This window comes from Morganella sp. Je.2.23 (assembly GCF_051129855.1).
GTDB lineage: Bacteria > Pseudomonadota > Gammaproteobacteria > Enterobacterales > Enterobacteriaceae > Morganella > Morganella sibonii.
In genome coordinates this window covers 114,252-171,922 of the sequence record NZ_JBCPSQ010000003.1, presented here as the reverse complement: position 1 = coordinate 171,922, position 57,671 = coordinate 114,252, and the positions used below count along the sequence as shown (strand labels likewise).

The window sequence follows — 57,671 nt, the reverse complement described above, 5'->3', positions numbered from 1 at the left end:
GACAAAAATCCCGCTGCCGGATGCGGTGGCCGGTCAGCCGTATGATCAGACTGCGGAAATCGCACGGAATACCGGGATGATCCCGTTTTATGTCAGTGATAAACCAGACTGGATGACGGTCACGCTGATGTCAGAAAATGAGGCCGGGGAATGGCTTCCGCTTGTCACCAAAGAGGAGTGGCAGACACGGGTGATGAAAGCCGGCCAGCGGCCGCTGATCGCCGCCCGTTTGCAGGGAATACCGCCTGAGCGCGGCAACGTCCGTATAAAGATCAAAGGTGCAGCTTACGGCACTATGTGCGGAAGTTCTGATCCGGTTTATTCCCTGCGGCTGACCGTGAAAAAAGCGGAGTAATGACTTACTACGCTTAATTATTTACTCCGTCGTTCCTGAATATACAGCACCACTGACGGCACACTCTGAATAATCAGCATGCGGAGAATATGGTTAAGCATCACAAAACCCGCATCAATGCCCATGGTAATCGCAGCAAATGTCATCGCTTCCATACTGCCCGGAGCCCAGGAAAGCAGCAGCACCGGGAAGGGAAACCCGGTCAGGTGAGAAGCACCGAATGCAATCAGCGCGGTCAGCATAATATTGATCAGCACCACCTGTGCGGAAATCACCATATTACGCAGCAGTGAGCGCAGCGGAAACAGCACAAAATAAAGCCCGATATACATGCCAATCAGCGTCATACTGATATCATTCAGCGGCAGCGGGAAAACAATGTAAGTACTCACCATGCTCTGCACGGCAATCGCCGCACCCAGTGACGTCAGCATAAACGGGGCGGGAACATTGATTTTTTCCAGCACTTTGCCGGACAGATACCCGCACACCGCAATCACCAGCAGCCACAGTACGGACACCAGACTCTGCGGCGGAATATCCGCAGGCGGCGGGACAGGATGATCACTGCCGACCACCACGCCCGCCAGCATAATCAGGATGATCAGACGGATAGTATGCGAAATCACCACCTTCTGCGGCGGCGTACCGGTATGATCTGTCAGCGCCAGAATCGCCGCCATTGCCCCGGGTACCGCACCCAGCAGCGATTCCTGAACTGACCACCCCACCCGTTTGCGGAACCAGAGAAAACTGACCGTAAACTGTACGGCCAGACACGACACCATCGTGAGCATAATCAGCAGAAGATTATCAAACTGACTGAGATCGACACGGATAAACATCAGCCCGACGGATGTCCCGAGTACCATCTGAACAAAGGTTAATGTTCCCCCGGGGATAGTGAGCGAAACATTGAAACGGTGCACAATAATAATCAGAATGATGGGGCCGAACATCAGTGCCATCGGCACATTCAGATATGCCAGCCCTGACCCGGTGGCGAAACAGGCTGAAATTCCCGCTGCTGTTTTGATTATATTCATATTGTTATTATTTCAGCCGGTTGCCGGTACAGAAAATCAGTTTATCACCGGAACAAATTAATTACAGAGGATATAATTATGCGGGTTACTTTCTCGCCATCAGAGGCGGAGATCAGTGTGGTGCAGAATGGCCTGCGCGGGCAGCGTATCAATACAGCGTTAATTCGTCAGGCGCAGGAGAGCGCCCGTGAGCGTGGTGCAAAATTTGCCCGGGTGGATACTTTCAGTTTCCGGGCTCGCCCTTTTTATCTGAAAATGGGTTTTGAGGAAGTGCTGACACCGGAATTCTATCCCCGGACGCATGAGCGTATTTACTTCCGCAAGACATTATAACAGCCGTTATTACGGCTGTTCAGGCCGTTGACAAACCCGCAGGGGTTGGCGACGTCCGGCAGAGGTTGTAAAAATAAACCAGGAAAATCAATTTATTGATTTTCAGCTGATAACACAAAGCAGGAAAAACCACGTTTTATCCTGCTTTGTCAGCAATCTCAACAGCCGTTATTACGGCTGTTCATCCTGCTGCGCCCGGCTGTCCGCCATGGCCTGATTCAGAATCGCTTTTGCCATCCACTGTGTAATATCAATGACTTCACCGTCATTCATCTTCCAGATATCTTTCATCACCAGGAACACTTCCGAGCCGTACACCAGTGAGAATGCGCGGACCACTTTATCCAGTGTTTCCTGATCGACATGCGCCTTCAGCGGCTCCGTGACATTGGCCAGAATCGCCTTACGGTGGCCTCTGACCAGTTTTTTCTCTTCATTAATCTGCGATTTGGCCGATGCCGAACGATCCTGCGCCCACTGCTGTAATGACACATACAGTGCTGCACGCAGTGCACCTTCGTGGCGGAACATTTGCGGATAAGCAAACGCCAGCAACTGCTCCATGCGGTCGCGGGTTTCCGGACTGTCAGAGCGCCAGGTCAGAATCGGCCCGAGGCTGGCATCGACTGTCGCGGCGATTAAATCACTTTGTGTCGGAAAATAGCGGTAAGCCGTTGCCCGTGACACCCCGGCTTCCGCCGCCAGTTCAGAGACTGACGGAATCGCGCCCTGTTCAAACAGGGTCAGCGCGGTATTAACCAGCAGATTAAATGTCCGCTTACGCGTGCCGGAGTAAGGTGTTCCGTCATCAGTACAGGCCATAACTGATTTTCCTTTCATGATTTCTGTGAATTTTTCGCGGCTATCTTACACAACATCCCTGCCCGCAACACCCTAATGCTGTTTTTTTGTCAAAAAAATGATTTAAATGTAGACAAATTGAGATGGATGTCTCAAAATCGTGCAAACAAAATGATACTACAGTCTCATTATGGTTATGATGCGTTATCAGACATCCGATATCCCTTTGAGGTTAACCATGAACAGCAATAAAGGCGCTGTCTATATCGCCACAACGCTTGATACCAAAAGTGATGAGATTTTTTATGTCAGTGAGCTGATTCAGCGCACCGGCCTGGCAGTACGGACTGTGGATTTAACCACAAAACCCGGTCAGCTGACCCGGGAAGCGGATGTCTGCGCCCGCGACGTCGCCGCCTGTCACCCTGACGGCGAAAGCGCGGTTTTCTGCGGCGACCGCGGCCGTGCGATTGCGGCTATGGCTGTCGCCTTTGAGCATTTCCTTGCAAAACAAAATGATATTGCAGCACTTCTCGGTTTGGGCGGATCCGGTGGAACGGCACTGATTACACCAGCAATGCAATCCCTGCCTGTCGGCATCCCCAAACTCATGGTTTCCACCATGGCCTCCGGTGATATTTCCGGCTATATCGGCGCAAGCGATATTGCCATGCTCTACTCTGTCACTGATGTCTCCGGCCTGAACCGAATTTCACGTAAAGTTCTCCGTAATGCGGCTAATCAGATTGCCGGGGCGGTTTACTTCTGTCAGGAAGAGCAGGTAACTGATAAACCTGCCGTTGCCCTGACGATGTTCGGCGTCACCACCCCGTGTATTCAGCAAATCAGCAAAGAACTGGAAGCGGATTACGATTGTCTGGTCTTTCACGCGACCGGCAGCGGCGGTAAAGCCATGGAAAAACTGACGGATGATCATCAGTTCGACAGCGTCCTTGACCTGACCACCACGGAAGTGTGTGACTATCTTTTCGGCGGCGTACTGGCCTGTGATGACGATCGTTTCGGTGCGGCAGCCCGCTCACAGACACCGTATATCGCCTCCTGCGGCGCACTGGACATGGTCAATTTCGGCCGCCCGTCCACGGTTCCGGAAAAATATGCTGATCGTCAGTTTTATCATCATAACGCCCAGGTCACCCTGATGCGTACCACCCCGGAAGAAAATGCACAGATGGGGCGCTGGATAGCAGAAAAACTGAACCAGTGTCACGGTGATGTCATTTTTATCATTCCGGAAGGCGGTTTCTCCGCTCTCGACGCTGAAGGTATGCCTTTCTGGTCGCCGGAAGCTGACCGCGCCTTTATTGAGGCGTTCAAAACACATTATAAACAAACAGAAAAACGAATTTTACGCAAATGCCCGTATCATATTAATGACCCGGAATTTACCCGTTTTGTCATTAACCAACACCAGCAATTACGGGCGAAATAAGGAGACACAAGATGCCACTTTCCCGTGACGCATTACTGAAAAAATTCAATGATATGATTTCACGCGGTGAACCGATTATCGGCGGCGGTGCCGGTACCGGTCTGTCTGCAAAATGTGAGGAAGCCGGCGGTATCGATCTCATCGTTATCTATAACTCCGGCCGTTACCGGATGGCAGGACGCGGCTCACTGGCCGGTCTGCTGGCTTACGGTAATGCCAATGAAATCGTTATGGATATGGCAAAAGAAGTGTTGCCGGTTGTCAAACACACCCCGGTACTGGCCGGTGTAAACGGCACCGACCCGTTCTGTCAGTTTGATAAATTCCTCGACGATATCAAAGCCACCGGATTTTCCGGCGTACAGAACTTCCCGACAGTCGGCCTGATCGACGGTAAATTCCGCGCAAATCTGGAAGAAACCGGGATGGGTTATGCGCTGGAAGTGGAGATGATCCGCAAAGCACGTGAAAAAGATCTGCTGACCACGCCGTATGTTTTCAGCCGTGAAGATGCCATTGCCATGACCAACGCCGGTGCGGATATCCTCGTGCCGCATATGGGTCTGACCACCGGCGGTAATATCGGGGCAGAAACAGCGACTACGCTGGATGATTGTGCTGAGATGATTAATGACTGGGCGAAAGCAGCAAAAGCGATTCGTCCGGATATTATTGTATTGTGTCACGGCGGTCCTATTGCGACACCGGAAGATGCACAATACATTTTAGATCGCTGCCCGGACTGCCACGGTTTTTACGGGGCCAGTTCCATGGAGCGTTTACCGACAGAAGTGGCACTAAAAGCCACCACCGAAGCATTTAAAAATATAACAAGATAATTAAATTATTTATTTCAAGTCAACACCAGGTGCCTGCAATATATATTGCAGGCATTTTTTTCATACAAAAAATCCGCCCTCATAAATGATCCGGCGGATTTGTATATATACCAGTTTCATTACGGATAAATATGCTTTTCAGCAACCATAATAATACTGTATTTAATTATGCACCTTTTTTCTGTGCTTTAATGCTTTTTGCATTACTGACAATGCTGGTCACGCCAAAACCGATACCTGCTGTTGCGAGGATCGGGCTCAGGCCTACAGCCGCACCGATACCGCCACCCAGCATTGCGCCGGATACTTTGAAGTTAGTTTTGTAGCCGCCTGCAGAACAACCTGCATCAACGATACCGCCGATAGCAGTGCCCATAGTAGCACCGATACCACCGAATACCAGACCCAGACCTAACAGGCCGCCATTAACTTCATTCATTTCCAGAGTTGTTAATTCTTTCATAATTTTATTCCTTTAATTCCCTATCGGGACAATATCCGTTACCGGGTTTTAACTAATAACCGCAGTAGTTCTTACAGGAGAAGATATAATTCCTGTAATTGTCCCGGAGTATACTCCTTCAGAACATAAAAAAAAATGGATTATTTATTTTGACTTACCAAACACTGTATTTTATGTAATTACACTTAGAAAAAAATATATTATTGCTATTTTAATTCACAATATAAGAATAAATTACGCAAGTATTAATACGCGTTTACATATTAAAATCTCATTTTACGTTCACAATAATACACCAAATACTTACGCAACAATATTAAATACTCAAATCATGTTATTTACTGCGATAATTCTGATAATAGACAGGAATAGTAGCGTTATACCGGCTATTTTATATAATTAAGTATAATTTCGGATACGATAAAATATCTCCTGAGACTAAAATTACCGTTTGAAACAGAGGCAGGCTACGTATGTTAACGGATAACTGTCTCTTTTAAGGATTGGAGTCCATATTGTTCCGGCAGGAAGCACTTGATAACAGGAAAATGAAATGGCGGGGGAAAGCGTTATTGCTGCCCGGAATTCCGCTGTGGATAATTATGGCCGCATGTTCCGTATTCCTGATAGTTTTTCTTATTTTTATTATTTTCGGATCTTACACCAGGCAGGTCAATGCCACCGGTGAAGTCACCACATTTCCGCGGGCCGTTACTATTTATGCTAATGCTCAGGGATTTGTCACGAAACAATATGTCCGTGAAGGCCAGCATATTAAAAAAGGGGATCCGGTTTACATAATCGATGTCAGCAAAACAACGTCCAGCGGTGTGGTCAGTGATAATCAGCGCCGGGAAATTGAAGGCCAGCTTCTGCGGGTTGATAGTATGATCACCCGCCTGGAAGATAATAAACGCGATACCCTGGATGCGCTGGAAAAACAAAAATCGCTGTATATTGATGCCTACAAACGCTCGGCAGGTATTGTAAAACGTGCCGAAGAAGGGATCTCCATTATGAAAAACAATATGGAGAATTACCGGTCCTATCAGAAACAGGGATTAATTAATAAAGACCAGTTGCTTAATCAGGTCGTGACTTACTATTCCCAGCAAAACAGCCTGCTGGGATTAAGCGGTCAGAACGAACAGAATGCCCTGCAAATTACCTCACTGGAAAGCCAGATCCTGACTCAGGCTGCGGAATTTGATAACCGGATTTATCAGATGGAACTGCAGCGCTATGAGTTGCAGAAAGAGATGGTCAATACCGATGTCGGCGGCGAAATTATTGTCCGTGCCCTGACTGACGGCCGTGTGGATTCCCTCGGCGTGACGGTCGGGCAGATGGTTAATCCGGGTGATACCCTGCTCCAGATCCTGCCGGAAGATATCAGTCAGTACTGGCTGGTGCTTTGGGTACCCAATGATGCACTCCCTTATCTGAACATCGGTGATGCCGTGAATATCCGCTATGAGGCGTTCCCGGCGGAAAAATTCGGCCAGTTCGCTGCCTCCATTCAGATGATTTCCAAAACCCCGGCCTCACCGCAGGAAATGATGACCTACGCCGGTGCACCAAAAGTCAGTCAGATGCCGCAGTCCATCCCCTACTACAAAGTCATTATCCGCCCGGAAAAACAGATGATTGCGTATGACGGCCGCGAACTCAGCCTGCAAAACGGTATGAAAGCCAATACCAGTTTGTTTCTGGAAAAACGAAAAATCTATCAGTGGATGGTTTCACCATTCTATGACATGAAGCAGAGCGCCTCCGGGCCGGTGGAATTCACCACGGAAAACCCGCTGGCAGGCATTATCGGCGAAACACAGAAACTGGCCGCACTGGCTGAGATCCCGTCACCGGATCACACTGAGGACACCACTCCGGTGGTTAACTCACTGGGTGCATTCGGAAAAACAGGAGCAGACACACCATGACAGAACGGATTCTGTTATCTGACCGGGAGGCCGTATGCGCCGTTTATCCTTAAAAAACCTGCTGGAAAAGCTCGACCTCAGCCTGCGCAGAAGCATTCCGGTTATTCACCAGACTGAGTCATCCGAGTGCGGTCTGGCCAGCCTTGCGATGATCTCCGCGCATTACGGTAAAAGTATTGATCTGATTTCCCTGCGTCAGAAGTTCAATCTCTCGGCCCGCGGCGCGACACTGACCGGTCTCACCGGCATGGCGTCGGAGCTGGGGATGACCACCCGCGCCCTGTCGCTGGATATGGATGATCTGCCGAATCTGCGGCTTCCCTGTATTTTACACTGGGATTTCAATCACTTCCTGGTACTGGTCAAAATCAGCGGTAATAAATTTATTCTGCACGACCCGGCATACGGCCGCCGGGTGGTCGGCATAGAGGAGATGTCGCGTAATTTCACCGGCGTGGCCCTGGAAGCCTGGCCCGGCAGCACCTTCACCAAACAGGAGGTGGTGAAAAAACTCAGCCTGCGCAAGCTTATCGGTAATATTCACGGGCTGAAACAAGCTCTGCTGAAAATCTTCGCGTTTTCGGTGGTGATTGAGGCCATCGGGCTGATTATGCCGGTCGGTACCCAGCTGGTGATGGACCACGCGATCCCTGCCGGGGATCAGGGGCTGTTGTCCCTGATTTGTATCGGGCTGCTGTTCTTTATTCTGCTGAAAGCCGCCGTCAGTATGTGCCGCGCCTGGGCGAGCCTGGTGATGGAAACGCTGATCAACGTCCAGTGGCAGTCCGGATTGTTCACGCACCTGCTGCGTCTGCCGCTCAGCTACTTTGAGCGGCGTAAACTCGGAGACATTCAGTCCCGTTTCGGCTCGCTCGATATCCTGCGTACCACCTTTACCACCAGCGTGGTCGGGGCGATCATGGACGGCATCATGCTGATCGGCGTGTTTATCATGATGATCCTTTACGGCGGCAGTCTCACCTGGATTGTGCTGGCCTTTACCGCGGTGTATATCGGCCTGCGGCTGGCAACGTACGGCTATTACCGCCAGCTATCGGAAGAGTCGCTGATTAAAGAGGCGCGCGCCGGGTCGTACTTTATGGAATCCCTTTACGGGATCACCACGGTAAAAACCCAGGGCATGAGCGAGCGCCGGGGTAATCACTGGCTGAATCTGAAAGTGGATTCCATCAATACCGGCATCCGCCTGACCAAAATGGATCTGATGTTCGGCGGGGTAAACACCTTTATTATGGCCTGCGATCAGATCGTTATTCTGTGGATCGGCGCCACGATGGTGATCGACAATACGATGACCCTCGGGATGTTTGTTGCGTTCAGTGCCTACCGTGAGCAGTTTTCTGACCGTGCCGCGTCCATCATTGAATTCCTGCTGCAACTGCGGATCATGAGTCTGCATAACGAACGTATTTCCGATATCGCCCTGAATGAGCAGGAAAATAAGAAGCCGGATGTACCGTACGAGCCGCAGATGCAGGCCGCCGGGCTGGAAACCCGCAGTCTGGCGTACAGCTATGACAGCCAGTCCGCACCGATTTTCCGTGATATTAATCTGTCGGTCGCGCCCGGTGAAAGTGTGGCGATCACCGGGCCGTCCGGTTCGGGGAAAACCACGCTGATGAAAGTGCTGTGCGGTCTGTTTGAACCCTCTGACGGCAAAGTGTTTATTGATAACATCGATATCCGCCAGCTCGGCGTCAATAACTACCACAAAATGATCGCCTGCGTGATGCAGGATGACAAACTGTTTTCCGGCTCGATCCGCGAGAACATCTGCGGATTCACCGAAAATCCCGACGAGGAGTTGATGATCGCCTGTGCACAGGCCAGCTATATTCACGACGTGATTACATCGATGCCGATGGGATATGAAACGCTGATCGGTGAACTGGGTGAAGAGCTTTCCGGCGGGCAGAAACAGCGGGTATTTATTGCCCGGGCGCTGTACCGCAGACCGCGTATCCTGTTTATGGATGAGGCGACCAGTGCGCTGGATAAAGAGAGTGAATCTTATGTCAACCAGGCGATCAGTCAGTTGCCGATCACCCGGATTATTATCGCTCATCGTGAATCAACGATTGAGTCAGCGGACAGGGTTATTAAACTTGATAACCCTGCCGCTTAAAGTGAGGTTTACCGGTAGACCGGTAACAGGCTGAAGCTTGACAGAATATGTACCACTGCGTTCAGTACCCCGAAGCTCAGGATCAGCCAGATCATGGGCTCCCCACCCCAGACCCGGAACTGCGGGCTGCCGAAGCGTTTGCGGGATGCGCGGGCCAGCAGTGCCGGGACAATCGCGGCCCAGACCGTCGCCGCCAGACCGGCAAAGCCGATGGCATAAATAAAGCCGTCCGGATACAGCAATCCGCCCAGCATCGGCGGGGAGAATGTCACCACTGCTGTTTTCAGACGGCCGGTTTTACTGTCATCAAATTTGAATAAGTCCGCCAGATAATCAAACAACCCCAGCGTCACACCAAGGAATGAACTGGCCACCGCAAAGTTAGAGAACACTATCAGCAGCAGTTCCAGACCGCGGCTGTGCAGCACACCACTCAGCGCCTGAACCAGCACATCAATATTACCGCCCTTTTCCGCAATCGGAATAAAGTCCGGACGCGGAATATTCCCCATCGTACCGAGCATCCAGATAATATAGAGCACCAGCGCCATCAGTGTACCGATCGTCAGACAGCGGCGGATTTTGCCGGGCTCTTTGCCGTAATATTTCATCAGGCTCGGCACATTACCGTGGAACCCGAACGAGGCCAGACAAAACGGCAGGGTAAACAGGACATAAGGCAGATAAGAGGCGTCCGGCTGCGCCACATTCAGTAAGACCGCCGGTTTGACATTCCACAGCAGACCGCCGAATGTCATAAAGAATGTCAGGATTTTGGCACCGAGCACAATCGTCGTCATCCGGCTGACGGCTTTGGTACTCAGCCAGACAATAAACGCGACGGCAAGGGCAAACAGAAATCCGCCCATCCGTGCCGGAAGTGCAATCCCCGCCTGCGCGAAGGTGTGACTCAGTACCGAACCGCTGGCGGAAATATAGGCATAGGTCAGAATATACAATACGAACGCAATAGTCAGGCCGTTAATAATATTCCAGCCATTTCCCAGCAGATCGCGGGTGATCGTATCAAAACTGGAGCCAATCCGGTAATTCAGGTTGGCTTCCAAAATCATTAATCCTGAGTGCAGCATACAAAACCAGGTGAATACCAGTGCTGCAATCGACCAGAAAAACCATGCACCGGACATTACCACCGGCAGGGAAAACATCCCCGCACCAATGATAGTTCCGCCGATAATCATTGCTCCGCCGAATACTGACGGCGAAACAGAGGACGCAGGAACAGTAGCCATAAGAGTACCTCTGGTGGCTTAATATTATCGTTATGTTTGAAATCAGGAGGATGCAGGGCATCCTCCTGTAAGACGACAGGGTTACATGACAGGTTTCAGGCGGGCGACAAAGTGACGCAGAACCGGCGGTTCATAGGTAAATGTCAGCCCTTTGATATCCGCGGCTTTTTCTTTCAGCCGGATAAAGGCATCCGCGATATAATCCATATGGTCATTGGTATAGACACGGCGCGGGATCGTCAGGCGCAGCAATTCCATCGGTGACGGCTTCTGAATACCGGTTTCCGGGTCACGTCCCAGCAGCAGCGAACCGATTTCCACCCCGCGGATACCGGACTCCAGGAACAGCTCGTTATTCAGCGCATGTGCCGGGAACTGATCCCCCGGGATATGCGGCAGCATTTTCTTCGCGTCGACAAAGACAGCATGGCCGCCGACCGGATACTGAATCGGAATACCGGCTTCGCGCAGGCGTTCACCCAGATATTCCACCTGTGTGATACGGTAGCGGAGGTAATCCTCATCCATCCCCTCTTCCAGTCCGATAGCCAGTGCTTCCATATCACGCCCGGCAAGACCGCCGTAAGTGACAAAGCCTTCCATCGGCACACAGCGGGTGCGCACTTCGTTAAACAGATCTTCGTCATCACGGAAACAGCACAGACCGCCGATATTGACCAGTGAATCCTTTTTCGCCGACATTGTCAGCATATCGCCGTATTTATACATCTCTTTGACGATCTCTTTCACTGACTTATCCGCATACCCTTTTTCGCGCTGCTTAATAAACCAGGCGTTTTCACAGAAGCGGGCTGAGTCAATCACCACCGGGATATCGTACTTTTTGGCGATCTCATACACGGCTTTCATGTTTGCCAGTGAAATCGGCTGACCGCCGGAACTGTTACAGGTCACGGTGGTGACAATCGCTGCCACATTTTTTGCACCGTGTTCTGCAATCGCCGCATTGAGCAGATCTAAATCGAAATCCCCTTTCCAGTCATAATAGGTTGTTGTATCAAAGGCTTTTGGTGTGACCACGTTAATCGCTTTCGCGCCGTTTAACTCCACATGGGCAGCCGTGGTATCAAAGTGGAAGTTGGAGATAAAGACCGGCTTATCCGCCCCGGATTTGCGGCGGCGGGCGATCAGTGACGGAAACAGAATTTGCTCGGCACCGCGGCCCTGGTGTGTCGGGATAGTAAACGGATAGCCAATCAGTTTTTTCACCTGATCACAGAGATGATAGTAGTTACGGGAACCGGCATACGCCTCATCCCCCATCATCAGCCCGGCCCACTGGCGGTCACTCATCGCACCGGTACCGGAATCGGTCAGCAGGTCAATAAAGACCACATCACCCGGTAATAAAAACGGGTTATATCCGGCTTCCTTCAGGGCAACTTCCCGCTCATTACGGGTTGTCATCCGGATATTTTCGACCATTTTAATACGGAACGGCTCAGGAATACGTTTCATTATTTTACTCTCCGGTTTCGGGCTGCCGGATATATTTATCCGCTGCATTTTCATGAAAAGAAAATGCAGAAATACAGCCACGTTATATCAGCGTGTTTTTAATTAATTTTTGTGGTAATACGCGGACGGAGAATTACTCAGGGAAGAAGTTTGAAATGCGATGATCAATATTGAACCATGCCTGCACGAGGCAGACACCGGCAAGATGACTTGGGATGGATAAGAAATTCATACACAAAGCCCTCTGGGTGGATAAGTAATGCACAAAATTACATTGAATAGTTCTTTTGTCTATGATCAACATCTCAATTATTGTATTTGTATATATTAAATAATCATGATGATTTCATATAAAAATCAATATAAATTAAGCATTGCTAATCAATTGCCGTGGTAATTAATTACTCTCTCATTTATTATCTGTATCCTGTACTAATAAAAACAGGAATAACACCTGAAAGCATCAGGTTCCCCTGTGTTTTTTATATTTATAAAAAATAGTTGTGACAATAACATTGCGGATATAACAGTTAATTTAATTATTCGTTTTTCAGATAATAAAAAAGTGGTTTTCACCACTTTTTTCAGCGCTGTTTTGTGACTGAAATATCACTACACCAGTTTACTGATCCAGCTGTTCACATCACCGGCCAGGAAATTCACCGGCGGGATCTCAATCACGCTGTATGCCCCCGGCTGCTGACGGCAGGCGGCACGTGCCGCAGACACCATAAACTGGGAGGTCAGTGCCGGATTATTGATACGCATGCTGTATTCAAACAGCTGGTTATGCGTTTTACCGGAGACCCCTTTGTGTGTCATGGAGACACCGTGCCCCACATCTTTCAGGGCATCCACGCTGTCCACCTGACGGACATGTGTCTCATCGGAGGCAAAATAGCTGTCGGCTTTCAGCGCGGCAGTCACGGTCTCAATATCATGCCCCTGCTCAATCTCAACATAAACCATGCGGCGATGGACACCGGTGCCCAGCGGGATGGTCATGGAAAGCGCATCTTTTACACCGGGGATCGCTTTGGCGGCGACACTGTGGCCCATGCTCATTCCCGGCCCGAAGTTGGTATAAGTCAGCCCTTTCGGTGCCATCGCCTGCATCAGCGTGCGGATAATGGAGTCGGACCCCGGATCCCAGCCTGCCGAGATAATAGCAGTACACTCCCCGGCACGGGCAATCGGGTCAAGATGTGTTTTCAGCGCGACAATGTCACTGTGAACGTCAAAACTGTCCACGGTGTTAATCCCCAGTGCGAGGATCTCTGAGGCAACCGCACGGATAGCGCGGGTCGGTGAGCACAACAGTGCCACATCCACATTGCTCAGTTCACGGATATCCGCCACCACCGGATACACAGAGTGTGCATCAGCAGCAGACGGATTGCGTCGTACAATCCCTGCAATGTCAAAATCAGCGGCAGCTTCCAGCGCCTCAATCGCATATTGTCCGATATTGCCGTAACCAACGACGGCGGCTCGTATTTTTTTCACGGAATTCTCTCTGTCATCATTGATTAGTCTGATAAGGAAATCATACTTATTTATGAAAGGAAACATTGATTTCTTAATTAGTTATGAAAAAAATGTTTTATTTTTCACCTTTCGCTATTCTCAGTAATATTATCCTGGTAGAATCCGGCTCCCTGTATCCGTCCCGGAACAAAAATCACACTCTTTACAGAAGGTCGTCATGCATCAGTCTGATGTGACAGAGCGCGGGCTCTTTTCCTTAAGCTGGCCGATTTTTATCGACCTGTTATTACACTTTTCCACCTTCCTGATTAATACCTGGATGGTCAGCCATGTGTCGTCAAAATATCTGGCGGCGATGGCGGTCGGTAACCAGGCATTTGACCTGTTTATCACTATTTTTAACTTTATCAGTGTCGGGTGCAGCGTGGTCATCGCCCAGTATATCGGGGCGGGAAGACGGGATAAGGCCAGTCAGGCAATCCATATCTCCATCACGTTCAACCTGTTGCTCGGATTATTGTCCGCCGGATTTACCATTATTTTCGGTTATAAAATTCTGGAATTGATGAATACGCCGGAACATCTGATGGAAGATGCCTTTAACTATCTGCATATTCTGGGGATTTGTTTAATTCCGGAGGCGGTAACCATCATTCTGGCGGCCTGTCTGCGGGTGTACGGCAGAGCCAAACCGGCAATGTATGTCACGCTGGTCGCCAACGTGGTGACTGTTGTCGGTAACTGTATTGTGCTGTACGGCCTGTTCGGTCTGCCGCAGTACGGGCTGGTCGGTGTCGCCTGGTCCACCGTGGCCGGACGCCTGATTGCCGTGGCGCTGTTGTGCGGTCTGCTCTTTTACGGCCTGCGGATCAAATTCGTGCCGCGCATGCTGTTTCACTGGTCTAAAAATATGCTGAGGCAGATCCTGCATGTCGGTCTGCCGTCTGCCGGGGAGAACCTGGTCTGGATGCTGCATTATATGGTTGCCATCGCCTTTATCGGGCTGATGGGTGAAACCGCGCTGGCAGCGCAGACCATCTACTTCCAGTTATCACTGTTTATTATGCTGTTCGGGATAACCATCAGCATCGGGAATGAAATCCTGGTCGGGCATCTGGTCGGGGCAAAACGCTTTGAGGATGCCTATCAGCGCGGCATGAAAAGCCTGAAAACCGGCTTCTTCAGTACCATTCCGATTGTCTTTCTGTTCTGGCTGTTCCGTGATCACCTCGCTTACGGGCTGAGTGATGATCAGGCGGTGATTAAACTGCTGCTGCCGCTGTTCCTGCTGTCGGTCTTTTTAGAGCCGGGACGCACGCTGAATATTGTGATGGTAAACGCCCTGCGTGCCGCCGGTGACGCCCGTTTCCCGCTCTGTACCGCCCTGTTCTTTATGTGGTGTGTCGCGCTGCCGGTCGGCTATGTGCTCGGCATCAAACTGGAGATGGGAATACTCGGTATCTGGATTGGTTTTCTGTGTGATGAGTGGCTGCGCGGGCTTGTGAATACATGGCGCTGGCGCTCGAAAAAATGGCAGTCAAAACGGCTGGATATTGAAGGCTGATAAATCAGTCAGAATCCCCGCTGCAATTGTGCAGCGGGAACCACCTCAATCACCAGCTTGTTACACCAAAATACATCAGATTAAAGAATAAATACGGGATTATATGCTGATAAATAGCCGGATACGCAGTTTTTCGTGACTGATATCACGGGTTCACATCACACTTTTTTATTTATGCATAACATAATGCATACAAATCACATTCAATAATATATTTAAATCAAATAGTTAGATAAGTATTTTTATCTCTTTTCACCTCCGGACGATTTCTTGCTTCATTCCCCCTTATCCGCCCTATTTTTTATTCCCCGGAGAAAGTTTTTCTCCGGATTCTGAAAATACCCCTGAATTGTGAAAGGATTTTTCTGCTGCCCTTTCGGTACACTGAGCCACATAACGGATTCGCGTATTTAAGGCTGAAAAATGGCAACACATCACACCCCTGATCAATGGAATAATTTTGTCGCAGTATTGCGTCAGTCAGTCAAACCGGCGACAGGCTGCACCGAACCGATTTCACTGGCGCTGGCTGCCGCAAAAGCAGCCGCATGCCTGCGCGGTGCACCGGAACAGATCCGCTGCTTTGTTTCTCCGAACCTGATGAAAAATGGTCTTGGTGTCACCGTTCCGGGAACAGGGATGACCGGCTTGCCGGTCGCGGCAGCACTCGGGGCTATCGGCGGACAACCGGATGCCGGTCTGAATGTGCTGTGTGGTGTGACCGCAGACGATATCGCGGCCGGAAAAGCCTTTCTCGCCTCCGGTGCGGTATCGGTGGAAATCAAAGAACCGTGCAGCCACGTCCTGTACTCCGAAGCCACGGTATACAGCGGTGACGAACAGGCGACAGTCACTATCTGCGGTGATCATACCCATGTGACAGAAATCAGTCACAACGGCACCATTATTTACCGGGATGATGCCATCACGCATCAGGGCGGCAGTGATGATCCGTTTGCCGGTGCCTGCACCCGTGATATTTATGATTTCGCCACTCAGGCACCGGTTTCGATGATCAATTTTATGCGGCAGGCTGCTGATCTGAATGACGCACTGGCCCGCGAAGGGATGTCTAACCCGTACGGGTTACAAATCGGCCGCTCGCTGGAGAAACAGCGTGAGCGCGGACTGCTGTCAAAAGACCTGCTGTCCGACATTATGATCCGTACCTCTTCGGCCTCGGATGCCCGTATGGGCGGCGCACAACTGCCTGCGATGAGTAACTCCGGTTCCGGTAACCAGGGGATCGCCGCAACCCAGCCGGTGGTGGTGGTGGCGGAATATTTACAGGCGGATGAGGAACAGCTTATCCGGGCCCTGACATTGTCCCACCTGATGGCGATTTATATTCACAGCCAGTTCCCGCCGCTTTCCGCGCTGTGTGCGGCCACCACGGCCTCCATGGGTTCCGCAGCCGGTATTGCATGGTTATTTGAAGGCAGATACGAGCCGGTGGCGATGGCTATCAGCAGCATGATTGGTGATATCAGCGGGATTATCTGTGACGGTGCATCCAACAGCTGCGCGATGAAAGTCTCCAGCGGCGTCAGCGCAGCCTATAAAGCCGTGCTGATGGCGATGAATCAGCAGTGTGTCGGCGGTAATGACGGCATCGTCTGCAACGGGGTGGATCAATCCATCGCTAACCTCTGTGCGCTGGCCAGCCTCTCTATGCAGCACACCGATGTGCAGATTATTGAAATCATGGCAAACAAGGCAAAATCAGCCTGATTTTTCCGGGTTTGGCTTTTTAAGGAAGCCCCCTTTCCTTTACCGGCCGCACCGGCCGGTTTTTTCATGCTTTCAGCACTGTTATCACGCTGTCAGAGTGGCAAACGCATTGCGGATTTCCTGCTCCGGCAGCTGCATACCGATAAAAATCAGCACACTCTGTTTTACATCATCCTCACGCCATTCGCGGTCAAAATCCGCACTGTACAGGCGCTGAACCCCCTGGAACAATAAACGGCGCGGCTCATCTTTAATCCAGAGTAACCCTTTGTAACGCAGCATATTATCGGCATAGCTGAGTAACAGGGTTTCCATGGCGCGGGAAATCGCACTGATTTCCACCGGTTTATCCATGGTGATCACCAGCGACTGAATATCATTTTGCTGTTTCGGCGCAAAGCGGAACAGCGGTTTGCTGATTTCCACATTATCATCCAGCATAAAACCGCCGACATTAAACAGCAGGTTCATGTCGATTTCACCGTTAACCACTTTATATACCGGGGCTTTGGCGTTAATCCGCTGCAAACGGGCCAGCAGCGCCTCATTATCCGGCTCAACGTCTGTTTTGGTCAGCAGAATGCGATCTGCGTAGCCGATCTGCGCCTGGGCGATAGTAAACTGATCCAGCTGCTGCTGTGCATGCACCGCATCCACCAGCGTGATAATGCCGTCCAGCACATAACGCTCACACAGTTTCTCATTGGAGAAAAAGGTTTGTGTGATCGGACCGGGGTCGGCCATCCCGGTGCATTCAATCACCAGACGGTCAAAATCGATTTTACCGCTGTCCAGGTTTTCACACAGGTCGAGTAATGCATCTTCCAGCTCACTTGAGCGGCTGCAGCAGATACACCCGTTACTCAGGGTTTTTATCTGCGTGGCGCGATCACCGATAATTTCATCATCAATCGGCACCTCACCGAATTCATTTTCAATCACGGCAATTTTCTGCCCGTGCTCCTCATGGAGAATATGGCGCAGCAGTGTGGTTTTTCCGGCTCCCAGAAAACCGGTCAGAATGGTCACGGAGATAGGTTGCATAATCGGGTCCTTCTTACAGACAGACAGCGGAACAAAGGCTGTCAGAGTAACAAATAACACGGATAATAAAAAATATCCCCCGCACAATGTGACTGACATCATACGGGGGATGAGATTTCAGCGTTACTGCATGCTGTTATCAGTGTGAGGAGGAGACTTTAATTCCCTCTTCCGGAACAGGAATATACGGTGTTTCGCTGTCAGTACGTTCCGGATTTTTGCTTGCTTTCATCGCGGTACGGATACCGTAGAAGATGATGCTGTACACAACGACCAGGAAGATAATACTCAGCCCTGCGTTGGTGTAGTTATTCACCACGATGTGCTGCATATTGGCAACCTGTTCAGGGGTTAATGCCCCGCCTTCCGCGATGCGGCGTTTGTACTCGCTTGCCAGCCAGAAGAAACCTTCCAGTTGCGGGTTGTCACTGAACAGTTTCAGGCCCAGCGCCCAGGTGGTACAAATCAGCAGCCATACCGCAGGGATAGTGGTTACCCAGATATATTTGCTGCGCTTCATCTTAATCAGGACAACGGTGGACAGAACCAGTGCAACAGCGGCCAGCATCTGGTTGGAGATACCGAACAGCGGCCACAGGCTCTTAACGCCGCCCAGCGGATCAACCACGCCCTGATACAGCAGATAACCCCACAGACCCACACAACCGGCAGTACCGATCACACCGGCAATGAAGGAGTCGGTTTTCTTCAGGAACGGAACGAAGTTACCCAGCAGATCCTGGAGCATAAAGCGTCCGGAACGGGTACCCGCATCCAGTGCAGTCAGGATAAACAGTGCTTCAAACAGGATACCGAAGTGATACCAGAAGCCCATATCCGCCGCAGGAATGATTTTGTGGAACACATGCGCGATACCGACCGCCAGTGTCGGTGCACCACCCGCACGGTTGAGGACAGACGGCTCACCGATATCTTTGGCGGTCTGTAAAATCTCTTCCGGCGAGATAACAAAGCCCCAGGAACTGACTGTTGCCGCAGCCTGCGCGGTCACATCTTTCAGCTGCGCCATGATCATCGGTGCATCAGCGGTGCCGAGGTTATGCAGATCCGGCATGGTGATACCCAGCGCGGCAGGCGGGGTGTTCATCGCGAAATAGAGACCCGGTTCGATAATGGATGCTGCAACCAGCGCCATCACCGCCACAAAGGATTCCATCAGCATGGCGCCGTAACCGATATAGCGGGCATCGGTTTCACAGGCCAGCAGTTTCGGTGTGGTACCGGATGCAATCAGGGCATGGAAGCCGGAAACCGCACCACAGGCAATGGTAATAAACAGGAACGGGAACAGAGCACCTTTCCAGACCGGACCGGTTCCGTCAACGAACTGTGTCATTGCCGGCATTTTCAGGTCAGGGTTAAGGATAACGATACCCACTGCCAGACCGACGATAACCCCGATTTTCAGGAAGGTCGCCAGGTAGTCACGCGGTGCCAGAATCAGCCACACCGGCAGCAGTGCGGAAACAAACGCATAGCCGATCAGCGCATACGTGATCGTGGTATCTTTAAAGGTCAGCGCAGGGCCCCAGTACGGGTCTGCGGCAATCACGCCACCGAACCAGATAGCGGCAACCAGCAGCACAATACCGATGACAGACACTTCACCAACCCGTCCCGGCCGGAGATAGCGCATGTAGATCCCCATAAACAGGGCAATCGGTACGGTCGATACGACGGTGAACACACCCCACGGACTTTCTGCCAGTGCTTTCACCACAATCAGGGCCAGCACGGCGAGGATGATGATCATAATCAGGAAACAGCCGAAGAGCGCGATAGTGCCCGGCACGGTTCCCATCTCTTCTTTAACAATCTCACCCAGAGATGCACCGTTACGGCGCGAGGAGATAAACAGCACCATAAAGTCCTGTACCGCCCCAGCCAGTACCACACCGGCCAGCAGCCAGAGTGTGCCCGGCAGATACCCCATCTGTGCGGCAAGTACCGGCCCGACTAACGGACCCGCACCGGCGATCGCGGCAAAGTGGTGACCGAACAGAACGTTACGGTTAGTCGGAACATAGTTCAGACCATCATTATTGATGACCGCCGGTGTTGACCGGGTCGGGTCCAGTTTCATAACCTTTGTTGCGATATACAGACTGTAGTAGCGGTACGCCACCAGATAGACTGATATCGATGCAACAATGATCCATAATGCACTGACATGCTCGCCGCGGCGTAAAGCCACAACGCCGAGACAGAAAGCACCTATAATCCCCAGGATAAACCAGGGTATGTGCTTAAATAAGCGATTAGAGTTCATAACGCACCTTAAATGTGACTGTGATAATCAAAATGATCCGTATCCGTACGGAAAAAGTGTTTCAGCCCGAATAAAATAGAAACTTCCTGCAAGTGTGTTTTATGATAGGAAAATCAAGGCGGGAAACGGGGATTATCCCGTAAGCGGTTATATAGCCGATTAAGCGGTCACTTTTTGCCGCCGGGCGGTTTTATCCGTCCCCCGGAGCGGTAAAATTTGTGATCGGGTTAACGTTATGTTTTTTAAATTTTTTCATGCTTTTTGTTAATTTTTTATGAAACTGTGATTTTATCCGTTTTTCTCCGTAATTTATGACCAGAAACCGACAGAAGACCGTAACCGATATGACTAAAAAATCCGGCACACCTTCCGGCAATCTCCGTGCTTATGCCGATAAGCAGACACAACGTAATATGCTGTTTCAGCGTGTTCTCCGCCTGCTGACGTTCAGTGTGCTTTTTCTGGCCGGCTTTATCATTTATCAGACATGGCAGACACAACAGAACGATGTCTATGCGGACGGGCAGATAACCGGTTACCTGAAAACAGAAGTGCGCGATACCCGTTCAGGGCAGCAGCTGGTTGGCTGGCCGGTGGTGAAATTCGTGACGGCGGATAATAAAATCGTGACATTTACCTCACCGGATCATCTGTTATGTCAGACGCAGTGCGAAAATGGCCCGATTGGTGTTTATTATCAGAAAGATAATCCGGGAAAAGCGCAGATTGCAGACTTCGGTGCGCGTTACGGTGAAATCATTGTCTGGAGTGTGATCGCCTTTATTCTGCTGGTGACCTATATTCTGCACAGCCGGCGGCTGCGTATTCTCGCACGCCGCCGTTACGGCAGTCCGTCATAACGGGAGGGGCGTCCGGTCAAATCCGGTGATCAGGCCATTGGTATCGATACGGAACCAGCGGCCGCCGGTCCACCAGGAGTGTTCGCCGTCCCCTTTTGTCACACAGCGCACACCGACCTCTGCCACACCATTCTTATAAGGATGCGCACAGTCATAAATCGCCGGAATCACCAGTTTCCCGGTTGCGCTGTCCGCGAAGCCGATTTTATCGCCGATCTTTATCCTGTATCGCCCTTCTGACGCATAATCCGGCCCGTTATCGAAAAAATACGGCTCATAAGGCTCCTGAAGCGAGACATCCTTAAAATGAAAGCCGTAGCTCTTCTTATCCTGATACAGACAGAGCTGATACGGATTTTCCGGCCTGAAACAATTATCTGCATCGTCAGGGTTTTCCGCATGTGCCCGCACCCAGCCGCGGGCTTTTTCTGCCTGCACATCCGTACCGGCAAACGCGGTCAGCGGCAGCAACATCACAAATACGATTCCCGGTATTCTGCATTTCATCGGTTATTCCTCTGCCTGACCACGGTCTGTGATGCCTTCCTCTTTATATACGGGATATATACGGGAAGGCCATCACCGATATTACCCCGGTCAGCCGGTGACGACCACCGACGCCGCTGCCTGTTTTGCCGCCGCCACCGCTTCCTGTACGGTCGGTGCCAGTGCCAGCGCCACGCCCATGCGCCGGTGGCCGTCAATCTCCGGTTTGGCAAACAGACGCAGTTGCACGGTCCCTGTCAGAGCCTGTTCCAGCCCGCTGTAACGGACATCATCACTGCTCAGTGACGGCAGAATGACCGCTGAGGCTGCCGGACGGTACTGAACTATCTCTCCGGCCGGTAACCCGAGAAACGCCCGCACATGCAGGGCAAATTCAGAAATATTCTGTGAAATCAGCGTGACCAGTCCGGTATCGTGGGGACGCGGAGACACTTCATTGAAAATGATATCCTCGCCGCGGACAAACAGTTCGACACCAAACAAACCATAGCCGCCCAGACCGTTAACGATAGTCGCCGCCACCTGTTGCGCCCGCGCCAGAACCGTCTCCGGCATGGCCTGCGGCTGCCAGGATTCACGGTAATCCCCGCGCTCCTGACGATGACCGACCGGCGCACAGAAATGCACACCATCTGCCGCACGGACAGTCAGCAGGGTAATTTCATAATCAAAATCAATCATCCGCTCGACAATAACCCGCCCTTTCCCGGCACGCCCTGCCTCCTGGGATGCAAGCCAGGCATCATGCAGTGTACTTTCATCACGGATGATGCTCTGCCCTTTACCCGATGAACTCATCACCGGTTTGATAATACAGGGAAATCCGATTTCACCGGCGGCGCGGATAAAAGACGCCTCATCATCGGCAAAACGGTATTCTGATGTCATCAGCCCCAGTTCTTCTGCGGCCAGGCGGCGGATACCTTCACGGTTCATCGTCAGTTTTACCGCATTGGCGCAGGGCACAACATGAAAACCTTCCTGCTCAAGCCGGTACAGCGTGTCTGTCGCAATGGCTTCTATTTCCGGCACAATATGATCAGGCTGTTCTTTCCGGATAACCGCTTCCAGTTCCGCGCCATCCAGCATATTGATCACATAGCGGCGGTGCGCGATATGCATCGCCGGTGCATTGTCGTAACGATCCACCGCGATCACCTCAATACCGAGGCGCTGACACTCAATCGCCACTTCTTTACCCAGTTCACCTGCACCCAGCAACATCACCTTTGTTGCACCCGGGCGTAATGCCGTACCTAATGTTGTCATCACTGTCACCTGTTCATGAATACCGGAAAATTGCGCGCCATTATATACGCAATCGTTTGCCTTAGTCACGAAATAAGCAGATAACCGGCCATCACAGTGATCGGCGGGATCGTATCCCCAGAGCGGCTTTAGCCGTATTTTTCCGGTGATGGCGGATAAGCGACAGAATACAAAACAGTAATCCCAGCCAGATTAATGAGAAGCTGACACCTTTCACGGAATCAAAATGCTCATTAAAGAGGAATACCGCCAGCAGGAACTGAATGGTCGGCTCCAGATACTGCGCCAGGCCAATCGTCGTCAGTGTGGTGGAACGCACCGCCGCCGTGAAGAACAACAGCGGCAGCAGTGTGACAGGCGCTGTCAGAATAAAGCAGATGCGGGTAAAGGTATCCGCTGTGCTGAACGTGCCCGTTCCGCTGCCTGCCGGCCAGAAATACAGTGCAATCGCCACCGGCAGCAGCCAGAGGCTTTCAATCAGCAGTGAGGTCGTCAGATCATAGCGGATAAATTTGCGGATAAACCCGTAAAGCGCAAAAGCGGACCCCATTATCAGTGCCAGTTTCGGCAGGCTGCCATACTGATAAAGCTGATAACCGACACCGGCGCAGACAAAAATCAGTGCCGTTTTTTCTGCCGGTTTCAGTCGTTCATGCAGGAAAGTCACGCCCAGTAAAATAGAACACAGCGGCGTAATGAAATACCCCATACTGGCTTCCAGCACCAAATCATGTGTCATTGAGTAGGTAAACGTGCACCAGGATATCGCCATCACACTGGTACTGAGCAAACAGAGAAGCAATGAACGCTTATCCTCCCATACCGCTTTTATCCGGGTACGGTTTTTTAAAAAGACACGAACAAACAATAGCAGCGGAATTGACCAGAGAACACGCTGGGATAACAACTCTGCGGGCTGCGCACCGGGCAGCAGGCGGTAAAAAAGCGGAGTGATCCCCCAGAGAAAATAAGAAAAAATCGCCAGCATTGCGCCGGATCGTAAAAACATGGTTCAGCCAGTCCTGTTTATCATTATGTTATGGTTATCATACCCCCCTGCCTTAAAAATCCCATGAGCCTGCTCAATTTATTACCTGCCTCAGTTTGACTCCGGACACGTCATATTATATTCACCGGGACCGATACATTTACCACGCAGTTATAACTATGAAATATCAATTTCGCTTGATTTTCAAACTGGTAACGTTAACATAATAAGTATTATTAACAGTCCGTTTTTGGGTATAATTCCTAATATTTGATGTTAACGTTAACTTTGAGTAGTTATAGCTAGATAGATCCCCTGATTTTTTATACCCTTAAAATCAGAGTCATTCATAATGTATTGATGATAAAAGATAAATAATCATTTAATGTTCATTTTAATGACAAACAGAGTAACACATCAGACATTTACCTCCGGAGATTGAAAAATTTTTCGTGCGGTAGCTTTGTCTCTGAAAAATGTCGTTTCCTTTTTTTAATTGATTATTTTAACGTTAACATTAAGAGATAAGTAATAATAACTACCTCTTTTAGAGTCAAAAACAAAGAAACAACATTAAAGTATGCAATTAAAAGTTTTGTGTTTAGCCCGGACGGAATTAATACTTAATGTTGCGCTCAAAGCAACAGATAAATCCGTAATTGCAAAAATAGCAGTGCACTGATTTTCTCCGGCAGCCCCCTTTGGGTTAATTAAAAAAATTAACCAAACGGGAACAGGCAAATGCAGGTAAAAAAGAGAAAGGATAACGGAGACACCGGAGTGTCAGAGAGAATCTCTGCTGAGTATCCGGCAGGGGACATAAGTCATCCCGGATGGTTCCCGTTCTTCAATAAGATGCAGTGCCGCCGTTTCACCCAGCAGGTGATACGGAGAGCGGATAGTTGTCAGCGGGGGATAAAAAAATTCACCTGTGCCGGCCATATTTTCAAAGCCGAGGACACCGGCCTGTTCCGGAATAGAAATACCGCGGGTTAATAACACCTGATACGCCACAAAGGCTATCTGGTCATTACCGCAGATAATGCAGTCAAATAACGGAGAGTTACCTTCCGTGTAATGATCTATCAGTGTTACAACATCCCGGTAATGGATATCGGATAATGCCATGTTGTGCTGGATCAACTGACTTACTGACAACCCCGCATTCAGCCACGCATGCTGAACCGCATCCCGGCGCAAACCGGATGAAAGGCATTCTGCAGGCGGCCAGAGACAAAGCGGACGGCGGTAACCCCGCTGAATAAGATATTCAGTCGCATCATACTGGCCATGGTAATCATCCGGAATATAGGCCGGTAATACGCGGTTACCGGGGTCAAAGCAATTTGTTAATACCAGTTTTTTATCGCGGAGTAACTCAGGGATGTTTATCTCACAGAGTTGTGCACCGGTGATAATAATACCGTCGGGACGGCGGGAAAGAATTTGACGGGCTGCGCGGGTCAGTTCATCTCCGGACGGGATATTAACAACAAAACTGTCCCAGCCGTATTTTTCTGCACACTGTTCAATAGCAAGCAGTATTTCGACAGAAAATGGTGCTGAGGCTGTACCGATTGCTAATACACCCACGCATGACAAATTTGTATTTTTACCTCTGATTTTACGGGCTGATAAATCCGGCACATAATTCAGAACATCAATAGCATGCTGAACCTGTTTCAACGTCTCAGGCTTCAGTAAATCAGGATTATTTATCGCCCTTGAAACAGTCATCAGTGAGACTGATGCCATCCGGGCAACATCTTTCAGTGATGCCATATTATTGTCAGTAGAAAATAAGTGTTTGTTCTGTAGTAAGAAAAAAAAGAAAAACATGAACTGACACTTATAACATATTACGTCTTTAACCCCAAGGGCAAATGTAAATGTTTATTTCATAAAAAGTCCTGTTAAACCCTAAATGAAACGATACAAAAACAAACCTAACCCTTTATTTTATAAAGATAAAACAAAAAAAACCACTACATTGCTGTGGCTTTGCTGCTCCAAAACACACCGATTAAGCAATGAAATTTACTTATCCATTTAAACATTTTATCGACGTTATTTTATCTACAATACTCAAAATTTTTGTAGATAAGCTTAAGTAATTATTCCCTTATTTTTATCCATTAATATCACTTTATTTCTGTTTTCTATTTTAATTAAGGAGTAACTTATGGATGCTGTTATCCATTTAATCAATTGTGCGGATTTGCCAAGCAACAATATCAATTTTATGCTTGACGATATGAATTGCGAAGTAAAATCTTATTCATCTGAGCAAACTTTTCTGAAGTATTACATCAATACACCAAAAGAACATGCCCGTGAATGTATTATTCTGGAGGTCGGAGAATCATCTGCTGAAGCATTCTATCTTATTGATGAACTTAAACGTCTGAGAAGTATTATCCCGGTCATTGTCATCACGGCCTATCCGTCTTTTGAAACCTGCCGCCGGGCATTTAAAGCCGGTATTCTGGAATTTTTCAAAAAACCAATTAACTCTGAGTTGTTAGTTAATGCAATTCACGATGCGTTTCATCAGTATGAAAAAAGTCTCAATAAATACCATACCTATCAGCGCCTTAAGGATAAATTCAGTAAGTTATCCGCCCGTGAAAAAGAAGTCATGGATATGATTCTGGAAGGAAATACCAGCAAAGAAGCGGCTCAGAAATTGTCACTGTCTCCGCGTACTGTTGAAGTACATCGTTCTAATATGTATACCAAACTGCGCATTAAATCATTACCGCAGCTGGTTCAGGAATATGATTTTTATAAAAACTATTCAGATTCAGTCTGAGTATTTCCGGTTTTATAATGTCTTATATATTTCATTTTTGTAGTTAATAAAAATACCGATGATTTTACCTTTTTTTGCTTACTTAACTGCTTCTGATGCTTCACTGTTAATACAGAGTTTCATTGTTACCATATTCCGGTTTGCAATTTTGTTACCATTAGTGACAATTTGTAATATAGTGATGATCCACCAGGGTCTTGCTCAAATATTAATAACACATACTGGTAGTCACATATTCCGGAAAGCCGGATGTAATGGGCCATGAAAGGCTGCAATAAAGATATAAAACTTAATTAACAGAATTTAATGCCAATGTACTCATTTTAATATTTTGTTACAAATAGGATGCAACGTATTCTGCCCTCGTGGTAAGTAAAAAGATGTCATACCCTGCCTGAAATTACTCTCTCTGTTTATCCCCTTCTCTTCTGAGTACATTTATGCTGACGTTACTGATCAGCAACAATGATACCTTCGCTGTTATTTCCTGTATTGTTTCCTTTTCTGCAATCATTCTCTATAAAAAAAGCATCCGTTGCAGGATGCTTTCAGTATTTACATAGTGACCGGATTATTCTATTTTCAGCACATTCAGTTTGATAATAGACATTGAATTCGGCGGGACCTGTCCCGGAATACCTTCAACACCATAGCCCCCTTCCGGTTTAATATAAACGTCCACAGAGCCGCCGGCTCCCACAAGAGCAACGAATTTTGCCAGATCACCCGGTAATTCACTGAACGGGATAACCGCAGGTGCGTTTACAGGATGCGAAACCGTCACTTTACCGTTAGTTAACTCTTCATGCATTGCAAACGTGATAGTTTTATCTTTCAGGGCTTTATATTTTTGTCCCTGTTTGGTGATGCGGTAATACACGTTCGGTGTCATTTTAGCGTAATTCTGCCGCTCCAGCCGGGCAACCAATTCCTGATTTTTCCGTTTATTCAGTTCACCAACCTGCTGATTAGTATAAGCGACCACCGCTTTATTCTTTTCTTCTGCTTTTGCAATCTGCGTATTCAGATTAGTATTTTCAGCCCGCTGTGTACTGACAACCGCTTTCTGCTTATCTATTTCTTTCTGTAATGCTGTATATTTCGCTGAGAGCTCCGCATTTTCCTTCAGCTTCGCAGTGGCTTTGGTGAGTTCAGCATCTTTATCTGCCAGCAATTTTTTCTGACTATCAAGCTGAGCATTCAGCCTGGTTAATTCCGCATCTGATTTCGCCATAGCTTCAATCTGCTGCGTTTTTTCTTTTAACGCTTTATCCAGCTGAGCGGTCCGCTGCTGTTCTGCGGCTAATTTTTTATTCAGCCCGGCGTTATCATCCTGAACAGCACTATTCTCTTTATCTGAACCGGATACTTTTGACGACAACAATTGTTTATCCGCCGTCAGCTGCGCAATTTTTTGTTCAAGCGTCGCTTTATCCACCGTCAGTACGGACACTTCTTTTTTCAGATTATCCCGCTGACGGATATTATCCGCCTCACTGCTCTGTAACTGTGCCGTCAGCTTAAGCTTATCCGCTTCACGCTGCTGTAATTCTTTTTCCAGTGTCTGCAACTGAGCAGTTAATTTTGCATTACCGCTGTTTTTGGCGTCCAGCTGTGAGATCTGTTTTTCCAGCGCTGTTTTATCAGCAGCCAGCGTGCTGAGTTCTTTTTTCAGCTTATCGCTCTGTGCTGCAGCGTCTTTATTCTGACTTGCCAGCTGATCTGCCAGTTTCTGTTTTTCTGCATCACGCTGTTTCAGTTGCTGTTCCAGCGCATTAAGCTGCTGAACCATTTTGGCCATATCCGCATTTTTATTGCTCAGCTGTGCAATATTTTTCTCAGCCTGTGCCTGCGCTTCTGTCAGCCGGGAGATTTGTCCGGTCAGTGCCACTTTATCTGCGGTCAGTGCCGTCAGATTTTTTTGCAGTTGTGTATTCAGTTGCTGGTTATAGGTCGTTTTTTGCAATAACTCAAGCGCGGCCAGCTGTTTTTCTGCCTCAGTTTTTTTCAGCTGCTTTTCAAGATCAGCAATCTGTGCTGCGGCCTTCTGCATTTCTGCTGTTTTTACATTCAGCAGTTCTGTATTTTTAGCTGAAGCTGAGCTTTTATCTGCCGTCAGTGCTGTGATCTGTTTTTCCAGTGCGGCTTTTTCTGCCGTCAGGCCATCGAGAACTTTTTTCAGTTCCGCACCCTGTTTTGTACTGTCGTTACCCTGCGCAGCCAGTTGTGCAGCCAGCGCATTTTTCTCCGCATCGCTTTGTTTCAGCTTATCTTCTGTAGCCGTCAGCTGTTGCGTAATTTTTGCAAGATCGGTATTTTTACCCGCGAGCAGTGCGAGGTTCTTCTCTGCCTGGCTTTTCTCTGAATCCAGCTGTGCAATCTGTTTTTCAAGCGCAGATTTATCCGTTGTCAGCGTCGTGATCTGTTTTTTCAGATCCGCCGACTGTTTGCTGTTTTCCGTTTCCCGGGATTGCAGTTTTGCTGTCAGCAGCTGTTTTTCCGCATCCTGATCTTTCAATTGTTTTTCCAGCTCAGTCAGCTTCTGCGCCACTTTTGCCATATCGGCATTTTTATCTTCCAGCAGTGCACGGTTTTTATCTGACAGCGCTTTTTCTTTATTCAGTGCCGCGATCTGTTTTTCCAGATCCGCTTTTTCTGATGTCAGTGTGATCAGATCTTTTTTCAGCGCATCACTCTGTTTACTGTTTTCGCCGCTCAGTGCGAGAATCTTGTCATTCAGCTGCTGTTTTTCCGCATCCCGCTGTGTCAGCTGTTTTTCCAGATCAGCCAGCTTGCGCATAACGTTTGCCATATCAGCATTTTTGTCTGCCAGCAGTGCGAGATTTTTATCTGACTGCACTTTTTCCTGATTCAGTGCCGCGATCTGTTTTTCCAGATCTGCTTTTTCTGATGTCAGAACCGTCACCTGACTTTCCGCCTGACCATGACGCGCCAGGTTTTCACTTATCTGCTGATTGAGTGAATCAATGGTTTTCCGGTTTTTTTCCAGCTCTGCGGTAAGGCTGGCGTTATTCCCTTGTGCCGCAGCCTGTAATTCATTGTTTGCCAGAGTCAGACTTTTCAGTTCAGTCTCTTTTTTCGCAATATCGGCGAGGGCCTGTTCATAATCACGCTGAACGTTCCGGTACTTTTCGTTCAATGACGCCAGCTCGCGTTTCACATCCTGTAGTTTCAGGCGGGTGATACGCAGTTTTTTCTGCGGGTCCGACGGGATAAACCAGGTTTGCGGTTCCAGCACACGGGCAACCGTCAGCGGTAAATCAGAGAAATACGTCATTGAACGGAAAGGTTCACCCAGGACGGCAAACAGGACTTCCGGTGTGAGTGTCAGTGAGGAGGTCATACGGCCGGGAACAGGTGAGAACACAAACCCCCGGTGTTTCCCGCTCCATTTCTGGCTGTCGCGAATCAGATAAGCCGGTGACCACTGCGGATATCCGACCGGAACAGGATTTGTCACAACAACCGGTTCCCTGACCACAATGGTTTCGCATTGTGCCGGTACGGATACCGGGGTCGTTGTGCTGCGTTCCTGCACGGATGAAACCGTGCGTTTTTCTGTGCGGACGGTACTATGTTCGCGCTTACGCTGTGACTGAGTGGCTTTCCCTGCCTTTTTTACTGCCGGTGTAACCCGTCTTTCGGGTTGCCTGTTAGGTTGCTTTACTGATACCGGAAAATTGCCTGATTCTTTTTCAGTCTGAATATAACGGTCAAAATCTTCGATAACCTGATTAAATTCAGATGCAGTTGCCGGTTGCACTGCCGCAAATAACGCGACAGTAATACACAACCTAATGTTCAGTCTCATAACCCGTTAACCTTCTCCAGGGTATTCTCAATAGACAGAACAGAATAATAACGAACCTGCGCGCACATCACTTTGGTTTTCGCTTCAATCGACATTTTCAGTAATTTAAGCGTATCCGGGCTGGCGGTTCTTTCGAGCTGACGATACAGCCTGTTGATCTGGCTGATTTCACTGAAACCGGCGACCATCTGACTGTAATCTTTCGGAGAGATAGTTTTGAGCGAATCGAGTTCTTTGACACACATACTCAGCTCAGGCGAAATCTGTCCGGAAGGTTGCTGTAATTCAGGTTTTGGCAAAGGTGCTGTTGTTCTCACCGGCTCCTGCATTACCGGCTGAACCGGTTGTGCCGCAGGCTTCGGCGCAGGGGGTGTCATTAATGAACAGCCGGACAGGGTTACAACGCCTCCTAACAGGAGTATCCCCGCCATTTTGTTCAGTGCTGTCTTGGATAACATAGTTTCACCTTAGAGAAATAATTTGGCCACTGCTGCGTTGTGCAAAAATAGGCACCAATTGTATAGCCAGAGCCTGGGAAAATAAACTCTGACGTGTCACAACTCAGGCTTATGTAACATACACTACGTCGCGGGCGAGTCTGAACTATTCGTTTTTTGTTATCCGAACACCTTACTGCAGCCGCACAATCTGAATTTCCGCGCTTGTCAGCGTCAACGATTTGGCGTCGTTATTATTCTGTTCTGCCTGTCTGTTTATCACAGGCCGAGAACATAAATTAGTCAGTTTACTGTACAAAACCGTCCCGGACATTTACCGGACAGCCTGTAACAATTCTTAAAAATAAGTATCAACCGGTATCCGTATGTCAGAAAAAGAATAGGGGCATAATTGTACCGGAAGCGGCATTATATCTTATTCACGGATAAAATCGATTAACAGCCGCAGACAACCATTCTGTAAATACGAAAATAAAATGACACTTACAGAATAAACAGATAACCGGCTGTTATCCGAGATGATTTGCAGAAGTATAAATGAATTATCCTGTTATGGATTCTCTTTTTTTCAATTATGCGAGCGGGATTCAGTTCCTTTTTCAGGCTGATTACTATCATTATTTTCTTAGCAATCTATTATCTCCTCATAATTAAAAAGTGACAGAATTTATCAGGTTTATTACACATAATATGATTAGTAACACTATCAAACTGTAAATTATCATTCTGCTTCTCAGTCCTCCCGAAATTATCAATTCAGATATATATTTCTCTCAATATGAGAGAAAGACCGGCAGGAAAATCCGCTGTTCCCTGCCTGCTCCTCTTATTTTTTTTACCTCAGTCACAAATCCCCCGATAACTTACTGTTTTTCTCTTTGCTGGCGTATTTATTGCTTGTTTTTGTACATGCTTACTTTTTCCTGAAACCGGAGAAATAATAATGTCTGAAGCAGTCGGAAAACGCGTGCTGGGTACACCGTACCTGCGCGTTGATGCCCTGAGCAAAACATCAGGGCGGGCGCGCTACACGGATGATCTGCCGATGCCGGGTATGCACTACGCCAAATATGTCCGCAGCACTATTGCTCACGGGACAGTGACCTCCGTTGATACCTCCCGGGCGCTGGCCATGCCGGGCGTGGTCGCGGTATTTACCTGTGATGACGTACCGCAGATCCCGTTCGCCACCGCCGGTCACGCCTGGTCCCTGGAACCGTCGAAACGGGATGTGGCAGACCGCCTGCTGCTGAACCGCCATGTGCGCCATCACGGTGATGGTGTGGCGATTGTGGTTGCCCGCGATGAACTGACCGCCGAAAAAGCGGCGGCGCTTGTCAGCGTCACTTATGACGAACTGCCGGTTATCACCTCACCGGCAGCGGCGCTGGCCGACGGTGCCCCGCCAATCCACAGCAGCGGTAACCTGCTGAAACGCACAGCCATCAATGCGGAAAGTGCCAGAGCGACAGTCAGTCAGTCGCCGTTTCAGTTCCGCGGCCATTTTGATACCCCGGTTGTCCAGCACTGCCATATGGAAGGCGTCACCTGTTATGCCTGGCAGGAAGCGGATAATAAGATTTCCGTGGTGTCGAGCACACAAATCCCGCACATTGTCCGTCGTGTGACAGGCCAGGCGCTGGATATACCGTGGTCGCACATCAGGGTGATTAAGCCTTATATCGGCGGGGGATTCGGCAATAAACAGGATGTGCTGGAAGAGCCGATGGCAGCCTGGCTGACCCTGAAACTCGGCGGTATTCCGGTGAAAGTGGAACTGAGCCGCGAAGAGTGTTTCTTTGCCTCCCGCACCCGTCACGCCTTTCATATCGATGCGGAAATGGGACTGAGCGCCGACGGCACCCTGAACGGCTATAATCTTGATGTGCTGTCCAATACCGGCGGCTATGCCTCTCACGGACACTCAATTGCCGCCGCCGGCGGTAATAAGATCCCGTATCTTTATCCGCGCTGTGATTACGGCTATTCCGCCGCCACCGTCTATACCAACTACCCGTCAGCGGGGGCAATGCGCGGCTACGGTGCCCCGCAGGTCACGTTTGCTCTTGAATGCCTGATGGATGATGCCGCCGCACAGCTGAATATCGACCCGGTGGATATCCGTCTGCGCAATGCGGCACGGTCAGGAGACTGTAATCCGGTTAATAAAAAAACCATTTACAGTGCAGGGCTGATTGAGTGCCTGGAGCGCGGTAAAGAATTGTTCGGCTGGGATGAACGTAAAGCAGAAGCACTGGCAACACGCGGGGATATCCGCCGGGGTGTCGGCGTGGCCTGCTTCAGTTATTCGTCCAATACCTATCCGGTCGGCGTGGAAATCGCCAGTGCCCGTCTGCTGATGAACCAGGACGGCAATATCAATGTGCAGGTCGGCGCAACGGAGATCGGTCAGGGCTCGGATACCGTGTTCTCACAGATGGTGGCGGAAACCCTCGGTGTGCCGGTCTGTACCATTCAGATGATCTCCACCCAGGATACCGATATCACCCCGTTTGATCCCGGCGCCTTCGCGTCACGGCAGAGTTATGTCACCGCACCGGCACTGAAAGAAGCGGCGCTGTCACTGCGGCAGAAAATTCTCGATCACGCCTCGCTGATGACACATCAGGCCGCCTTTAATATGACGATTCTGGACGGCAATGTGGTGCTTGAGGCACAGCCGGATGTGGTTGTCACCACCGTCGCGGAAGTGGCCATGCACAGTTTTTATCATCAGGAGATCGGCGGTCAGCTCTCTGCAGAATCCTCTCACAAAACACAGACCAACCCGCCGGCGTTCGGCTGTACCTTTGTGGATATCACCGTGGATATTCCGATGTGTCAGATAACCATTAACCGGATCATTAATATGCACGACTCCGGCCGTATTCTGAATCCGCAGCTGGCAGAAGGCCAGGTTCACGGCGGGATGGGAATGGGGATTGGCTGGGCGTTGTTTGAAGAGATGCTGATCAACGAAAAATCCGGGGTTGTCCATAACCCGAATCTGCTCGACTACAAGATGCCGACCATGGTTGACCTGCCGGATCTGGAGTGCGGGTTTGTCGAAACCTACGAGCCGCAGTCCGCCTACGGCCATAAATCCCTGGGCGAACCGCCGATTATTTCACCGGCGGCCGCTATCCGTAATGCCCTGCGCATGGCGACGGGGATTTCTGTCAATACTATCCCGCTGACACCAAAACGGCTGTACCGGGAATTTGTCAATGCCGGGCTTATCAGGGGGTAACTGCCATGTATGATTTTGAAACGTATCACCGCGCGGAGAGTATCGCACACGCAGTCTCACTGCTGACGGACAATCCGCAGGCCAGACTGCTGGCGGGCGGAACGGATGTGCTGATCCAACTTCATCACCTCAATGAACGCTTCCGTCATATTGTTGATATCCATGATTTACCGGAACTGCGCGGGATCAGCTGCGATGAGGCGGGACATATCCGCATCGGTTCCGCGACCACCTTCTCCGAACTGATTGACAGCCCGGTGATCAATCAGTGTCTGCCGGCGCTGAGTGAAGCCGCAGCCACGATTGCCGGACCGCAGATCCGCAACGTTGCCACTTACGGCGGTAATATCTGTAACGGTGCCACCAGCGGTGACTCCGCCTGCCCGTCACTGATTTATCAGGCGGAACTGGAAATCGCAACCCCGGACGGCATCCGCCGCAGACCGCTGCGCGGTTTCCATACCGGGCCGGGAAAAGTGGCCTTTGAACCGGGTGAACTGCTGATTGCGTTCCATTTTTCACCGGAGAGTTACCGCAATAAGGGCTCTGCCGCTTACAAATATGCCATGCGCGGCGCGATGGATATCGCCACCATTAACTGCGCGGCGCTGTGTGATATCAAAGAAGGACGTTTTGAGGAACTGCGCCTTGCTTTCGGCGTTGCGGCACCGACACCGGTCCGCTGTGAACACGCGGAAGCGGCCGCGATCGGGAAACCGGTCACCGCAGACACCCTGAAAGCTGTCAGTCAGGCCATTGAACAGGATGTCGCCCCGCGTACTTCGTGGCGGGCAGAAAAAGAGTTCCGTTTACACCTGATCCGTGTCCTGAGCGAACGGGTGATCCGCGCCGCGGCTGAACGTACGGGAGAAAAAATCGCATGAATATCAAAGAATGGAAAACCATCAGCTGTACGCTGAACGGGCAGTTACGGGAGCTGACGGTATCACCGGCGGCCCGGTTATCGGACGTCCTGCGTGAACAGGGGCTTATCAGTGTCAAACACGGCTGTTCTGTCGGTGAATGCGGTGCCTGTACGGTGCTTATCGACGGTATCGCGGTGGATACCTGCCTCTATCTGGCGGTCTGGGCAGATGGTAAACAGATCCGTACCGCCGAAGGTGAGATGAAACACGGGAAACCGTCTGCGGTACAGCAGGCATATGCGGACGGCGGCGCAGTACAGTGCGGGTTCTGCACCCCGGGTCTGATTATGATGACCACCGCCCTGCTGGAAAAACACAAAGGGCAGACCCTGACCATCCGTCAGATCCGCCACGGCCTGGCCGGTAACCTGTGCCGCTGCACCGGTTATCAGATGGTTGCCGATGCGGCAGATAAACTCCAGCGGAATCAGTAAACCGCAGAAAACAGATACCGCGCCCGGCGTCAGGGTTGCGGTGTCTGCTGCTGTAAAAGTACCGGCAGAGCATGCTCTTCCCCCCAGCTTTTCAGCATCAGTAATATCGGCACCAGCGACTGCCCGGCGTCTGTCAGGCTGTATTCCACTTTCGGCGGCACCTCCGCATAGACCTTACGGTGGACAAGCCCCGCCATCTCAAGCTCCCGTAACTGTTTTGTCAGCATACGCGGGGTAATAAATATCAGGAGCCGTTTCAGCTCGTTAAAGCGTTTGGTGCCGCTTATCAGATGGTAAAGGATCATTCCCTTGCCCTTTCCGCCCATCATTTCCAGTGTTGCCTCAACCGGACAGGCTTCATAGGCATACGATTCATAACGTGTCTTTCTGACAGTATCCATTTTGTACCTATATACCAAAAATGTACGTACTTGTTAAAAACATATCGTAGTTTATCATTGCGCCAATTAATGTAAATTACCTTATAAGGACGTCATCATGACCATCACTCAGGCTGTAATGCAGCGTTATTCCACCAAATCATTCGATCCGGCGAAAAAAATCAGTGATGAGGTGATGAACAGTATCAAAACATTGCTGCGCTACAGCCCGTCCAGCGTCAATATCCAGCCGTGGCATTTTATTATTGCGGCCAGTGAGGAAGGAAAAAACCGGATCGCGGCATCCACCCGCCCGGGTTTTGAATTTAATACCGCAAAAATCACTGATGCCTCTCACGTTGTGCTGCTGTGCGCCAAAACAGACGTTGATGAAGCCTACATGAACAGCGTGCTGGAGCAGGAAGACAAAGACGGCCGTTACGCCACGCCGGAGCACAAAGCAATGAATAACGGCGGCCGGACTTTCTTTGTTAATCTCCATAAAGAGACACTCGGTGATCTGCCGCACTGGGCGGCAAAACAGGTTTTCCTGAACATGGGGACATTGCTGCTGGGTGCGTCCGCACTGGGTGTGGATGCCGTTCCGATGGAAGGGATGGATTTTGATACCCTGGATACCGAATTTGGTTTGTCTGCCAAAGGGCTGGCACCGGTGGCTGTTGTGTCGCTCGGTTACCGCAAAGAGGATGACTTTAACGCCGCACTGCCGAAATCCCGTCTGCCGGAAGCGCAGATCATGACCGTTATCTGATACAAAAAAGCCGCACGGTAACTTCCGTGCGGCTTTGGCACACATTTTTTCTTCCGCTTACTGCTACCCGGCGGATAACTCGTACTTTTTAATCTTCCGGTACAGCGTGGCGATACCGATCCCCAGTTCTTCTGCCGCCTGACGTTTATTGTCATAGCGTTGCAGTGCCTCGCGGATCATCTGTTTTTCCATCTCTTCCAGCATGGTTTCCCCGTGCAGTGCCGGATCCTCATCCGCTGCTGCCGCAGGTACGCTTCTGACCGGAATGGTAATTTCACTGCGGTGGATATCCCCGGTATTCTGAACCGGTGCGGCCGTCCCGCTTATCACCTGCCCCGCATGTCTGGCGAAGTTCGGCGGAAGCAGCGAAATATCAATCACTTCTCCCGGCGGCACCACGTTAACCAGATATTCCATCAGGTTACTCAGTTCACGCAGGTTACCCGGCCACGGCCATGCATTAATGACCGCCATCACTTCATCCGAAATCCCCGGATACACCAGGCCGAGGCGCTTGGTATGCACATTGAGGAAATGGTGCACCAGCAGTTCCACGTCGCCGTAACGCTCACGCAGCGGCGGCAGGGCAATCGGGATAACATTGAGGCGGTAATAGAGATCCTCGCGGAATTTGCCTTCGCTGACAAACTGCTCCAGATTCTGGTTGGTCGCGGAAACAATCCGGATATCCACCGGAATTGTCCGGCTTGAGCCAATCGGCTGCACTTCACGTGATTCTATCGCACGTAATAATTTTGCCTGAACAATCAGTGGCATATCGCCGATTTCATCAAGGAACAGCGTGCCTTTATCCGCTGCCTGGATCAGACCCTGTTTTCCGTTGGCGGATGCGCCGGTAAAGGCGCCTTTCACATAGCCGAATAATTCACTTTCCAGTAACTGCTCCGGTATCGCCGCACAGTTGATGGCGATAAACGGTTTTTCACTGCGGTTACTCAGTTTGTGAATCGCCCGTGCCACCACTTCTTTTCCGGTACCGCTTTCGCCGGTAACCAGAATACTCGACGGACTGGGCGCCACACGGGAAATCAGGTGTTTCAGCTGACGGATAGGCTCGGATTCCCCGACCAGATGTTCAATCATCAATCCGTTTTCATCGCGGCGCACTTCATTCATATCAATCGCCGCATGAGACTGATGGAACGCCATCAGGAACATCTGACAGCCGTTAACCACATGAAGCTGCCCGATAATAATATTGCTCTCCCCTTCCCAGGAGACAATATGCTGCAAATGCCCGCGGTTCAGACTTTTGAAATAGGTCAGCGGGCGGATGGCAATGGTTTTGCCGGAAATCTTCTCGTACGGGACACTGAGGATTTTCAGAGCATGCGGATTGGCAAATTTCAGGTGATTTGCCTCATCCAGGATCAGAACGCCCTGATCCATAAACTCTATCAGGCTCAGTAATACCTTCTGCGAGGCATTACGTCCTTCCTGCTCATCCAGCAGTTTGGCAACAAAAATATTGGAAATATGCTGCACATAATCCGAGAAGTCATGGATGTTATCCCGGATACGCTCCTGCTGTTCGGATGTGACGGCCACTAGGCTGATCACCCCGATACAGCGATCCTGAAAAATGATCGGTGTACCGATAAACGCTTTCTCCTTGCAGTTATCTTTATCCGCACAATTCATACAGAGCGGATCAAAACAGGAGTGCGTGACGATCTTTTCTTTTTTGGTGTCCAGCACATAGCGGAGCAGCTGGGAATTATTGGTCAGACGATGTCCGAGGTGCTGGTTAAACAGCCCCGTTCCGGCAATCCTTGTCAGTTTGTCATCAACGATTTCAACATCAAGCTGTAACACACTGGCGAGCATCTTGCTGAAGTGAACAATCGTCGGCTGTATCTGCATCAGCACAGATAGTGATTTTTCAGTAATCATGCTTACGACTTCCTATGCTCTTAAAACGACATAACTAAAAGAAAGTACATAACGCGACAATTTAATGATTTTATTATAGTTATTTATCAGCAGGCTGAATTACCCCCCGCTGATAGCACGAGACTGCCAGATTTTTATCACCGAAACTCCAACGTATGTACAAAAATCACACTTTTCTTCAGATTTGATAATGAAACTGGAATCTCCGTCACTCTATTTTATCAATATGATAAATCCGCCGGGCTGTTTATCATTCTGGCCCCGGTTCCGGTGGTTCAGCTCTCTCACCGGTCTGACTCCGGTGACTTTTCGCCGCTGATGAAAATAAGATTTATTCGTATTTGTCACACATAAACAGGTCATTACGCCCTGATAAGTGTGATCACCCTCCCGATTCCGCCCTGCGTTTCCCCCCCGGCAGATCATTCCGGCTGATTTGGCATGCTTATTGTTAATAGTCACAGTACACATGCAGAAATGCCTTCTTCTCACTGCATATTCAATTGTCACCGGCCATTTCACATAGGATTTAAAGATGAAAAACGTTAATGAATTATTGAAAGATATCGCCAGACTGAAATCGAATCTTCATCAGAAGGATTTTTTACTTACCTGGGAACAGAGTCAGGATGAACTGACGATGGTGCTTGATATTGCAGCCGCACTGAAAGGGCTGCGTGCCGATAACATCGCAACCAACGTATTCACAAATGGCCTCGGCATCTCTGTTTTCCGTGACAACTCCACCCGTACCCGTTTCTCTTATGCCTCTGCACTGAATATGCTCGGCCTGGCCCAGCAGGACCTCGACGAAGGTAAGTCACAGATTGCCCACGGTGAAACCGTACGTGAAACGGCCAACATGATTTCATTCTGCGCGGATGCTATCGGTATCCGTGATGATATGTACCTCGGCGCCGGTAACGCCTATATGCGTGAAGTGGGCGCGGCACTGGATGAAGGTTTTGAAGAAGGCGTACTGCCGCAGCGTCCTGCACTGGTTAACCTCCAGTGTGATATCGACCACCCGACACAGTCTATGGCTGACCTGGCCTGGTTACGTGAGCACTTCGGTTCACTGGAAAACCTGAAAGGCAAAAAAATCGCCATGACCTGGGCGTATTCACCAAGCTACGGCAAACCGCTGTCTGTACCGCAGGGTATCATCGGTCTGATGACCCGTTACGGTATGGATGTCACCCTGGCGCATCCGGAAGGTTATGACCTGATCCCTGACGTTATCGATGTGGCAAAAAATAACGCCAGACAGTCCGGCGGCAGCTTTAAACAAGTCACCTCCATGGAAGAAGCGTTCAAAGATGCGGATATCGTGTATCCGAAATCCTGGGCGCCTTACAAAGTCATGGAAACCCGTACCGAACTGCTGCGCGCCAATGACCATGACGGCCTGAAAGCCCTTGAGCAGCGCTGCCTGGCGCAGAACGCCAACCACAAAGACTGGCACTGCACTGAAGAGATGATGAAGCTGACCAAAGGCGGCGAAGCGCTGTACATGCACTGTCTGCCTGCGGATATCACCGGCGTTTCCTGTAAGGAAGGCGAAGTGGAAGAAGCCGTATTCGAAAAATACCGTATCGCCACTTACAAAGAAGCCAGCTGGAAGCCGTATATCATCTCCGCCATGATTCTGGCCCGCAAATTCCCGCAGCCGGCCCTGGTTCTTGAGCAGCTGCTGAAAAACGCACGTAAACGTATTTTATAAATCCGGAGCCCGGCCGTCACCGGCCGGGTTATTTTCCCGATGATATGAGGTGAGGCTCTATGTCTGTCTTCTCACTGAAGTTAGATATTTCAGATAACCGTTATTTCAACGGTAAACACTCCCCGCTTTTTTCCCGTGAAGAAGCACATAAAGCGCTGAAGTTTCATGAGAAAATTACGGGTTACCATCCGACGCCGCTGTATGACATGACCGATCTCGCCGCTCTGTTCGGCGTGCGCAATATCCTGGTGAAAGATGAATCACAGCGTTTTGATCTGAATGCATTCAAAATTCTGGGCGGCTCTTATGCCATCGCCCATCTGTTGTGCGAAAAGTACAACATGGATATTGATGATTTCTCTTTCGAGAAACTCAAAAACACCCTGACTGAAAAAATGACGTTCGCCACCACCACTGACGGCAACCACGGCCGTGGTGTGGCCTGGGCGGCACGCGCACTCGGTCAGAAAGCGGTGGTGTATATGCCGAAAGGCTCAGCACAGGAACGTGTGGATCACATTACCGGCCTCGGGGCGGAGTGTATCGTCACAGACATGAACTACGACGATACCGTCCGTCTCACCATGGAAAATGCCAAAAAACACGGCTGGCTCGTGGTTCAGGATACCGCCTGTGAAGGCTACACCAAAATTCCGACCTGGATTATGCAGGGTTATACCACACTGGCTGCCGAAGCCGTTGCCCAGATGAAAGAGATGAAGATTCAGCGTCCGACCCACGTGCTGTTACAGGCCGGTGTGGGTGCGATGGCCGGCGGTGTGCTGGGCTATCTGGTCGATGAGTTCGGGGCAAAAGATCTGCACTCCATTATCGTCGAGCCGGAGCTGGCTGACTGTCTCTACCGCTCCAGCCTGAAAGGCGAAATCGTCAATGTCGGCGGTGATATGGCCACCATCATGGCCGGTCTGGCCTGCGGCGAGCCGAACCCTATCGGCTGGGATCTGATGCGTAACTGCGCGACACAGTTTATCTCCTGTGAAGATGCGGTGGCCGCCCTTGGCATGCGTGTCCTCGGTAACCCGTACGGCAAAGACCACCGTGTGATTTCCGGTGAATCCGGTGCCGTCGGTCTCGGCGTGCTGGCGGCGGTTAACTATCATCCGGAACGTACGGAACTGATGGCGAAACTCGGCCTGAACAGTGATTCCGTCATCCTCGTGATCAATACCGAAGGTGACACAGATACCAAACATTACCGTGAAGTTGTCTGGGAAGGTAAAAACCCGGCGCAGAAATATTAACTAATTGGAGTATTGAAACATGGCTAAGCAAATCCCGTTCGATGAAATTGTCAAAAAAGCTGAACACTATAAAAAAGACATGACCCGCTTTCTGCGCGATATGGTGGCAATTCCCAGCGAAAGCTGTGATGAAAAACGCGTGATTCACCGCATCAAAGAAGAGATGGAAAAAGTCGGCTTTGATAAAGTGGATATCGACCCGATGGGGAACATTCTGGGTTATATCGGTCACGGCCCGCACCTGATCGCGATGGATGCGCATATCGATACCGTGGGTATCGGTAACATCAAAAACTGGGAATTCGACCCGTACGAAGGTATGGAAAACGATGAAATCATCGGCGGACGCGGTACGTCTGACCAGGAAGGCGGCATGGCATCAATGGTCTATGCCGGTAAAATTATCAAAGATTTAGGTCTGGAAGATCAGTACACCCTGCTGGTGACCGGGACCGTTCAGGAAGAAGACTGTGACGGCCTGTGCTGGCAGTACATTATCGAGCAGGACAAAATCAGACCGGAATTCGTGGTCAGTACCGAACCGACAGACTGCCAGATTTACCGCGGCCAGCGCGGCCGTATGGAAATCCGCATTGATGTTCCGGGGATCAGCTGCCACGGCTCCGCACCGGAGCGCGGCGATAACGCTATCTTCAAAATGGGGCCGATTCTGGGCGAATTGCAGGAGCTGTCAAAACGTCTGGCACACGACGATTTCCTCGGCCAGGGCACACTGACTGTTTCTGAAATTTTCTACACCTCACCAAGCCGCTGTGCCGTTGCTGACAGCTGTGCGGTTTCTATCGACCGCCGTCTGACCTGGGGCGAAACCTGGGAAGGCGCACTGGACGAAATCCGCGCATTACCGGCAGTCAAAGCCGCGAAAGGCGTCGTGTCTATGTACACCTATGAGCGTGCTTCCTGGACCGGTCTGGTCTATCCGACAGAGTGCTACTTCCCGACCTGGAAAGTGGAAGAAGATCACTTCACCGTGAAGACGCTGGATCGCGCTTACCGCGGCCTGTTCAATAAAGAGCCGGTTGTTGATAAGTGGACTTTCTCCACCAACGGTGTTTCTATCATGGGTCGTCACGGCATTCCGGTCATCGGTTTTGGTCCGGGTAAAGAGCCTGAAGCACACGCACCAAACGAAAAAACATGGAAAGATCACCTGGTGACCTGTGCGGCAATGTATGCGGCCATTCCGTTAAGCTACATGGCTGAACTGAAAAAATAATCATGTCTTACCGGCCCCGTACAGATGTGCGGGGCTTTTTCAGGAGTACCTTTTTCAGGAGCACCCCCTATGCGCACAGTTATTATCAACGGCACCGTTGTCAATGCGGACGGACAATACCGGCAGGATGTTCTGATTGAAAACGGCCTGATCTCACAGGTTGCACCGGATATTGTACCGGAGACAAATGACCGGGTTATTGATGCACAGGGATGTTATGTTTTTCCCGGCGGTATTGATGTTCATACCCACTTTAATATTGATGTCGGCCTTGCCCGCAGCTGTGATGATTTTTACACCGGCACGCGTGCGGCAGCCTGCGGCGGTACCACCACCATTATCGATCATATGGGATTTGGTCCGGCGGGTTGTTCACTGCACCACCAGCTTGAGAATTATCACCGCTACGCCAAAGGACGTGCCGTTATCGACTACAGTTTTCACGGCGTCATCCAGCATATCAATGACGATATTTTAAAGGAAATCCCGCTGATGGTGGCGGACGGGATCAGCAGTTTTAAACTCTATCTGACCTATCAGTACAAACTGGATGATCCGGATATCTTACGCGCTCTGCAACAGCTTAACCGTTCCGGGGCACTGACCACCGTGCATCCGGAAAATGACGCGGTGATTGCGCAGCGCAAGGCGGAATTTGTGAAAAAAGGTCAGACCTCGCCGATTTTCCACGCCCTGAGCCGTCCGGCGGAATGCGAAACGGAAGCCATCGGCCGGATGATCAACCTGGCCCGGATCTGCGGCAATGCGCCGCTCTATATTGTTCACCTTTCCAACGGATCAGGTCTTGATTACCTGAAGATGGCGAAAGCCCGTCATCAGCCGGTCTGGATAGAAACCTGTCCGCAGTATCTGTTCCTTGATGAGCGCTGTTATGAGCGTGATGACGGCCTGAAATTTATTCTCAGCCCGCCGCTGCGTAACCGCCGGGAAGCGGATGCGCTTTGGCTGGGTATTGATGACGGCGATATTGATGTGGTCGCCACCGACCACTGCACGTTCCCGTATCAGCAGCGTCTGGCGCTGTCCTGCGGGGATTTCACCCGTTGTCCGAACGGCCTGCCGGGCGTTGAAAACCGCATGTTGCTGCTGTTTTCTGCGGGCGTGATGCAGGGGCGGATTTCGCCGGAACACTTTGTTTCCCTGACCAGTGCGATGCCGGCAAAACTGTTTGGTATCTGGCCGGAAAAAGGGGTGATCCGCCCGGGCGCTGACGGTGATATCACCATTATCGACCCGGCGCAGGAAACCACGATCCGCCACGCGGATCTGCACGATAACGCAGATTACAGCCCGTACGAGGGTATGACCGTACAGGGTGCTGTCCGCTGCACATTGTCACGCGGTGATATTGTTTACCGTGACGGTGAATTTACGGCTGAACCCGGCCGCGGCCGTTTCCTGAAACGCCGTCCGTTTAAAACACCGCACCGGTGTTATTAATTTTTCCGATTATCGTTTCAACTCATTTATTACGGGTAAAAAAGGATGAAAAAAACAATCGTATTAGCACTGGGCGGCAACGCACTGGGAAATGATCTTCCGGGACAGATGGTTGCTGTCAGAACCACCTCTGTCGTGATCGCCGACCTGATTGCTCAGGGATACCGCGTTGTGGTCACACACGGCAACGGCCCGCAGGTCGGGATGATAACCGGCGCCTTTGAGGCGGCGAGCAAAACAGAAGCCAAATCACCGGTTCTGCCGATGTCAGTCTGTGTGGCCCTGAGCCAGGGATATATCGGTTATGATTTACAGAATGCGCTGCGTGAAGAGCTGCTGAACCGGGGGATCAATAAGCCGGTCGCCACGATTGTGACGCAGGTGGAAGTCGATGCCGCCGACCCGTCATTCAAAAACCCGACCAAACCTATCGGCGCGTTCTATACCAAAGAAGAAGCGGATGCACTGACCCTGAAAGGGTTTGAAATGCGCGAGGATGCGGGCCGTGGTTACCGCCGTGTGGTGTCATCACCGAAACCGGTTGATATTATTGAAAAAGAAACAGTTAAAGCGATGCTGGATGCCGATCAGCTGGTGATCACTGTCGGCGGCGGCGGGATTCCGGTGATCCGCGACGGCAACAAACTGCACGGTGCCAACGCGGTTATCGACAAAGACTGGGCGAGTGCCAAACTGGCAGAGATGATCGATGCGGATATGCTGATTATCCTGACCGCAGTAGAGAAAATCGCCATCAATTTCGGCAAACCAAACGAGCAGTGGCTGGATAAACTGACCTCTGCGGACGCGCAGCGCTATATCGATGAGAAACATTTTGCGCCGGGTTCGATGTTACCGAAAGTGGAAGCCGCGCTCTCTTTCAGCCGCAGTAAAAAAGGCCGTCAGGCACTGATTACATTGCTGGATAAAGCCAAAGAGGGTATTGAGGGCAAAACCGGTACCGTTATCGGCGACTAATCTTTCTATTCTTTCTTTTTTTCTGTGAAAAACGGCCGGGAACTCCGGCCGTTTGCTTTGTTACCTGCGAAAATTATAAACCGTTAACGGGTTTATCTTTCGGGTATTTCAGCGTGTAATTCAGCGGCAGTTCTGTTGTCTGCTGCGGCTTCAGTTCCGCTTTCCATTCCACTTCACCGGTCTGTTTATTCACTTTACCCTCGCCCGTTGAGACATCTTTCACCAGGATATTGGTATCCTGACTGACCGGGATCTGGTCAAAAACCGTTACCACCAGCGGCGCTTTGGCAAAGGATGACAGCGTGATCACATATCCTTCGGTCTGTTCAACCGCAGAGCCCAGGATACCCGGCTGTTTTGTCATCTTATTGTCCACCTTACGGCTGACCTGAACATCTTTATTCATACCGAACGGTACTTCCAGCTCATCGGTGATCAGGCCGGAATCAATATATGTCTGCCCGATATAGCGGTTATCAAAATAGATATTCGCCTTACCGCTGAGCAGATTCAGCGCCGGTGCATTTTCCACAACCGCCTGTAAATACACATGTTCATCTATCTTCGGCCGTGTGATATAGCGGTATTTTCCGTCCAGATCCGTCTGCTTGATAGTCAGTGAACGGGATTCCGCAACGGACGGCAGGGAATACGGCTTATCGATAGTATAGGTCAGACTGATACCGTTGCTCTCTGCGGTAACAAACGACGAGATCCCGCCGGCGGGGGCTTTTTTCGCCATACGGTTACGGCTGTATTCCGCATCGGCCATCATCGCCGGTGCCGGGGCAGCCGCCATTTCGGCCAGCACACCGTAGTCTTTCATCATCGATAAATACCACGGATAAAGCTGCGGCGGCGCGATGCTCTGCACCGGGTCAGCGGATGACAGCACCAGATCCACCTGATCCCAGTCAATACCGGTATTCTGGATCACATCCGCTTTATAGGTCAGCGTCACCGGCTTATCCATACCGGTGCTGCGGATATCATAGGACGGCGCCCAGGCCGCATCCGGCGTGATATAGTCAATATCCAGTGCCGCGGTTACCGCTTTTTTCGCTGATACATTCAGCACCAGCTGAGTGCGGCGTTCCTTAAACTGTGTGATCTTCTCTTCATACTGTGCTTTCAGCAGGGTCAGTGCTTCGGTTTTTTCATTGATTTGCCGGGTGTATTCCAGCTGTTCCGCATAGATTTTTGCCATCTGACTGCGGATAAAATCCAGCTTCTGTACCGATTGTTCCTGTGTCAGCGGCGCACCGCCGGTACCGAAGAAATTCTGGTCACGCAACAGGCCAAGCTGCTCGTTATTGATTTCAGTCTGCATATTCAGCTTCTGAATAGCCAGATCCTGTTCCTCAATCTGCGCTTTCATGGCATTGATGTCATCTGAATACACTGGTTTTTCAATTTCGCTGCGCAGATTGATTGACTGAATAATGACATCATCATTATCAAGCATAACGGATAAGCTGCCCGGATTAATGTTTCCGGCCACATTTGTCAGGATGATATCACTGTCACCGGCAGGCAGATTGAGTGTTGCGCTGTTACTCAGCTCTGCCCCGCGCAGGAAAATCGTTGCTTTGTTAAGTTTTACATCCTGAACAATCACATTCTGTTTACCCGCCGCACCGGCTGTTACCGCCATACCGGCGATCAGCAGGGTACTTTTAATGCCAAAGGTTAATCCCATTGCTTAACTCCCTGATTATTATCATCACAATTCCGGTATCGCAGACCGGCAGACGGCTGTGTGCACTATAACACTTCATAATAGAACAGCCCCCCTGATGAAGATAACGGAATAACCTTAAAAACAGCGCTGTCCGCCGGTTTCCGTTCTTTTTATATGTTGCCGTCTCTTTAAAACGGTATTTTATGATTAACATTTGCGCTTTTATTGTTTAGTATACTAAACACACTTCTTCTGACGGATAAAAAAGGTCGCAATCATGACGACACTCCGGACACACACGGCGGCGTCAGCCACCTCACGTAACAAGCTGTTATGGATAGCCGGGATGGGCTGGACATTTGATGCCATGGATGTCGGACTGCTGGCATTTCTGCTGGCGGCCTTACAGGCAGACTGGGGGCTGAGTGCCTCGCAGCTCGGCTGGATCGGCAGTCTCAATGCCGCCGGAATGGCTGTGGGAGCCTTTGTTTTCGGTATTATGGCGGACAGAAAAGGCCGTAAACCGGTGTTTATTCTCACCCTGCTGCTGTTCAGTCTCGGCTCCGGTCTGACAGCTGTTGCCGGTTCACTGGCGGTGGTTCTGGTGCTGCGCTTTTTTATCGGCATGGGGCTGGGCGGAGAACTGCCGGTGGCGTCCACGCTGGTCAGTGAGAGTGTTGCGCCTCACGAGCGCGGCCGCGTGGTTGTGCTGCTGGAAAGCTTCTGGGCTGTGGGCTGGCTGATTGCGGCACTGATTGCCTATTATGTTATCCCGGATTACGGCTGGCGCACGGCGATGCTGCTCAGCGCCCTGCCTGCTCTGTATGCGCTCTGGCTGCGGGCAAAACTGCCGGAACCGGTATCCCGCTATACCGCTCAGGAGCGCCCGAAACTTACGGTGGCGCAGTCAATGGCGCTGATCTGGTCGCCGCAATACCGCCGCGCCACACTGATGCTGTGGATCCTGTGGTTCTGTGTGGTGTTTTCCTATTACGGCATTTTTCTCTGGCTGCCCGGCGTGGCGATCCTCAAGGGTTTCAGTCTGATAAAAAGCTTCCAGTATGTGCTGATCATGACACTCGCCCAGTTACCCGGCTATTTCAGTGCCGCCTGGCTGATTGAACGTTACGGCCGGAAATTTGTGCTGGTGACCTATCTCGCCGGTACCGCAATCAGTGCGTACGGCTTCAGTTGCGCGGAAACCGCCACGGCGCTGGTTGTCTCCGGCATGCTGCTCTCATTCTTTAACCTCGGAGCCTGGGGCGCGCTCTACGCCTACACCCCGGAGCAGTATCCGGACAGTGTCCGCGCCACCGGTGCGGGAACTGCCACAGCCATCGGACGGATAGGCGGGATTCTCGGGCCGCTGCTGGCCGGTTACCTGATTCAGTATCAGTTTGCTGTCAGCACGATTTTCCTGATCTTCAGTGCCGCGGTAGTGATTGCCATTCTCGCGGTGCTCTTCCTCGGTGCGGAAACCCGTAACCGCGAACTCAGTACTATTTAAAAACAGACTGACGGCGGTTATTCCGCCGTCAGTATCTGATACAGCGCAGGGTTATCGCAGTCCTTTCTCCCTTTTACCGCAGCAGGCGCGTATAATTCATCCATAATATCACCGCCGGATCACCGGCAAAAACTGTAAAATAAACACGATGAATCAATACGATAAAATCAGTAAATTTCTGAGCTATGTCCTGAGGCACAAACCGGAATCCATCGGGATCAGCCTCGACGGTGAGGGCTGGACAGATATTGCCGCACTGCTGCGTCAGGCCGCTGTTCACGGCACGCCGTTTGATCGCGGAACACTGGATGAGGTCGTGCAGACCAATGATAAAAAACGGTTTACGATCTCATCCGATGGTATGTATATCCGCGCGGCACAGGGACACTCCGCCGGGCAGGTGGCGATAGATTATCCGCCGCAGACACCGCCGGACACACTTTATCACGGCACCGCTATCCGGTTTATCCGTGATATTTGTGAATTGGGGCTGATTGCCGGATCACGGCATTATGTCCACCTCAGTGCGGATGAAGATACCGCGCTGACGGTCGGCGCCCGCCACGGCAAACCAGTGGTGCTCACCATTGCCGCCGGAGAGATGCATAAAACCGGTTATCCGTTCTATCTGGCGGATAACGGCGTCTGGCTGACGCCGCATGTACCGATAAAATACCTGTCGCAGAAAAAACCCGGCTGACCGGGTTTATGCGTTGAGGCGTGCCGCATGCCAGGCGATATGATCCGCGATAAAACTCGCAATAAAGTAATAGCTGTGATCATAACCGGCATGCACACGGATAGTGTGCGGAATACCATGTGTTTCGCAGGCAGATTTCAGTAACCCGGTTTTCAGCTGCTTACTGAAGAACGTATCCGCAAGCCCCTGATCAACCAGCATATCTGCGACGCGGTGACCGGATTCGATCAGTCTGACCGCATCATACTGTTCCCACGCCGCTTTATCCTGCCCCAGATAGGCGGAGAACGCTTTTTCCCCCCATGGCACCTGTGACGGTGACACAATCGGCGCAAACGCTGACACACTGAGGAACGCCTCCGGATTACGCAGCGCCAGTACCAGTGCGCCGTGTCCGCCCATCGAGTGCCCGCAGATACTGCGTTTTTCCGACGTGCCGAAATGCCCTGTCACCAGGGTATGCAGCTCATCCAGAATGTAATCATACATCTGATAATGTTCCTGCCACGGTTCCTGTGTGGCATTGACATAAAACCCGGCGCCCTGCCCGAGATCATACTCTTTATCATCCGCCACCTGACTGCCGCGCGGACTGGTATCCGGCGCGACAATCACCAGACCGTGCTCTGCCGCATAACGCTGCGCACCGGCTTTGGTGATAAAATTTTGCTCGTCGCAGGTCAGCCCGGACAGCCAGTACAGCACCGGACATTTTTCTGTTTTTACCTGCGGCGGCAAAAACACGGAAAACGTCATCGGTGTGCCGGTTACCGCAGAGTGATGACGCCAGACTTCCTGGCTGCCGCCGAAACAAGCGTGGTGTTCAATCCGTTCCATATTATCTCCCTGAATACGTTATCAGTAATGAATAACTGTGCGGATGGATTTACCATCGTGCATCAAATCAAACGCCTCGTTGATTTTATCCAGTTCCATGGTGTGCGTGACAAACGGTGCCAGCTCGATTTTACCGCTCATGGCATCTTCCACCATTCCCGGCAACTGAGTACGGCCTTTCACACCGCCGAACGCCGTACCTTTCCAGACCCGTCCGGTGACCAGCTGGAACGGCCGCGTTGAAATCTCTTTTCCGGCTCCCGCCACCCCGATAATCACCGACTGTCCCCAGCCGCGGTGCGCACTTTCCAGCGCCGACCGCATCACATTGACATTGCCGATACACTCAAAGGTATGATCAACACCCCATTTGGTCATTTCGACCAGTACCTGCTGAATAGGTTTGTCATAATCATTCGGGTTGATGCAGTCTGTGGCACCGAACTGTTTTGCCAGTTCAAATTTGGACGGATTGGTATCGATAGCAAAGATACGACCGGCTTTTGCCTGACGCGCTCCCTGCACCACCGCCAGCCCGATACCGCCGAGGCCGAATACCGCCACGGAATCCCCTTCCTGTACCTTCGCGGTATTGTGCACCGCGCCGATCCCGGTGGTCACGCCGCAGCCGAGCAGACAAACCTGCTCCGCATTGGCCTGCGGATTGATTTTCGCCAGTGAGACTTCCGCGACAACGGTATATTCGCTGAATGTTGAGCAGCCCATATAGTGATAGAGCGGCTGACCATTATAGGAGAAACGGCTGGTGCCGTCCGGCATCACGCCTTTACCCTGGGTTTCGCGGACTGCGACACAGAGGTTGGTTTTGCCGGAGGTACAGAAATCACACTCACCGCATTCGGCGGTGTACAGCGGGATCACATGGTCGCCCGGTTTCACACTGGTTACGCCCTCGCCGACCCCGACCACCACCCCGGCACCTTCATGGCCGAGTACCACCGGGAACAAGCCTTCCGGATCATCACCGGAGAGCGTATAGGCATCGGTATGGCATACCCCGGTGTGACTGATTTTCACCAGCACTTCACCTTTCTTCGGTGGTGCCACATCAATTTCAACAATTTCAAGGGGTAAACCCGGCCCGAAGGCGACTGCTGCGCGTGATTTCATAACGGTTCCTCTGTGTCTGAGGCTTATCTTGGCAGGTGATAAGCACGAATGCTGTCCACCATACCGCACAACAGCGCTGCCTGTATAGCACCGGTCAGCAGGTGGCTGCCACCGGTGCCGGTTTTCTGATCAGCATGCAGATTGCCGGCAACAGGCCAGTTCCCATCGCGTCCAGCAGTGTAATCACCAGCGCGATAACCGCGGGTTTATTCATTTTTCAGATCCTGTGTTAATTCCCTATCATTAATAGAGTGTCAATCTGAAATCAGAAGAGATAGTCATGGCACTGCTGAACAGAGAATCTGTTATTGATGCTGCACCGGAACTGCTGAATAAAACAGGCATTGACGGGCTGACGACCCGCAAACTGGCCTTTCTGCACGGCCCGGAGAGCCTGATTCCGGGGTTTGAGGTGCAGTTAACCCACTCAGGACAGAGTCCGCGATAACGGGAAAAGAAAACGAAAAGCATGCGCGTCATGAATGACGCGCCTGAGCGTACAGGGATGTATTTACAGCGACTTTTCGTTTTTGCCCGTTATCTGCGGGCGGGACGCATCACCGTCCGGCCCGGTAGCGCAGATTCGCCAGGTCATGACCGGATGGTTGCTGGTAAATATCCAGCCGGAAATATTTTGCCGACGCATTCACATATTCAAATATCTGCGACTGGGTTTCCTCATAATCAACCCAGGTTGTGGAGCGGGTAAAACAGTATATTTCAACCGGTAATCCCTCCGGTGTCGGTGACATTGTTCTGATCACCAGATACATATCTGTCCGCACATCGCCGCGCATTTTTATCCAGCTGAGAAGATATTTACGGAATAACTGTAAATTGGTGACACCTTTTGCGGCCATCCACTCTTTCACGTCATCGTAACCGGTATTTTCCGACAGAATGTCATCCAGAGACTGACGAAAGGCTTCCTGATTCCGCAGTTCCGCTAATAAGGTTTCATCCGCAAACGACACCGAGGACTGATCAATATAAAAACTGCGTTTAATCCGGCGGCCGCCGGAAGAAAACATCGGCTGCCAGTTGGTGTATTTTTCAGTCAGGAAATCTTTTGTCGGGATACGTGAAATTGTATTATCCCAGTTACGGACAGTAATGGTATGCAGTGCAATATCAATCACTTCACCGCTGATATTACTGCCGGGTAATTCTATCCAGTCATACAGTTTCAGCACCTTACCATTGGATACCAGAATATTGGCCACAAAGGATAATAAGGTGTGCTGAAAAACAAACATCAGCACCGCAGCAACAGCACCGAAACCGGAAATAATAATCAGCGGTGACTGCGAGGTCATTAAGGCAATAATCAGGATAAAGGAAACAATCCACACCCCGATTTTAGCAATTTCAATATACCCTTTTATTGAGCTGTTCCGGTACGATGAGCGTCCGGTATGACGCAGAATAAAGATATCCAGCCCGTCATTGACCAGTGAAGCCAGATTAATAATCAGAAATGCAGTACACACCGTATTAAACAGAATATTCATTTCTGCTGAGAACGTCGGCAGCATTTTATTGAGATACAGCACCAGCGTGACAGACACAACAGATGCGCTCTTCTTGGCAATACTGTGGATCATGCTGTCGTCAGTCAGGTTGGTAAATAATGACAGCAGACGTTTTGCCACGCGCAGAAATATGAGCCGCCCGAGAAACCAGGTGACCAGCAGAATAACCACCAGAATCGCCGCCGATAAAACGGAGCTCGCGGTAATAAAATGATATAATTCAGATAATTTTTCCATCATATCTCACAGCATACATCAAAATATCAGCTGATGAGTCTGACACAGGTAAAATATGTGTGTTTGATTACGGGTGGTATCAGGCATTTACCGGTTATCCGCTGACAGGTAATGATAATCCGGCCAGACTTTCATTAATTTGCGTCCGCAGCCACGATGTGAAAATCCATTCCGGACTCTCTTTTTCCGGCGCTGACGGAAATAACAGATAATACGATGTGTTGTCCGTCATAAATCCGCCCGGCGCTGCCAGTTGCCCTGACAGTAATTCATCCGCCGCCATCAGAAATGAAGCCACGGTGATCCCCTGTCCCGCCAGCGCCGCCTGAATACACATATAAAAATGTTCATAGGAGACGGTCCGCAGCCGGTGAGAATCGTCCCCGGATAAGTGCTGCCAGGTCTGCCAGACATCCGGCCGTGTCGCCGGTATCAGCAGAGCATCACCGGCTCCGGTGCCCGGCCGCTGTACCCGGCCGATAAATTCCCGGCACAATTTCACCGCATGAATATCCGGCCGCCATTTGAAATCATTGCGCCGCAGTGCGATATCCGCACCGGTTTTCTGAAAATCAATCGCACCCCCGGCAGTAACCAGCCGGACGGTAATCGCCGGATAACGCTGATAGAAATGACTGAGGCGCGGGATCAGCCAGCGCATGGCGATCGTCGGCTCACAGGAAAGCGTGATGACATTATCGCGCTGCTGATGCTGTATTTTTTCCACGGTCTGCGCAAGCTGGCTGAAGATCCGCCCGGTAGTCTGAAACAGCGTCTGTCCCGCCGGCGTCAGGAATACGGCGCGGTTGCGCCGTTCAAACAATGAAATTCCCAGTTCCTCTTCCAGCAGACGGATTTGTCTGCTCACAGCACCGTGAGTGACATGCAATTCTTCTGCGGCGCGGACAAAACTGCCGCTCCGGGCGGCGGCATCAAAAAAGCGTAATGCGGAAAGTGGCGGTAATTTCATTCTCGTTATCTGTGAGAAAAACTGACGTATTTATGACAGGATATATCGTTTTTATCCCTTTCACAAACGACTGATAATAAAGATACAGAAACAATAATGAGAAAAATAATGCTCATTATTTCGGTCAGTTTTTATCAGGGATATTCACAATGAATGAAATTATTGCAGTCGCGGTGATCACCACTCTGGCGGTGATCAGTCCGGGACCGGACTTTGCTGCCGTCACCCGTAACAGTTATTTGTACGGCACAAGAACCGGCCTGTTTTCAGCACTCGGTATTGCCTTTGGTGTGCAGTTACATGTGATTTATACGGTATTTGGCGTGACGCTGTTAATTATGCAGTCACCGGCGTTATTTACCGTGATTAAATCGCTGGGGATTATTTATCTTATCTGGCTCGGGTTTAAATCATTTACCAATAAAACCCGGATTTCCGTGAACAGCACGGATAATTCCGCCCTGTCGGCGTTCGGGGCATTCCGCAACGGCTTTTTTGTTAATGCCCTGAACCCGAAAACCATGCTATTTGTGGTCTCGGTATACACCCAGGTGATCAGCAGTGATAACACATTGATGATGAATTTCGGCTACGGTGCCTTTATTTCTTTTGCTCACTGGTTGTGGTTCAGCTTAATTGCGCTGTTTTTCTCCAATCCGGTTATCCGTAATAAGATCCTCAGCCGCCAGCTTCTGGCGGACAAAATTATCGGCGTCTTATTAATGCTGCTCGGAATTTCCCTGATTTTTTTCACCCTTCACTGACGGATAACACCCTGCGGGCGGTTTCCGGCGGGAAACTCAGGATTTTTTCTGAAGCTCACAGACCATATGCCCCGGAGATTCCGGATTCAGATCGCGGGTGCCGAAGCGGCGGACGGAATAATCAGAACGGATACAGTGATAAACCCGGTTTGTTGCGGCAGACGATACCGAAAAAACGATATTCCGCTTACCGGTTACGGACGGCGGATTTTCTTTTATATTGCTGATAGTGAGATCAGCAATATCCCCGATCTGAAAATCACGGTTAATCGCGGCCTGTGCATGCATTTTCAGGGAATCCGGCGTATAGGCAGGATAAATATTTTCATCCGCACATCCTGCGGATAATACAATAATAACGGCCAGACCGATTTTCTTCATTGCTGCTCCTGTTGATTCTGCTGCGCTTTCTGCGGATACATAACCGGATGCGCGGCACGCCATTCATCTGCCTGTTTTTCGCTGAGTTTATGGCCTTTGAATTCGATGATTCGGATACTTTTTTCACTTTCATTCAGGCGCAGCATGCGAAAACACTGATCCGGAAAAATCGTGCTCATAATAAGCTCCGCCATCTCATTATCCTCATCAGAAGGTGCTATCCAGTCAAATAACCAGATACGGTTACCGCTGCGCAGTTGCTGATACAACTCAGACTCATCACATCCGGACAGATAACGCTGTTCCGTTTCTGCGCTCAGTGCCCCCCAGCTGAGGAAAAAACAGGGCTGGTTGTTTTCAAGTACCAGAACGTACTGTTTTTGTTTGATAAGCGGCAGCAGCAGCTTTCCCAGGGCACGCAGCGGTGTTTTACTGTGCCGCGGAGACAACATCCATAACCAGACCGATGCTCCCCAGATTTCCGCCTCACTGGGTTTATCATCCGCCAGAAACGGGGCATAAACCGTGTACTTGCCGATTTTCATGTTTCTTCCTTTTGGACAGAGCCTGCGCGGAGAGGGTAGCGCATTACGGCAGGCGCCGTACCCGGTATCATCCTAAATCTGACCGGACGGCGATCGCACAAATGTGATAATCCCGCATCACGATAAGGGATATAGTGATAATAGTTCTCATTACGATCACGGACGGATTTATCATGCTGAATACACCGCAACTCAGTCTGGCTGAAATTAATAATACCGTCCCTGTCGCCGGGGCAAAAGCCGGTTTTCTGCGCAAGCTGTTTGCGTTTTCCGGCCCGGGTGCGCTGGTGGCGGTGGGCTATATGGACCCGGGTAACTGGATCACCTCGATTCAGGGCGGGGCGCTGTACAGCTATCTGCTGCTGTCGGTGATTTTGCTGTCCAGCCTGATTGCGATGCTGTTACAGGCGATGTGTGCGAAACTCGGGATCGTGACCGGGCAGGATCTGGCTCAGGCCACCCGCTCACGGGTCGGGCCGAAAACGGCTGCCCTGCTTTGGATAACCACTGAACTGGCAATTATGGCCACTGAAATCGCAGAGGTGATCGGCAGTGCGGTGGCGCTGAATCTGCTGTTTGATATTCCGCTGATGGCCGGTGTGCTGCTGACGGTGCTGGATGTGTTTTTGCTGCTGGTGCTGATGAAGCTCGGTTTCCGCAAAATTGAAGCGTTCGTGTTTGTCCTGATTTTAACGATTTTCGTGATTTTCGCCTATGAAGTGGCGCTGTCTGATCCGAATCTGCGCGATATGATGCGCGGGTTTATCCCGTCTGAAAAAATCTTTACCGCCACACTGGCCGGGCAGGATTCCGCTCTGCTGATCGGGCTGGGAATTGTCGGCGCCACCGTGATGCCGCATAACCTTTATCTGCACTCCTCGATTGTGCAGACCCGTCAGTATGATCGCCGCAGCGAAACCGGACTGCGCGAGGCGATCCGCTTTGCCACCATCGATTCCAATATTCAGCTCGGGTTTTCATTTATTATCAACTGCCTGCTGCTGGTACTGGGAGCGGCGCTGTTTTTCGGTAATGACCCGTCGGATCTGGGGCGGTTCACCCAATTGTATGATGCACTGAAAAACCCGGATATCGTCGGTGTGATTGCCAGTTCCACCTTAGCGACACTGTTTGCCGTGGCGCTGCTGGCCTCCGGGCAGAATGCCACAATCACCGGCACACTGACCGGCCAGATTGTGATGGAGGGTTTTATTCATCTGCGCCTGCCGATGTGGCTGCGCCGCGTGATCACCCGCGGCCTGGCGGTTATTCCGGTGATTATCTGTATTTATCTGTGGGGTGATCGCGAAGATGTGGTGGAAAAACTGCTGATTTATACTCAGGTGTTTCTGAGTATCGCCCTGCCGTTCTCGATGATCCCGCTGCTGCTGCTGACCTCGAGCAAAAAAATCATGGGGGTGTTTGTTAACTCACGGCTGACGATCGTACTCGGGACCGTTGCCACTGTGGTGCTGGTTGTGCTCAATTTACAACTGATCCGGGAAGTGGCCGGGATGCTGTTCCGTGCCTGAATCATCCGGGTACGCTGCCGTACCCGGAAAGTCCGTTATCAGCACGTTGGTGCGCTGTCCATTTTGTTCAGCCGGGTCATGATGGCTTCCAGCACGCCGCCGCCGATAGCGCGGGCTTTATCAGAAACAGAGCGGAAATCAGCCAGCGCCCCGCGCGGGTCGACATCGGCGATTTTAAAACCTTCCGGCACACACAGCCCCTCATTAAGCAGGCCGCGTACCATGCCGTCCATTGGTGAAAGAATTTCCGTGTCGCCGATGCGGGCAATCACATCCCCCTCGTGTACCAGATCACCGATATTCACATGACGGGTCATCATGCCGCTGTGCGGCGCGCGTAACACCCGTTCAGTGGTTTTACCGTTGATATTGCCGGGAATGCCGGTATTCGGTGCCGCGCAGCCGTGGGTGATCACCCGGCCGAGATGATGGCCACGCTGGGTTTCAATGACCGCATCACAGTCCACACCGGCCTCAAAGCCCGGCCCGAGCGCTATCGTACAGGGTGCCATTTTGCGGTGTGTACCGGCAACGTTGCGTTTGGCGATAATCGCATCCACCACCAC

Annotated in this window: 48 protein-coding genes and 1 pseudogene (2 of these 49 cut by a window edge); 24 read left to right on the top strand and 25 right to left on the bottom strand. The window is 50.6% G+C overall.

From position 1 onward, the window contains the following. A protein-coding gene (locus AAZR23_RS13030) for a hypothetical protein (protein ID WP_434693054.1) crosses the window boundary here: on the top strand, positions 1-355 show its 3' portion. Its footprint begins 128 nt before the window's first position; the window shows 355 of its 483 coding nt (coding positions 129-483); its start codon lies off the left edge, out of view; its stop codon occupies positions 353-355. A gap of 17 nt (positions 356-372) precedes the next feature. Here the strand turns inward: AAZR23_RS13030 and AAZR23_RS13025 are convergent, their stop codons facing one another. Beyond that, positions 373-1,401, bottom strand: a complete 1,029-nt coding sequence (locus AAZR23_RS13025) for an AbrB family transcriptional regulator (protein WP_166707087.1) — start codon at positions 1,399-1,401, stop codon at positions 373-375. A 78-nt stretch (positions 1,402-1,479) separates the two neighbouring features. Here AAZR23_RS13025 and AAZR23_RS13020 point away from each other — a divergent pair, with 78 nt between their 5' ends. Further along, positions 1,480-1,734: a GNAT family N-acetyltransferase gene (locus tag AAZR23_RS13020; protein WP_434693051.1), complete on the top strand. Its 255-nt coding sequence runs from the start codon at positions 1,480-1,482 to the stop codon at positions 1,732-1,734. Between the two features lie 171 nt (positions 1,735-1,905). On the opposite strand, the gene AAZR23_RS13015 is transcribed toward AAZR23_RS13020, so the two are convergent. Further along, positions 1,906-2,556 carry a TetR/AcrR family transcriptional regulator gene (locus tag AAZR23_RS13015; RefSeq protein WP_107680562.1) on the bottom strand — a complete coding sequence of 217 codons (651 nt, stop codon included), beginning with the start codon at positions 2,554-2,556 and terminating at the stop codon, positions 1,906-1,908. Between the two features lie 217 nt (positions 2,557-2,773). Between AAZR23_RS13015 and AAZR23_RS13010 the strand changes: the two genes are divergently transcribed. Beyond that, positions 2,774-3,988 (top strand): Tm-1-like ATP-binding domain-containing protein, encoded by a 1,215-nt coding sequence (locus AAZR23_RS13010; RefSeq protein WP_434693048.1) that lies wholly within the window; start codon positions 2,774-2,776, stop codon positions 3,986-3,988. An 11-nt stretch (positions 3,989-3,999) separates the two neighbouring features. After that, the gene (locus tag AAZR23_RS13005; protein WP_107680561.1) at positions 4,000-4,827 is read left to right on the top strand and encodes a phosphoenolpyruvate hydrolase family protein; all 828 of its coding nucleotides are present in this window, start codon (positions 4,000-4,002) and stop codon (positions 4,825-4,827) included. Between the two features lie 166 nt (positions 4,828-4,993). Here the strand turns inward: AAZR23_RS13005 and AAZR23_RS13000 are convergent, their stop codons facing one another. Further along, complete coding sequence (locus tag AAZR23_RS13000) at positions 4,994-5,290, bottom strand: hypothetical protein (protein ID WP_166707084.1); 297 nt, start codon at positions 5,288-5,290, stop codon at positions 4,994-4,996. A 515-nt stretch (positions 5,291-5,805) separates the two neighbouring features. Between AAZR23_RS13000 and AAZR23_RS12995 the strand changes: the two genes are divergently transcribed. Together AAZR23_RS12995 and AAZR23_RS12990 are read left to right on the top strand one after the other, a co-directional pair. After that, entirely contained in the window at positions 5,806-7,230 is a 1,425-nt protein-coding gene (locus tag AAZR23_RS12995) for an HlyD family secretion protein (RefSeq protein ID WP_218427518.1), read from the top strand. 34 nt (positions 7,231-7,264) lie between these two features. Continuing rightward, positions 7,265-9,376: a peptidase domain-containing ABC transporter gene (locus tag AAZR23_RS12990; RefSeq protein WP_434693043.1), complete on the top strand. Its 2,112-nt coding sequence runs from the start codon at positions 7,265-7,267 to the stop codon at positions 9,374-9,376. 8 nt (positions 9,377-9,384) lie between these two features. Here the strand turns inward: AAZR23_RS12990 and mtr are convergent, their stop codons facing one another. From mtr to AAZR23_RS12970, 4 genes are all read right to left on the bottom strand, one after another. Continuing rightward, positions 9,385-10,629: a tryptophan permease gene (mtr, locus tag AAZR23_RS12985; protein ID WP_107679431.1), complete on the bottom strand. Its 1,245-nt coding sequence runs from the start codon at positions 10,627-10,629 to the stop codon at positions 9,385-9,387. Positions 10,630-10,710: 81 nt separating this feature from the next. Beyond that, positions 10,711-12,108 (bottom strand): tryptophanase, encoded by a 1,398-nt coding sequence (gene tnaA, locus AAZR23_RS12980; protein WP_046892081.1) that lies wholly within the window; start codon positions 12,106-12,108, stop codon positions 10,711-10,713. 133 nt (positions 12,109-12,241) lie between these two features. Continuing rightward, the gene (tnaC, locus tag AAZR23_RS12975) at positions 12,242-12,340 is read right to left on the bottom strand and encodes a tryptophanase leader peptide (RefSeq protein ID WP_072056840.1); all 99 of its coding nucleotides are present in this window, start codon (positions 12,338-12,340) and stop codon (positions 12,242-12,244) included. Positions 12,341-12,720: 380 nt separating this feature from the next. Then, the gene (locus AAZR23_RS12970) at positions 12,721-13,614 is read right to left on the bottom strand and encodes a diaminopimelate dehydrogenase (RefSeq protein WP_054425029.1); all 894 of its coding nucleotides are present in this window, start codon (positions 13,612-13,614) and stop codon (positions 12,721-12,723) included. 199 nt (positions 13,615-13,813) lie between these two features. Between AAZR23_RS12970 and AAZR23_RS12965 the strand changes: the two genes are divergently transcribed. Then, positions 13,814-15,160, top strand: coding sequence for an MATE family efflux transporter (locus AAZR23_RS12965; RefSeq protein ID WP_434693037.1), 1,347 nt, complete (start codon positions 13,814-13,816; stop codon positions 15,158-15,160). Positions 15,161-15,583: 423 nt separating this feature from the next. After that, entirely contained in the window at positions 15,584-16,891 is a 1,308-nt protein-coding gene (locus tag AAZR23_RS12960; RefSeq protein ID WP_052927121.1) for a serine dehydratase subunit alpha family protein, read from the top strand. A gap of 84 nt (positions 16,892-16,975) precedes the next feature. Here the strand turns inward: AAZR23_RS12960 and yjiA are convergent, their stop codons facing one another. Then, positions 16,976-17,935 carry a GTPase gene (gene yjiA, locus AAZR23_RS12955; protein WP_052927130.1) on the bottom strand — a complete coding sequence of 320 codons (960 nt, stop codon included), beginning with the start codon at positions 17,933-17,935 and terminating at the stop codon, positions 16,976-16,978. A gap of 139 nt (positions 17,936-18,074) precedes the next feature. Next, positions 18,075-20,225, bottom strand: coding sequence for a carbon starvation CstA family protein (locus tag AAZR23_RS12950; RefSeq protein ID WP_046892077.1), 2,151 nt, complete (start codon positions 20,223-20,225; stop codon positions 18,075-18,077). Positions 20,226-20,569: 344 nt separating this feature from the next. Between AAZR23_RS12950 and AAZR23_RS12945 the strand changes: the two genes are divergently transcribed. Further along, positions 20,570-21,085 carry a DUF3592 domain-containing protein gene (locus AAZR23_RS12945; protein ID WP_046892076.1) on the top strand — a complete coding sequence of 172 codons (516 nt, stop codon included), beginning with the start codon at positions 20,570-20,572 and terminating at the stop codon, positions 21,083-21,085. Here AAZR23_RS12945 and AAZR23_RS12940 read toward each other — a convergent pair. From AAZR23_RS12940 to AAZR23_RS12925, 4 genes are all read right to left on the bottom strand, one after another. Then, positions 21,080-21,592, bottom strand: a complete 513-nt coding sequence (locus tag AAZR23_RS12940) for a WG repeat-containing protein (RefSeq protein WP_243846705.1) — start codon at positions 21,590-21,592, stop codon at positions 21,080-21,082. The two genes, AAZR23_RS12945 and AAZR23_RS12940, sit on opposite strands and share 6 nt — an antisense overlap. Positions 21,593-21,682: 90 nt before the next feature. Next, complete coding sequence (purT, locus tag AAZR23_RS12935) at positions 21,683-22,861, bottom strand: formate-dependent phosphoribosylglycinamide formyltransferase (protein ID WP_434693031.1); 1,179 nt, start codon at positions 22,859-22,861, stop codon at positions 21,683-21,685. A 91-nt stretch (positions 22,862-22,952) separates the two neighbouring features. After that, a complete protein-coding gene (rarD, locus tag AAZR23_RS12930) occupies positions 22,953-23,870 on the bottom strand; it encodes an EamA family transporter RarD (protein WP_371005538.1) in 918 nt (305 codons plus the stop codon). A gap of 762 nt (positions 23,871-24,632) precedes the next feature. Further along, entirely contained in the window at positions 24,633-25,631 is a 999-nt protein-coding gene (locus tag AAZR23_RS12925; RefSeq protein WP_218427510.1) for a LacI family DNA-binding transcriptional regulator, read from the bottom strand. Between the two features lie 400 nt (positions 25,632-26,031). On the opposite strand from AAZR23_RS12925, the gene AAZR23_RS12920 reads away from it, so the two are divergent. Beyond that, entirely contained in the window at positions 26,032-26,661 is a 630-nt protein-coding gene (locus AAZR23_RS12920) for a response regulator transcription factor (RefSeq protein WP_046892072.1), read from the top strand. Between the two features lie 571 nt (positions 26,662-27,232). On the opposite strand, the gene AAZR23_RS12915 is transcribed toward AAZR23_RS12920, so the two are convergent. Together AAZR23_RS12915 and AAZR23_RS12910 are read right to left on the bottom strand one after the other, a co-directional pair. Then, positions 27,233-30,493: a hypothetical protein gene (locus AAZR23_RS12915; protein WP_434693027.1), complete on the bottom strand. Its 3,261-nt coding sequence runs from the start codon at positions 30,491-30,493 to the stop codon at positions 27,233-27,235. After that, a complete protein-coding gene (locus tag AAZR23_RS12910) occupies positions 30,490-30,951 on the bottom strand; it encodes a hypothetical protein (protein ID WP_046892070.1) in 462 nt (153 codons plus the stop codon). The genes AAZR23_RS12915 and AAZR23_RS12910 overlap by 4 nt, the downstream gene beginning before the upstream one ends. Positions 30,952-31,894: 943 nt before the next feature. Between AAZR23_RS12910 and xdhA the strand changes: the two genes are divergently transcribed. From xdhA to xdhC, 3 genes are read left to right on the top strand one after another with little or no spacing between them, the layout of a single operon-like run. After that, positions 31,895-34,201, top strand: a complete 2,307-nt coding sequence (xdhA, locus tag AAZR23_RS12905) for a xanthine dehydrogenase molybdenum-binding subunit XdhA (RefSeq protein ID WP_434693024.1) — start codon at positions 31,895-31,897, stop codon at positions 34,199-34,201. Between the two features lie 5 nt (positions 34,202-34,206). After that, complete coding sequence (gene xdhB, locus AAZR23_RS12900; protein WP_434693022.1) at positions 34,207-35,085, top strand: xanthine dehydrogenase FAD-binding subunit XdhB; 879 nt, start codon at positions 34,207-34,209, stop codon at positions 35,083-35,085. Beyond that, positions 35,082-35,561, top strand: coding sequence for a xanthine dehydrogenase iron sulfur-binding subunit XdhC (xdhC, locus tag AAZR23_RS12895; RefSeq protein ID WP_054425041.1), 480 nt, complete (start codon positions 35,082-35,084; stop codon positions 35,559-35,561). The genes xdhB and xdhC overlap by 4 nt, the downstream gene beginning before the upstream one ends. 29 nt (positions 35,562-35,590) lie before the next feature. Here the strand turns inward: xdhC and AAZR23_RS12890 are convergent, their stop codons facing one another. Then, positions 35,591-35,962, bottom strand: coding sequence for a winged helix-turn-helix transcriptional regulator (locus AAZR23_RS12890; RefSeq protein WP_052927114.1), 372 nt, complete (start codon positions 35,960-35,962; stop codon positions 35,591-35,593). Positions 35,963-36,059: 97 nt separating this feature from the next. Between AAZR23_RS12890 and nfsB the strand changes: the two genes are divergently transcribed. After that, on the top strand, positions 36,060-36,713 hold the full coding sequence (gene nfsB / locus AAZR23_RS12885; protein ID WP_214095935.1) for an oxygen-insensitive NAD(P)H nitroreductase: 654 nt from the start codon (positions 36,060-36,062) through the stop codon (positions 36,711-36,713). A gap of 63 nt (positions 36,714-36,776) precedes the next feature. On the opposite strand, the gene AAZR23_RS12880 is transcribed toward nfsB, so the two are convergent. After that, positions 36,777-38,627: a sigma 54-interacting transcriptional regulator gene (locus AAZR23_RS12880; protein ID WP_166707069.1), complete on the bottom strand. Its 1,851-nt coding sequence runs from the start codon at positions 38,625-38,627 to the stop codon at positions 36,777-36,779. Positions 38,628-39,162: 535 nt separating this feature from the next. On the opposite strand from AAZR23_RS12880, the gene ygeW reads away from it, so the two are divergent. From ygeW to arcC, 5 genes are all read left to right on the top strand, one after another. Continuing rightward, positions 39,163-40,350 (top strand): knotted carbamoyltransferase YgeW, encoded by a 1,188-nt coding sequence (gene ygeW, locus AAZR23_RS12875; RefSeq protein WP_046892063.1) that lies wholly within the window; start codon positions 39,163-39,165, stop codon positions 40,348-40,350. Positions 40,351-40,409: 59 nt separating this feature from the next. Next, positions 40,410-41,612 (top strand): diaminopropionate ammonia-lyase, encoded by a 1,203-nt coding sequence (dpaL, locus tag AAZR23_RS12870; RefSeq protein WP_434693017.1) that lies wholly within the window; start codon positions 40,410-40,412, stop codon positions 41,610-41,612. 19 nt (positions 41,613-41,631) lie between these two features. Beyond that, a complete protein-coding gene (locus AAZR23_RS12865; protein WP_046892061.1) occupies positions 41,632-42,849 on the top strand; it encodes a YgeY family selenium metabolism-linked hydrolase in 1,218 nt (405 codons plus the stop codon). A 69-nt stretch (positions 42,850-42,918) separates the two neighbouring features. Beyond that, positions 42,919-44,310, top strand: a complete 1,392-nt coding sequence (gene hydA, locus AAZR23_RS12860; protein ID WP_434693014.1) for a dihydropyrimidinase — start codon at positions 42,919-42,921, stop codon at positions 44,308-44,310. Between the two features lie 45 nt (positions 44,311-44,355). Then, entirely contained in the window at positions 44,356-45,288 is a 933-nt protein-coding gene (arcC, locus tag AAZR23_RS12855; RefSeq protein WP_166707065.1) for a carbamate kinase, read from the top strand. Between the two features lie 73 nt (positions 45,289-45,361). Here arcC and AAZR23_RS12850 read toward each other — a convergent pair whose 3' ends face one another. Next, positions 45,362-46,987 carry a DUF4139 domain-containing protein gene (locus AAZR23_RS12850; protein ID WP_434693011.1) on the bottom strand — a complete coding sequence of 542 codons (1,626 nt, stop codon included), beginning with the start codon at positions 46,985-46,987 and terminating at the stop codon, positions 45,362-45,364. Between the two features lie 259 nt (positions 46,988-47,246). On the opposite strand from AAZR23_RS12850, the gene AAZR23_RS12845 reads away from it, so the two are divergent. Continuing rightward, entirely contained in the window at positions 47,247-48,476 is a 1,230-nt protein-coding gene (locus tag AAZR23_RS12845) for an MFS transporter (RefSeq protein WP_434693009.1), read from the top strand. A gap of 148 nt (positions 48,477-48,624) precedes the next feature. Continuing rightward, on the top strand, positions 48,625-49,176 hold the full coding sequence (locus AAZR23_RS12840) for an RNA 2'-phosphotransferase (RefSeq protein ID WP_434693006.1): 552 nt from the start codon (positions 48,625-48,627) through the stop codon (positions 49,174-49,176). A 6-nt stretch (positions 49,177-49,182) separates the two neighbouring features. Here the strand turns inward: AAZR23_RS12840 and fghA are convergent, their stop codons facing one another. Both fghA and AAZR23_RS12830 read right to left on the bottom strand, forming a co-directional pair. Continuing rightward, on the bottom strand, positions 49,183-50,013 hold the full coding sequence (fghA, locus tag AAZR23_RS12835; RefSeq protein WP_434693004.1) for an S-formylglutathione hydrolase: 831 nt from the start codon (positions 50,011-50,013) through the stop codon (positions 49,183-49,185). A 21-nt stretch (positions 50,014-50,034) separates the two neighbouring features. Next, positions 50,035-51,144, bottom strand: a complete 1,110-nt coding sequence (locus AAZR23_RS12830; protein ID WP_166707060.1) for an S-(hydroxymethyl)glutathione dehydrogenase/class III alcohol dehydrogenase — start codon at positions 51,142-51,144, stop codon at positions 50,035-50,037. 280 nt (positions 51,145-51,424) lie between these two features. Between AAZR23_RS12830 and AAZR23_RS12825 the strand changes: the two are divergent. Beyond that, positions 51,425-51,517: pseudogene (locus tag AAZR23_RS12825) on the top strand (TetR family transcriptional regulator); the annotation flags it as partial. Positions 51,518-51,701: 184 nt separating this feature from the next. On the opposite strand, the gene AAZR23_RS12820 reads toward AAZR23_RS12825, so the two are convergent. Continuing rightward, complete coding sequence (locus AAZR23_RS12820) at positions 51,702-52,913, bottom strand: mechanosensitive ion channel family protein (protein ID WP_166708915.1); 1,212 nt, start codon at positions 52,911-52,913, stop codon at positions 51,702-51,704. 94 nt (positions 52,914-53,007) lie between these two features. Further along, on the bottom strand, positions 53,008-53,883 hold the full coding sequence (locus tag AAZR23_RS12815) for a LysR family transcriptional regulator (protein WP_317419899.1): 876 nt from the start codon (positions 53,881-53,883) through the stop codon (positions 53,008-53,010). A 149-nt stretch (positions 53,884-54,032) separates the two neighbouring features. On the opposite strand from AAZR23_RS12815, the gene AAZR23_RS12810 reads away from it, so the two are divergent. Then, positions 54,033-54,647, top strand: a complete 615-nt coding sequence (locus AAZR23_RS12810) for a LysE family translocator (protein ID WP_218427488.1) — start codon at positions 54,033-54,035, stop codon at positions 54,645-54,647. Positions 54,648-54,683: 36 nt separating this feature from the next. Here AAZR23_RS12810 and AAZR23_RS12805 read toward each other — a convergent pair whose 3' ends face one another. Both AAZR23_RS12805 and AAZR23_RS12800 read right to left on the bottom strand, forming a co-directional pair. Further along, complete coding sequence (locus AAZR23_RS12805; RefSeq protein WP_434693001.1) at positions 54,684-55,028, bottom strand: hypothetical protein; 345 nt, start codon at positions 55,026-55,028, stop codon at positions 54,684-54,686. Then, positions 55,025-55,573, bottom strand: a complete 549-nt coding sequence (locus tag AAZR23_RS12800; RefSeq protein WP_107679457.1) for a toxin-activating lysine-acyltransferase — start codon at positions 55,571-55,573, stop codon at positions 55,025-55,027. The genes AAZR23_RS12805 and AAZR23_RS12800 overlap by 4 nt, the downstream gene beginning before the upstream one ends. A 173-nt stretch (positions 55,574-55,746) precedes the next feature. On the opposite strand from AAZR23_RS12800, the gene AAZR23_RS12795 reads away from it, so the two are divergent. After that, positions 55,747-57,105, top strand: a complete 1,359-nt coding sequence (locus tag AAZR23_RS12795) for an Nramp family divalent metal transporter (RefSeq protein WP_112550254.1) — start codon at positions 55,747-55,749, stop codon at positions 57,103-57,105. A 38-nt stretch (positions 57,106-57,143) separates the two neighbouring features. On the opposite strand, the gene yqeB is transcribed toward AAZR23_RS12795, so the two are convergent. Beyond that, positions 57,144-57,671: the final stretch of a selenium-dependent molybdenum cofactor biosynthesis protein YqeB gene (gene yqeB / locus AAZR23_RS12790; RefSeq protein WP_218427486.1), read on the bottom strand. The gene runs 1,089 nt beyond the window's last position; the window shows 528 of its 1,617 coding nt (coding positions 1,090-1,617); the start codon falls outside the window, past its right edge — the gene reads right to left on this strand; it ends in the stop codon at positions 57,144-57,146.

What these genes read in the sequence shown, in the direction of transcription:
- AAZR23_RS13025 (WP_166707087.1), bottom strand. Translation starts at nt 1,401, where the DNA reads ATGAATATAATCAAAACAGCAGCGGGAATTTCAGCCTGTTTCGCCACC.
- AAZR23_RS13020 (WP_434693051.1), top strand. Translation starts at nt 1,480, where the DNA reads ATGCGGGTTACTTTCTCGCCATCAGAGGCGGAGATCAGTGTGGTGCAG.
- AAZR23_RS13015 (WP_107680562.1), bottom strand. Translation starts at nt 2,556, where the DNA reads ATGGCCTGTACTGATGACGGAACACCTTACTCCGGCACGCGTAAGCGG.
- AAZR23_RS13010 (WP_434693048.1), top strand. Translation starts at nt 2,774, where the DNA reads ATGAACAGCAATAAAGGCGCTGTCTATATCGCCACAACGCTTGATACC.
- AAZR23_RS13005 (WP_107680561.1), top strand. Translation starts at nt 4,000, where the DNA reads ATGCCACTTTCCCGTGACGCATTACTGAAAAAATTCAATGATATGATT.
- AAZR23_RS13000 (WP_166707084.1), bottom strand. Translation starts at nt 5,290, where the DNA reads ATGAAAGAATTAACAACTCTGGAAATGAATGAAGTTAATGGCGGCCTG.
- AAZR23_RS12990 (WP_434693043.1), top strand. Translation starts at nt 7,265, where the DNA reads ATGCGCCGTTTATCCTTAAAAAACCTGCTGGAAAAGCTCGACCTCAGC.
- mtr (WP_107679431.1), bottom strand. Translation starts at nt 10,629, where the DNA reads ATGGCTACTGTTCCTGCGTCCTCTGTTTCGCCGTCAGTATTCGGCGGA.
- tnaA (WP_046892081.1), bottom strand. Translation starts at nt 12,108, where the DNA reads ATGAAACGTATTCCTGAGCCGTTCCGTATTAAAATGGTCGAAAATATC.
- tnaC (WP_072056840.1), bottom strand. Translation starts at nt 12,340, where the DNA reads ATGAATTTCTTATCCATCCCAAGTCATCTTGCCGGTGTCTGCCTCGTG.
- AAZR23_RS12965 (WP_434693037.1), top strand. Translation starts at nt 13,814, where the DNA reads ATGCATCAGTCTGATGTGACAGAGCGCGGGCTCTTTTCCTTAAGCTGG.
- AAZR23_RS12960 (WP_052927121.1), top strand. Translation starts at nt 15,584, where the DNA reads ATGGCAACACATCACACCCCTGATCAATGGAATAATTTTGTCGCAGTA.
- yjiA (WP_052927130.1), bottom strand. Translation starts at nt 17,935, where the DNA reads ATGCAACCTATCTCCGTGACCATTCTGACCGGTTTTCTGGGAGCCGGA.
- AAZR23_RS12950 (WP_046892077.1), bottom strand. Translation starts at nt 20,225, where the DNA reads ATGAACTCTAATCGCTTATTTAAGCACATACCCTGGTTTATCCTGGGG.
- AAZR23_RS12945 (WP_046892076.1), top strand. Translation starts at nt 20,570, where the DNA reads ATGACTAAAAAATCCGGCACACCTTCCGGCAATCTCCGTGCTTATGCC.
- AAZR23_RS12940 (WP_243846705.1), bottom strand. Translation starts at nt 21,592, where the DNA reads ATGAAATGCAGAATACCGGGAATCGTATTTGTGATGTTGCTGCCGCTG.
- purT (WP_434693031.1), bottom strand. Translation starts at nt 22,861, where the DNA reads ATGACAACATTAGGTACGGCATTACGCCCGGGTGCAACAAAGGTGATG.
- rarD (WP_371005538.1), bottom strand. Translation starts at nt 23,870, where the DNA reads ATGTTTTTACGATCCGGCGCAATGCTGGCGATTTTTTCTTATTTTCTC.
- AAZR23_RS12925 (WP_218427510.1), bottom strand. Translation starts at nt 25,631, where the DNA reads ATGGCATCACTGAAAGATGTTGCCCGGATGGCATCAGTCTCACTGATG.
- AAZR23_RS12920 (WP_046892072.1), top strand. Translation starts at nt 26,032, where the DNA reads ATGGATGCTGTTATCCATTTAATCAATTGTGCGGATTTGCCAAGCAAC.
- AAZR23_RS12915 (WP_434693027.1), bottom strand. Translation starts at nt 30,493, where the DNA reads ATGAGACTGAACATTAGGTTGTGTATTACTGTCGCGTTATTTGCGGCA.
- AAZR23_RS12910 (WP_046892070.1), bottom strand. Translation starts at nt 30,951, where the DNA reads ATGTTATCCAAGACAGCACTGAACAAAATGGCGGGGATACTCCTGTTA.
- xdhA (WP_434693024.1), top strand. Translation starts at nt 31,895, where the DNA reads ATGTCTGAAGCAGTCGGAAAACGCGTGCTGGGTACACCGTACCTGCGC.
- xdhB (WP_434693022.1), top strand. Translation starts at nt 34,207, where the DNA reads ATGTATGATTTTGAAACGTATCACCGCGCGGAGAGTATCGCACACGCA.
- xdhC (WP_054425041.1), top strand. Translation starts at nt 35,082, where the DNA reads ATGAATATCAAAGAATGGAAAACCATCAGCTGTACGCTGAACGGGCAG.
- AAZR23_RS12890 (WP_052927114.1), bottom strand. Translation starts at nt 35,962, where the DNA reads ATGGATACTGTCAGAAAGACACGTTATGAATCGTATGCCTATGAAGCC.
- nfsB (WP_214095935.1), top strand. Translation starts at nt 36,060, where the DNA reads ATGACCATCACTCAGGCTGTAATGCAGCGTTATTCCACCAAATCATTC.
- AAZR23_RS12880 (WP_166707069.1), bottom strand. Translation starts at nt 38,627, where the DNA reads ATGATTACTGAAAAATCACTATCTGTGCTGATGCAGATACAGCCGACG.
- ygeW (WP_046892063.1), top strand. Translation starts at nt 39,163, where the DNA reads ATGAAAAACGTTAATGAATTATTGAAAGATATCGCCAGACTGAAATCG.
- dpaL (WP_434693017.1), top strand. Translation starts at nt 40,410, where the DNA reads ATGTCTGTCTTCTCACTGAAGTTAGATATTTCAGATAACCGTTATTTC.
- AAZR23_RS12865 (WP_046892061.1), top strand. Translation starts at nt 41,632, where the DNA reads ATGGCTAAGCAAATCCCGTTCGATGAAATTGTCAAAAAAGCTGAACAC.
- hydA (WP_434693014.1), top strand. Translation starts at nt 42,919, where the DNA reads ATGCGCACAGTTATTATCAACGGCACCGTTGTCAATGCGGACGGACAA.
- arcC (WP_166707065.1), top strand. Translation starts at nt 44,356, where the DNA reads ATGAAAAAAACAATCGTATTAGCACTGGGCGGCAACGCACTGGGAAAT.
- AAZR23_RS12850 (WP_434693011.1), bottom strand. Translation starts at nt 46,987, where the DNA reads ATGGGATTAACCTTTGGCATTAAAAGTACCCTGCTGATCGCCGGTATG.
- AAZR23_RS12845 (WP_434693009.1), top strand. Translation starts at nt 47,247, where the DNA reads ATGACGACACTCCGGACACACACGGCGGCGTCAGCCACCTCACGTAAC.
- AAZR23_RS12840 (WP_434693006.1), top strand. Translation starts at nt 48,625, where the DNA reads ATGAATCAATACGATAAAATCAGTAAATTTCTGAGCTATGTCCTGAGG.
- fghA (WP_434693004.1), bottom strand. Translation starts at nt 50,013, where the DNA reads ATGGAACGGATTGAACACCACGCTTGTTTCGGCGGCAGCCAGGAAGTC.
- AAZR23_RS12830 (WP_166707060.1), bottom strand. Translation starts at nt 51,144, where the DNA reads ATGAAATCACGCGCAGCAGTCGCCTTCGGGCCGGGTTTACCCCTTGAA.
- AAZR23_RS12820 (WP_166708915.1), bottom strand. Translation starts at nt 52,913, where the DNA reads ATGGAAAAATTATCTGAATTATATCATTTTATTACCGCGAGCTCCGTT.
- AAZR23_RS12815 (WP_317419899.1), bottom strand. Translation starts at nt 53,883, where the DNA reads ATGAAATTACCGCCACTTTCCGCATTACGCTTTTTTGATGCCGCCGCC.
- AAZR23_RS12810 (WP_218427488.1), top strand. Translation starts at nt 54,033, where the DNA reads ATGAATGAAATTATTGCAGTCGCGGTGATCACCACTCTGGCGGTGATC.
- AAZR23_RS12805 (WP_434693001.1), bottom strand. Translation starts at nt 55,028, where the DNA reads ATGAAGAAAATCGGTCTGGCCGTTATTATTGTATTATCCGCAGGATGT.
- AAZR23_RS12800 (WP_107679457.1), bottom strand. Translation starts at nt 55,573, where the DNA reads ATGAAAATCGGCAAGTACACGGTTTATGCCCCGTTTCTGGCGGATGAT.
- AAZR23_RS12795 (WP_112550254.1), top strand. Translation starts at nt 55,747, where the DNA reads ATGCTGAATACACCGCAACTCAGTCTGGCTGAAATTAATAATACCGTC.